This window comes from Paenibacillus terreus, assembly GCF_042138595.1.
Classification (GTDB): Bacteria; Bacillota; Bacilli; order Paenibacillales; family Paenibacillaceae; genus Paenibacillus; species Paenibacillus terreus.
Map to the genome: position 1 here is coordinate 230,686 of NZ_JBHIRX010000001.1, position 57,671 is coordinate 288,356.

Below are 57,671 nucleotides of genomic sequence, written 5' to 3' on the forward strand. Positions count from 1 at the left end.
CTGTCGGCAGCCGCGGTCTCGACCAATCAGCTGATCGGCGGAATTATGAAAACTTATTTATGGCAGGAGACACCCTTCTATCCTTTTGACCTGATCATTGCCTTTCTCGGTTTTGCCGCTTTTTGGTTCAACCGATTTTACCAGAATACACTGCGGGTGCAAAAGCTGGCCGATGATCTACAGCAGGCTGACAAGCTGAAGGACGACTTTTTGGCCAATACGTCCCATGAGCTCCGCAATCCTCTGCACGGGATTATTAACATGGCACAGTCGGTTCTTGATCAGGCCAGGGGCAAGCTTGAGCCCAAAAGCGAATGGCAGCTGGAGCTGATGATCAATGTCAGCCGAAGAATGTCGCTGCTTCTGAACGATTTGCTGGATGTGACCTTGCTGAAGGAACAAAACATTCGTTTGAATAAGGACCGGGTGAGCCTGCATGGAGCAGCAACCGGTGTGACGGATATGCTGCGCTATTTGTCGGAAAGGAAGCGGCTTGAACTGGTCATTGATATACCTGCGAATTTTCCGCTGGTGATTGCGGATGAAAACCGGCTTGTGCAGATTCTGTTTAATCTGGTCCATAATGCAATCAAGTATACGGAGGAAGGCACCATTACCATCCTCGCAGAGCTGAGGAATGACAAAGCGGTGATCAGAATCAAGGATACCGGGATCGGCATGGATAAAGAGATGCAGCAGCGAATATTGCTGCCTTATGAACGCGGCGATTCAGGCATGACGGCGATTGGCGGCGGGCTCGGTCTCGGACTCAGCATTACAAAACAGCTGGTTGAGCTTCATGGCGGGAAAGTGGAGATAAAATCCTCCCCGGGACGAGGCTCGGAGTTCTCATTTACCCTGGATGTAGAAGCCGGCCTTGCGAACTTTGAAGCAGCGCCAGCTGCCGAGTTCAAAGAAGATCAGCAGGCCCGCATGCTCCGGGAAGATGCAAGGCACGGTAAGCTGCTGCGTCCACTGCCGCAGGCTCCGGATCCTCTCCCGGCAGGCACGGGGGCTCCTTCAAATAAGCGCAGACCCAGAATATTGGTTGTGGATGATGACCCGGTTAATTTGGGGATCCTGGACGATATGCTCACATTGGAGCGTTATGAAGTTACGTCCGTATTAAGTGGGAAGGAGGCGCTGGTTAAGCTTCATCAAGGGGAATGGGACCTGGTCGTCTCGGATGTTATGATGCCGCATATGTCCGGTTATGAATTGACGAAGAGAATCAGAAGCCAGTTTTCGATTTCCGAGCTTCCGATTATTCTCCTGACGGCCAGGAACCGGCCGGAGGACGTGCAAGCCGCCTTTGGAGCGGGTGCAAATGATTATGTAACCAAGCCGGTGGAAGCCCTGGAGATCAGGCTGCGTATCCGTACATGGGTTGATCTGAAGCAATCCGTAGGTGACCGTTTGCGTATGGAAGCCGCTTGGCTGCAGGCGCAAATTCAACCTCATTTTTTACATAATGCGCTGAATACAATCGCTTCACTCAGTGAGGTGGACACGGAGCGAATGGTTGCTCTGCTCAATGAATTTGGCAATTACCTGCGCCGCAGCTTCGACCCGATCAATATGAACCAGCTGCTTCCGCTGGACTATGAACTGGAGCTGCTGCGTTCGTATCTGTACATTGAAAAAGAACGCTTTGGCAGCAGAATCAATATACAGTGGGAGGTTGCCAAGAAGTCGCACGGTACTGTGCGGGTTCCTCCGTTATCGGTACAGACGCTGGTTGAGAACGCGCTGAAGCATGGGATTCTGCCCAGGAGTGGTGGGGGGACGGTTACCATTGCCGTAGCTGATGGGCCGAGCTGGACCGAAATCACGGTTAAGGACGATGGTATCGGCATGGATGAGAAACGGCTGCAGGAAATTTTTCAAGACGGTATGGATTCAACCGAAGGAGTCGGTCTGAAGAACACGGATAGACGTCTAAGGCAGTTATACGGCAAAGGATTGCAAATCAGCAGCCAGCCGGGAATGGGGACGATTGTTTCCTTTATAGTCCCCAAAACACAGGAAGAGCGATAAAGCCAGAGCCGCGTTAAGGTTAGGAGGGATAAGATGAAAATTGTTGTTGCGCATGATTCGGACTATCGGTATATACAAGAGCATGACCGCCATATTTCAGAGAGCCTGATACAGGCGAAAATAAGAGCAAAAGAAATATATATTCTACGTGATGAGAACGAAAGTAATATCGGCTGGATGAGGTTCGGATATTTCTGGGACAACACCCCGTTCATGAACATGCTCTGGATCGATGAACAGCACCGGGGCAGGGGAGCAGGCGGGCAGGTTGTCCGCTTTTGGGAAAATGAAATGAAAAGCAACGAATACAAGCTGGTGATGACGTCTACTCAGGCCAATGAAGAGGCACAGCATTTTTATCGAAAGCTGGGGTACCGGGATGCAGGATGCTTACTGTTCGAAAATCAGCCGATGGAGATCATTTTGATCAAGCAATTGTCTTGAACATTGCAAGTGGGGAGAGGTAAATGTGGACAGCAAAAGCCTGATGGAGCTGCAAGCTTCAACTTTATATGTGCTTAATGAGCAAAAGAGAATCGTAAGGATCAACGAACAGAATGCACCGGCGGCTCCGGCTGTCTTTCTGGGCCATGCAAATGATGCAATCCTGCCCTATTACAATGAGAAATTGCCTGCTTCCGTCGTGGCCGAGATCAGCCGATATGCGGCTCTTCCACTCAATATTGCCGCCGTCCTGAACGCTGTCTCCGCATACAAACCCGTTAAAGGCATCTGGCTCGGTCCTGCTTTTGCCTGTGTGCAGCCCGCAACAGATACAGTATCCTCAGCGGTCGTTATCGATTCAGATAACAGGTGTTTACTGGAGCCTTATTTTGAGCAGCTTATATCTGAGCTTGAGGACCGTCTGCCTGCTGCCGCTTATATTGTAGAAGGCAAGGCCGTGTCTGTATGCTGCTGTGCCAGAAAATCGGGGCAGGCTGCCGAGGCGAGCCTGGAGACTGCGCCTCTTTACAGAGGGAGGGGATATGCGCAGGAAGCTGTAATTGCATGGTGTCAGGAAGTGCGGCGGCAGGGGCTGCTTCCCTTGTACAGCACTTCATGGGACAATCTAAGCTCGCAGAGGGTTGCGCATAAATCCGGATTTACGCAGTTCGGCAGTGATTTTAGCGTTTATGTTGATTAGCTGCCTTCCTTAGAGGGCTTCCCAAGAGAAGCCGGACTCATCCATGCGGGAGCCTGACCGCCATATTCGCGCTGCAGCCGCTCGACCTCATCGATCAACTCGGGTCCGATGGCAGCCCTGAACTGTTCATACAAGGGCATCCAGGCAGTCCTCCATTCCTGCAATGTCTTGTCATCGGGATATACGATCTCCATGCCGGAGGAATTCTTAATGCTGCTCCACTGCCTGCGGTTAATCTCCGTCGCATTACGGTTGGCCCACGTCTCCGTCTCCTCCATGGCGCTCTGAATTTGCCGCTGCAGGTCCGGCGGAAGCTCTTCCCAAAACTGCCTGTTCATCAATACGCCATACCCTAAATAGCTGTGGTTTGTAACCGTTAAATGCTGCTGCACCTCGTAAAGCCGCTTGGAATAGATGTTGGAAATCGTGTTCTCCTCGGCATCCACAGTGCCGTTTTCCACATTGCTGTAGATTTGATTGAAGGGCAGCGGATAGGTTGCGGCACCCAGTGAACGGTATTGCTCCTGAATGACAAGGCTCGGCTGAATGCGCACCTTCCGATTGCGCACATCCTGAGGATGCACGATGGCCTTATCGCTGGAGGTGATTTGACGAAATCCGTTGCCCCAGAATGCCATGGCGATCATACCGTGGTGTTCTGCGGACTTTTTCAGCTCCTCTCCAATTTTTCCCCGAAAAGCAGCCATCACCGCTTCCTCGTTCGGATAAGCAAACGGCAGGTCCATAGCCATCCATTCCGGAATGACTTCGGCAATGTTCGAGAAGCTGGGGGCGATCATCTGCACACTGCCGTTTTTCAGTGCTTCCATTTCATCGCTTTCGTTATAGAGGGACGCATTGGGGAACAGCTCGACACGCACCCGTTCTCCGGTTTTCTGCTCTACGAGATGCTTGAACTTTGCCGCTGCTTGTCCCTTCGGCGTATTCTCTGCAACGGAATAGTTGAATTTAATGACAATATCCTCATGCAGCCCGATCTGTTCATCGTCATAAACGAGCGGATCAGCGGGCAAATAGGAATAAAAGCCAATGACGGCGGCTGTCAGCAGTCCAAACATGACAAAAAGGCCGATGCCCCAAAATGATTTCATGATCTTTACTCCCCCGGTTGCTCAACAGAATGCTTTTAGTTTATCATACGCTGAGGGTTTTAGTGCAAGCGGTATCAATTACTTTCAGCTTTGAGACACTGGGGGGACAATGTGCGCAAGGGACTCCGGATTAAAGGAAAAATCACGATCCTGTCGTTTTGTATCGTGCTGTTTGCCCTCAGCATCGGCGGCATTATTCTGACAGGCCATATTGCTTTGCTCAAGGAGGATGAGCTGGGGCAGCGTCTGCTCGTGACAGCCCGGACGGTGGCGGAAATGCCTGCCGTCGTGGAGGATCTTACGGACAAAGACAAGCGTCCCGCTCTCCAGAATATTGCCGAACGAATCCGCATTGTCAATAACACGGATTATATAGTCATTATGGATATGAATGGCATTCGTTGGACCCATCCGGCAAACCGGCTGATCGGCACCAAATCCGGCGGAGCCGATGAGCGGGCTGCATTTGCGGAGCATACGTATTTGTCGAAGGCCAAAGGGGAGGAAGGCACAGCGCTGCGCGCGTTTGCGCCCGTGATGAACGAGGAGCGCGAGCAGGTGGGGGTCGTCCTTGCCGGCAAGCTGCTGCCGACGCTGGGCGCTTTAATTCAAAGCATGCGTGGAGAAATTTATGTGATATCACTGCTGACGCTGCTGTTCGGCATTTGGGGCTCCTGGCTGCTCGCCAGTCATATCAAAAAACGGATGTTCGAGCTGGAGCCGGAAGAGATTGCAAGGCTGCTTGTAGAACGGACAGCCACCTTTCAGGCGATGCACGAAGGGATTGTGGCCATCGACAGCGAGGAGAAGATCACCATATTTAATGACAAGGCCAAGGAAATGCTGCGTGTGCAGGGGGATGTGATCGGACGCCCGGTACGGGAGGTGCTGCCGGATTCCAGGCTTCCGGCCACACTGCGGGCCAACCGGCCCTTGTATAATCACACCGATTTCATCGGTCCTGCCCAGATTGTAAGCACCCGTGTTCCGATTACCGTAAAAGACAGGGTGGTTGGCGCAGTGTCCATTTTTCAGGACCGCACGGAAGTGACACGCATGGCGGAGGAACTGACCGGTGTCAAAGCGTTTGTGGAAGCGCTGCGGGTACAGAGCCATGAATATGTGAACAAGCTGCATACCGTGGGTGGGCTCCTTCAGCTTGGGGATGAGAAGCGTGCGCTTGCCTATTTGTACGAGGTGGTCGAGCAGCAGGAGGGGCTGCTGCGTTTCGTGAACCAGCGCATCCGAGTCGACAGCATCGCCGGTCTTCTGCTCGGAAAGATCAGCCGCGGCAAGGAGCTTGGAATTGAAGTGAGACTCGACAGTCGCAGCTGGCTTGAAGAGCTGCCGTCTGCCCTTGACCATCATGACATGGTGGTTGTGCTGGGCAATCTGGTGGAAAATGCGTTTGATGCTCTGCAGGACAAGCAGGGGATCAGAGAGATATTTCTGAGCATTGAGCAAAATGCGGAGGTCTGCTCCGTCCTGATTGAGGATAACGGCCACGGCATGAGCCAGGAGACCCTGGCAAGATTGTTCGAAATGGGGTATACAACGAAAAAGAGCGAGCATCGGGGAATCGGTATGCACCTGGTATACAGCATTGTGGATGGAGCTGGCGGCACGATAGCCATTGATTCGGAGGAAGGCGAAGGTACGAGCATTATGATTACACTGCCGATGCAGCGGGAGGAGGCGAATAATGGGGAGAAACGAGCCGACGAGAATCGTCCTGATTGAAGATGATTCGATGGTTCTCGAAATTCACAGGCAATTTATTGAGAAAGCGGGACCCTATAAAGTCATCGGCACAGCCGCAAACGGGCATGACGGTATGGAGATGCTGCGCAGGCTGAAGCCTGAGCTGGCGATTCTCGATATGTACATGCCTGTACAGGATGGATTAACGACACTTGGTCAACTGCGTCAGGAGCAGCTGAATATTGATGTCATTGCAATTACGGCGGCCAATGATCCGGAGACGATTCGCCGGGTGCTGCAGCTCGGGGCTGTGGATTATATTATGAAGCCCTTTCAATTCGAGCGGGTCAAGCAGGCTTTGGCGCAATACACGGCCAAGAGAGGCAGGCTTGCAGACGGCGGTTCCTTGTCGCAGACGGAGCTGGACCGCTTGCTGCATGGCCGGGAGCATTCAGGCGCTGCCGGGAATCAGGAGGAACAGGAGCTGCCAAAGGGGCTGCAGGCCATGACGCTGCGTCAGATCATCGCTTTTATGGGGGAGCAGGATGGCTCCCGTTCTGCGGAGGAAGTCGCGGAGGGGACGGGCCTGGCGAGGGTAACGGCTCGCCGTTATCTGGAGTATTTGCAGAAAAAAGGCGTTCTTTTGCTGGATGTCCAATATGGTGGAGTGGGCAGACCCGTTAACCGCTATAAACTGAATGACAATACACGGTGAATAAACATCGCAGATATGCATATAAATTTCATACTACGCGAAAAAAATCGCGGACAGGAGAGGAAGCGGATCGCCAACATCCGCCATGGGGAGCGATGCCATGCGGAGATGAAGTCATAAGGTTAACGGGCGTGGGAAAATTGCAGAAAATGCTGGTACCCAGAAAAGGAGTTGATCATGATGTGTGCATTATCCACATTATCCATACGAATTTGCTCCGATGAAGATTTGGACCTTCTTGCGGTTCTGAACAAACAGCTTATCGAGGATGAACAGAATGACAACAGCATGACTGCTAAACAGCTAAAAGAAAGATTGCGGACCTTCATTCATGGAGGCTATAAAGCCTATCTGTTTGAAGAGTGTGGTGAAACCATCGGTTATGCACTGGTAGATCATGGCCGGCAGCCTCTGTATTTAAGACAATTTTTCATATCGAGAAATTGCAGAAGAAAGGGTTATGGAAAATTGTCGTTTGAGAGACTGCAGCATTTTCTCGGTGTCCAAAATTTAGATGTTGAAGTGATGTATTGGAATTCTCCCGGATACGAATTTTGGAAGTCGCTTGGCTTCCGTGAGAGAAGTATTTATATGAGACTGTAGAAAGCAAACCTTTAGGTGCTAACACAAGTATCAGTTTGATTTAAAAAAGCGAGTATCGGTGGTCCGTCTTTCCACCGATACTCGCTTTTTCTCTTATGCATGCATTGTATCGATCAACGATTTCAAGACCTAAATGAACAAAAAGAACAAAACGGCCAAATTATTCCCACGCCTTCATGTAAGCGGTATCATTCAGTCTATGACATAGATCACAAAAGGGGATGTGCATTTCATGAGTATTCCGGCAGGTGCCAATACCAGCATTATTCTCCGGCTTGAGCTGGAGCGCAGCACGGCCTCTTTTGGGGGCATCGCCACCGCCATCAGCGAAGCGGGCGGAGATATCATCGCTATCGATGTTGTGCGTACCGATAAATTGACCACGACGCGTGACCTGACCATTAATGTAACCGATTCCAAGCAGACGGACCTCATCGTTGAGCTGCTTGGCCGGCAGGCGGGTGTGACCGTTGTCCACGTTTCCGACCAGACGATGCTGATGCATCTGGGCGGCAAGATCGAAATGAATCCCAAATATCCGATCAAAAACCGCAATGACCTTTCCCGGGTCTATACACCAGGCGTAGCACAGGTGTGCACCGCAATTGCGGAAAAGCCTTCGCTGGCCCATCAGCTGACCATCAAGCGCAATACGGTTGCGGTTGTATCCGATGGCTCCGCCGTGCTGGGACTCGGCAATATCGGGCCTGAAGCGGCCATGCCCGTGATGGAAGGGAAGGCCATGCTTTTCAAGCAGATGGCCAATGTGGACGCTTTTCCCATCTGCCTCGATACACAGGACACCGAAGAAATCATCCGCATTGTGAAGGCGCTCTCGCCTACATTTGGCGGCATCAACCTGGAGGATATTTCGGCCCCGCGCTGCTTTGAAATCGAGGAAAGGCTGGTCGAGGAGCTGGACATTCCCGTTTTTCATGATGATCAGCATGGGACTGCCGTCGTGCTGCTCGCCGGGCTGTTGAATGCTTTGAAGCTGACAGGCAAAGAACTCTCTGCATGCAAAATCGTAGTATGCGGCCTGGGCGCTGCCGGAACCGCCTGTGCCAAAATGCTCGCGGCCGCCGGAGCGGCCAATATCATCGGAGTAGACCGGGAAGGGGCTATCCAGCGCGGCGGCCGTTATGCCAATCGGGGTTGGCAATGGTTTGCGGACCATACCAACCCGCACGGGGAATCCGGCAGATTGTCCGATGTCATTACAGGTGCTGATGTGTTCATCGGGGTATCCGGCCCGGGTGTGCTGCAGGTGGATGACCTGAAGCGCATGGCCACAGATCCCATTGTGTTTGCGATGGCCAATCCGACGCCGGAAATTTTGCCTGAAGAAGCCGAGCCATATGTCCGGGTGATGGCGACAGGCAGATCGGATTATCCGAATCAGATCAACAATGTGCTGTGCTTTCCGGGGATGTTCCGCGGGTTGCTGGACTGCAGGGCGGCACGGGTAACCGACGAAATGAAGGTCGCAGCCGCCAAGGCGATTGCTTCCGTAGTCAAAGACGAAGAGCTGAACGAAACCTATATCATCCCGAGCGTATTCAATCAGGCGGTCGCAGAGCGTGTGAGCGAAGCGGTCATTGCGGCGGCACATGAAGCAGGCGTGGCCCGCAGAAACCGCGACAAAGCGCCGGTGCTCAGCTGACACAGCCATTCAGGAGGTTGAACGAATGAAAAAGAAGCTATGGAAAAACCTGTCCGTACAGGTGCTGACAGCAATTGTCCTGGGGATCATCTTCGGCATTCTGTTCCCGCAATTTGCCGACCAGATGAAGATCATCAGTGATATATTCATCAAAATGATCAAAATGGTCATCGCCCCGATTGTGTTCATGACGATCGTCATCGGCTTCGCCAACATGGGCGATATGAAAAAGATCGGCCGGATCGGCGGCAAAGCGCTGCTGTACTTTGAAATTGTGACAACGCTGGCCATGGCGATCGGTGTGGCCGTCATGTATCTGGTCCGTCCCGGTCATGGCATGAGCACTCAGGGCGTTTCAGCGGATGCTGTGGCGAAATATCAGGAGCAGGCCGCGGAATCAAGCCACGGATTTCTTGATTTTATCGTTGGCATCGTCCCGGACAATGCGATAGGTGCCTTTACCGGAGGCGATATGCTGCCCGTGCTGTTCTTCTCCGTCCTGTTTGGCCTGGCTATGGCAGGCTTGGGTGAGAAAGCAAAGCCGGTTACCCATTTTCTTGAAAGCGCTAACGAAATCTTCTTCCGCATTGTGGCCATGATCATGAAGGTATCTCCTGTCGCGGCATTCGGCGCAATGGCCTATACGATTGGCAAATTCGGCGTAGGCTCCCTGTTCTCAATCGGCAAAATGATGGGTTCGGTCTACATCACGATGTTTTTGTTTATCGTTGTTGTCCTTGGTCTGATTGCACGTATGAACGGGTTCAGCCTGTTCAAGCTGCTGCGTTTTATCCGGGAAGAGCTGCTGCTTGTACTGGGCACGTCGTCTTCCGAATCAGCTCTGCCACGTATCATGAACAAGCTGGAGAAATTCGGCTGCTCCAAGCCGGTGGTAGGTTTGGTTGTGCCGACAGGTTATTCCTTTAATCTGGACGGAACCTCCATTTATTTGTCCATGGCGGCGATGTTCATTGCCCAGGCTTATGGTGTGGAGCTGACCATTACTCAGGTGCTCGTGCTGCTCGGTGTCCTGATGCTGACCTCCAAGGGGGCGGCGGGCGTTACCGGCTCCGGGTTTGTTACGCTGGCTGCGACGCTTGCGGCCATACCGAACAACGTCATTCCGGTCGAAGGCATGGCGCTGCTGCTGGGCGTGGACCGCTTTATGTCCGAAGCGCGCGCGATTACGAATATCGTGGGCAACAGCGTGGCAACGGTCGTCATCGCGAAGAGTGAGAAGGAATTTACACCACCGGAGGAGCAGGGACTGGAGATCGGGTCCGTCCGTTCCCTGCAGGGGGAGAGCACTGACCCGGCCGTATAAGTTGAAGTAACTGTATCCCCCAATAAAGACAGGGAGCCCTATCGGCTGTTCCCTGTCTTTATTTTTTTACACCTGCCGAATGATAAGGCAAGTTCAATGCAGGCACATCAAGAAAATATTGAATAGCCAGTGCACATGCCCCCAGAATGGTGGATTTCTCCCCAATAGAGGAAATGAGCAGGTTTTTATAATGACCCGTTTTTGAAGTCAGCTTTTGTTTAATTTTATGGATGGAATCCGGATAAATGCGCAAAAGCTCGCTATCAATAATAATCGTCTCGGGGTTAAAAATATTAATGATGTTGTTAATGCCGATGGAAAGATAATAAATAAATTGTTCCAACGTTTCCAGAACCTTCGGGTCCTCATTGATAACCCAGTCGCGAGCCTGCTCGTACGTAACCTGAGGCAGCTGCTTATGCTGTGCCAAAGCGGCCAGGACAGATGCATCAGAGGCGTACTTTTCCCAGCAGCCTTTATTTCCGCATTCACAGGGCCTGCCATCCGGCATAACGATCATATGGCCGATTTCACCGGCAAATCCATCATGACCGCGATAAAATTTATTGTTGATAATCATCCCCAGACCGATGCCTGAATAGAGCGTCAGGGATAACAGACTGTCCGTTTCGTGATGACAAAACACATTTTCGGCAAAAGAACTAAGGTTTGCATTGTTTTCAAGATGCACATCAATACCAACAGCCTTTTCCAAATCGTTTTTCAACGTTACGCTGCTCCAGCCCAAACGGGGGATATAATGAATTTCTTCATTTGAAGAGACCAGACCGTGAACTGCTACAACTATACCTACAATGCCATACCTGCTATCAGAATAATCTTTAATGTATTTGGAGACATGCTGGATTAGAAGCGGCAGAATTTCATGATATTCGGTAGTGTCAACATGGATCGTAGTATAAGAAAGCGAATTACCCAACAAATCGGTAACTAGAAATGAAATATGCCCTGCATCGAGATCAATCGCCAGTGCATAACCTGTCTTAGCATTAATAGAGAGCATAATGGGTCTGCGCCCGACGGAGTTATGCTCCAGCTGCTGCTCTACGACAAGTTCTTCGTCTAACAGATCGGCAACCTGTACGGAAATAGTGGCACGTGTCAAAGCTGTCAGTTTTGATAGATCCGCCCTTGAGATCATTCCTTCCTTAGCAATTTCTTTAATTATGAGTGATCGGTTAATTTTTTTTATATAGGAAGCATCGCCTGTAATCATCTAATTCCTCCAGTTTGTAAACGTTATAACATATTCCATTTCCCAGTATAACACTTAAACTATTTAAAAACTTGCCTTATGAAATAAACGATTGACACGACAAAAATAACTTGCTAATGTTATCTTAATCATTAATTTGTTTATTGAACTAATTAATTATGTAAGGGATTACAGCAAGTAAAAATTCAGAGAAGGAGGGGTGAAATTTGAAGTCATTTATGGAGCCTGATTTTCTTTTGAATACAGCAACCGCTTTTGAACTGTTTGAAAATAAAGTGAGGCAGCTGCCGATTTTCGATTTTCATTGTCATCTGGACCCTAAAGAAATTTGGGAAAACAAACCATACTCAAATCTCACTCAGTTATGGCTGGGAGGAGATCATTATAAGTGGCGGGCTATGAGAATAAATGGAATCGGAGAAAAGTTTATTACCGGAGAGGCTGAGGACTGGGAGAAATTCCAGGCCTGGGCGGAGACCGTCCCCCATTTGGTTGGCAACCCGCTGTATCACTGGACGCATCTGGAGCTGAGAAGGTTTTTCGGGATTGAGAAGGTGTTAGGCCCAGCTACCGCTCGCGAAATTTGGGAGAAATGTAACGACAAGCTGCAGCAGGCGGGATTTACACCAAGGGCTTTCATTGAACAAGCGAATGTAAAGTTCATTGGCACAACGGATGATCCGCTGACCCAGCTTGAATATCACAAACTTTTGAACGAAGATGCATCTTTCGAGCCCGTTATTGCTCCCACCTTCCGCCCGGATAAAGCGCTTAATATTGATGATCCGGCATTCGTGTCATGGATAGATCGTTTGCATTTCGTCACCGGGTATCCAATTGAAAATGTAAGAGATCTGGTAGCCGCCTTGAAACAGCGGATTGATTATTTCCATGAGCATGGGGCGCGGGCATCGGACCATGATATCCAGAAGCTTCATTTTATAGACATGCCATTGGAGGCAGCTGAGCGAGTTTTCGCCAAAAGGCTGAGTGGTCATCAACCGCTCAATGAGGAGGAGATATCGATTTACCGTTCCTGCCTTCTCAGAGAGTTGGGTAAATTGTACGCCGAGAAAAAGTGGGTTATGCAGCTTCACATGGGGGCCATGCGAAACAATAATACAAAAATGAAAACGCTTCTCGGTGCAGACGCAGGCTTTGATTCCATTGGCGAGTCCAACTTTGCGGAGGGGCTTTCCCGTTACCTGGATGCCCTTGACCGGGAGGATGCTCTCCCGAGAACCGTCCTATTTAACCTGAATCCCAAAGATAATGCCATTCTGGCAGGCATGATGGGGAACTATTATGAGGAAGGGGTCCCCGGAAAAATACAGCTTGGTTCCGGTTGGTGGTTTAATGACCATATCGACGGAATGGAAAAACAGATGAAGGATTTGGCGAATGTAGGCCTGCTGAGCCATTTCATAGGTATGCTTACGGATTCCCGGAGTTTTCTCTCGTATGCCCGTCATGAATATTTCCGCCGCATCTTATGCAATCTGCTGGGTGAGTGGGTGGAACAGGGACTGGTCCCATGCGACTTGGACCACATTGGACAATTGGCGCAAAACATTAGTTATTATAATGCCCGTCAATTTTTCCTCCAAAGGTAACGCAATTATCGAACAAGGAGTGCTGTATATGCTGTATCCGATTATAACTGAAACGCGCAGCTTGCTTGATCTGAATGGAGTGTGGAGCTTCAAGCTGGATCAAGGCACAGGTTTTACAGAGCAATGGTATAAGTCCAGGTTAAAAAATACGATACCCATGGCGGTTCCTTCCTCATTTAATGACATTGGTGTAACCGCTGACATTCGGGATCATGTAGGCTGGGTATGGTACGAAAGGGAATTTACATTGCCCGGTGTTATGCTGAACGAACGGATCGTATTAAGATTTGGATCAGCTACACATACGGCCAAGGTATATGTAAACGGTGAATTGGTTACCGAGCACCAAGGGGGATTCCTGCCCTTCGAAGCTGTTCTTAATGATTATGTTCAAGCCGGGCCAAACCGGTTGACTGTGGCCGTTAATAACATTGTTGATTATTCGACGCTGCCTGTAGGGCTTTATACGGAAACCGAGCTTCCGGGAGGCGGCAAAAAGCTAAAAAACCGGCCCAATTTCGATTTCTTCAATTATGCCGGAATTCAGCGCCCAGTGAAGATTTACACTACACCTCAAACATTTATTCAAGATGTCACAATTGTTACGGATATAGACGGTAATTCAGGTGTTGTGAATTATATTGTAGATGTTGCAGGCTCCGCACACATTCGTGTAACCGTGGTTGATGAAGATGGTCAGGCGGTTGCTGCAGCCGATGGCGTGGAAGGTACTGTAAGGATCTCCGATGTACGGTTATGGCAGCCTTTGAACGCTTATTTATATACGTTGAAAATCGAGCTTGTTCAGGGTAACAGCGTGATCGACGTGTATGAACAGCCCTTTGGCGTAAGAACTGTGGAAGTTAAGAACGGCCAGTTCCTCATTAATAATAAACCGTTCTATTTTAAAGGATTCGGCAAGCATGAAGACACGCCTATTCATGGCAGGGGGATAGATGAAGCTTCCAATATCATGGACTTTAACCTGATGAAATGGACGGGAGCTAATTCCTTCCGTACCGCTCATTATCCCTATGCGGAAGAAACCATGCGTCTAGCTGACCGGGAAGGGTTTGTCGTCATTGACGAAACTCCTGCTGTAGGTCTGGACCTGAATTTTCTGGTCATGTTAGCCGGTGGTGAGAAGAAAAATACGTGGAAAGAGGTACAGACCTTTGAACATCATCAGCAGGTTATCAAGGATTTAATCAGACGTGACAAAAATCATCCTTGTGTAGTGATGTGGAATGTAGCCAATGAGCCGGCTTCTTATGAGGAAGGTGCCTATGAATACTTCAAACCGCTTATTGAACTGATGAAGGAAGCGGATCCACAGAAACGTCCCGTTACCCTGGTCACTCATGTCGAGGCTTCGCCGAAGGCAGATAAAATTGCAGATTTGGTGGATGTACTTGCGTTCAATCGTTATTACGGCTGGTATATTGATGGAGGAGATCTGGAATCAGCGCAGGTTAAATTGCGCGAGGAACTTAACAGCTGGTTGCAACGTTGTCCCGGCAAGCCAATCATGATGACTGAATACGGAGCTGATACGGTAGCTGGACTCCATGATGTGGAGCCCATCATGTTCACAGAAGAATACCAAGTGGAGTTCTACAGAACAAACCATGAAGTGTTTGATGAATTTGATCATTTCATAGGGGAACAGGTATGGAATTTTGCTGATTTTGCTACAAGCCAGGGAATCATTCGTGTGCAGGGGAATAAAAAAGGGATCTTTACCCGGGATCGCAAACCGAAAGCGGCTGCCCATGAATTAAGGAAACGATGGATGCAAATCCCTGATTTCGGCTATAAGAAGGGTGAGTAAAATTTCAGAGGGAGTATTCATGGGAGTTTAAAAATTCCAGTGGATCTCCCCATACCTCCTCACTATCCGGGTTGAGCACTCTAAATTAAAAACGCTTACAATTATCAATTGACGATGGATCAGGCAAGTGGTATTCTACAACAAAATTAATTAGTTTATTGAACTTATTAAATCTACAGTGAGATGTCTAACTTATTTTTCCGGGGGGACAAACATGAGTACTGAGAAAAGCCTCGAAAACTTGAATATTGAGCAATCTGGTGCAAAGATCAGAAAGTTTGGGCTCAGAGACAAAATCGGGTATCTTTTGGGAGATTTAGGCAATGACTTTTTCTTTATGCTCGTAGGAGCGTATTTGATGGTATTCTATACGGACATTATGGGAATCAGCCCGGTTGCTGTAGGGGTTCTGTTTATGGTTGCAAGGCTGTGGGATGCCCTCGCCGACATTACATGGGGCAGATTTATTGATACAAGAAAACCGGGCAAACACGGGAAGTTCCGGCCCTGGATTTTCAGAATGTCATTTCCGCTGGTCATCAGCGGGGTATTAATGTTCATTCATATTCCCGGAATGTCAGACGGCTTTTATCTTGCTTATGCCTATGTCACGTATATTGTATGGGGCACTTTGTACAGCACTGTCAATATACCGTACGGATCCATGGCATCCGTCATCACAGGCAATCCTGTTGAACGTACGACCTTATCTACGTTCCGTACGCTGGGAGCGACCATCGCTCAACTGTTTATCAACGCAATTGCCCCTTTAATTGTCTTTGTAGACAACAAGTTAGATGCAAACCGGATATTACTTGCTGCCATTCTTTTCGCCATTTTGTCCTTGACTTCTTATATCGGATGTTTCCGATTGTCTACAGAGCGAATTACGTCCAACAATTCAAGTAATAAGACACAATCCTCTATGTCTGCAACGCTAAAAGGATTGGTGAAAAACAAGCCTTTGATTTCAATTTTGGTTGCTTCGTTAATATTCATGGTATTTCTGATCTTAATTTCAACTGCCAACGTATATTTGTTCAAAGACTATTTTGGCAGCGCTTCAGCATTGAGTCTGGTGGGCGTTATGCAGGTGGCAACCGTAATCATAGCTATTCCGTTAGCAAAGCCTCTTGTTGCGAAATTTGGCAAGAAAGAGGTAACCTCTGCCGGTTTGCTTCTGACCGTCATAGTATACGGAATCCTGTACTTTTTACCGGATCTTACAGCAACTCAATTTGTGATTGTCTCAGCTGTCGGCATGTTCGGATATGCTTTCTTTAATTTGATGATCTGGGCTTTTGTAACGGACATTATTGATTATCATGAATCTTTAACAGGTTTGAGGGAAGACGGGACCATCTATTCTGTTTATTCATTTTCCCGCAAGGTTGGTCAGGCGGTCGCCGGCGGAGTTGGCGGCTTCGCCATTGGTCTTGTAGGCTACAATGTTAATCTTGAGGTCCAGGATCAGAAAACACTGGATGGAATCCATATGCTGGGTACACTTGCGCCAGCGATTATTGTACTGGTTGTATTTTTAATTATTGCTCTCATTTATCCGTTAAGCAAAAATCGAACTCTTCAGCTTGCCGAGGATTTGAAGAAAAAAAGAAACAGTTAAGTTATGAGAGAATGGGTACAAAGCTTCTATATTTAGTGGAGGCACACTAATTTACAGGTCTTAGCGCAGTAGTAATACCGCCTAAGATCTTTTTTGTTTTTCCAAATCATAAGTATGAGGTATAGTGAAGAGGTGCTCTGGAGGGGGAACTGACGGTTGAGCAGCGTGTAGAGCGCAGCATGAACTGCATCATGACATAATTTTCGATTTGCCATGATTTCAGGGTGGGAGGAATAAACATGCCATTGCCTATGGTTCATTTAAGCACTGCCGTAACCTATGTGGAGCGAAAAAATCTGCAGGAGATTCCGGGACTGTTCTATCTGGGCAATATCGCGCCGGATGCCATCCATATGAGAGATGGGAGCACAAGCGAGGACAAGCAGAGAACCCATTTTGAGCATAAGAGTCAAGGGGAAGACCTGAAAGACGTCAAATTTTTGTACATGGAATATATGGCTCATCATGAAGCTGCCGCTTGGAAATGGTTCGTTAAAGGTTATTTTATGCATGTGCTAACCGATTATTATTGGTTCAAGCTGTTATACCCCGGATATGTTGGGTATGCTGACAGGCTTGGGCTGTCAGACCAGGAGAAGAGAACCTATTATTATCAGGAAACGGATCAGGCTGACTTTCATCTGTTCAGGCAGCAGCCTTGGCGGGAGCGCGTCTGGTTGGCCATGGACGATGCGGAGATTTATGACTTCGGAGATTTGCTAAGTGCTGACGAAATCAGCAGATGGAGGGACCGTACGTCCGCCTTCTTCGCGGACCCGGCGAAGGAGCCGCAAATCAAGCCAGAGTACTTTTCGGATGCGCTGATTCAAGGATTTGTGACAGATACGGCGGAGAAGCTGATGCCGCTCTTTGATGAATGGGATAAGGTGGCGGGTTGGAAGCTTTAAGGCAGGTTTTCGCCTGCTTTTTTTGTAAAAATAGAATGTAAGCGCTTGACGGAATAGCCCTTTCATGAGAAAATGTACGCGCGTACATTCATGCATAAAGGGTTGATGAACATCGTAAGAAGAATCGAAGTGGCTGAGCTGGCCGGTGTCTCGGAGGCTACGGTATCCCGCGTCCTTAACGGAGTTGGCCCCATCAAGGAAGAAACAAGGCAGCGGGTTCTAGAGGCAGCTGAAAGGCTGGGGTATACACCGAACGCCATGGCCCGCAGCCTTGCCCGCAGACGCAGCGGCAACCTGGGGGTGGTAATGCCCTATTTGCCCAAGGCACGCCTCTTTTCCGCTCATTATTTCTCCGAAATTTTGAGCGGGATCGGAAGCCGGGCGCGGGAAGAGGGCTATGATCTCCTGATCATATTTCGTGACCCGGATGGTGCAACAGATGTTGAAGGGCTGTTCCGCATGCAGAAGATCGATGCCTGCCTCATTCTCGGGGCCAAGGAGGAAGCAGAGGAGAGGGAAACACTGCGCCGCATGCAGGAGAAAGGATATCCGTTTTGCCTGATCAACCAGCATTTTGCGGGTGAATCCTTTAACGAAGTGGATGCGGATCATACGGAGGGCAGCTATCAGGCAGTCCGCCATTTACTGGAACAGGGCTTCCGGCGCATCGCTTTTGTGAACGGCCCCGAGGTCTACTCGAACAGCAGTGACCGCAGGGCAGGTTACGAGCGTGCGCTGCAGGAAGCAGGCCTGCCGATTGAGTCTGATTTGCTGTTTGCTGGTAATTTCAGCAGAACCAGCGGATTGAGGGTTGCGGAGGAGATTCTGGGCGACCTGAACCGCATCGACAGCATCTTTGCGGCCAATGACCGTATGGCCATCGGCATTCAGCAGGGATTGCGACAGGCGGGGGTTTTACCGGAGCATATGCCCGCCATCGTAGGATACGACGACTCGGATGCGGCGGAAATGACTTCTCCGGGGTTAAGCAGTGTAAGAGTTCCATTTTATGAGCTTGGAGAAATGGCGGCAGCACGAGTGCTTCGTCTGCTGGAGGAACCGGAGAAGAATGAGGAGACCCCCCCTTTTAAAGTCAGGCTTCCGGTGGAGCTGGTAGTCCGTGCTTCTTCCGTAAAAAACAATTAAAAGACTAAACCATTTGCAAAGGAGGACTTCCATGCAACAGCTTCGTATCGGAATGATCGGTTACAAGTTTATGGGCAAGGCTCACAGTAACGCTTACCGCAGTCTGCCCATGTTTTTCCCGCAGGCGTTAAAACCGGAGATGTCGGTGATTTGCGGCCGCAATGAAGAGGCGGTCAAGCAGGCGGCGCAGCAGCTGGGATGGCAGTCGAGCAGCACGGACTGGAAGGAGCTGGTTGGACGTGAAGACATCGACCTGATCGATATCAATGCGCCAAGTGACGCTCATAAGGAAATTGCGATTGCAGCGGCGCAGGCGGGTAAACATATTTTCTGCGAAAAGCCGCTTGCGCTCTCACTTAAAGATGCCCGTGAAATGCTTGATGCGGCTGAAGAGGCGGGGATCAAGCATATGGTCGGCTTCAACTACCGCTTTTCTCCTGCGGTCCGGCTGGCCAAAAGGCTGATCGACAGCGGCAGGCTCGGCAAAATCTATCATTTCCGCGCCTGGTTCCTGCAGGACTGGATCATGGACCCCGACTTCCCGCTCGTATGGCGGCTGCAGAAGGACGTGGCGGGCTCCGGCTCCCATGGCGACCTCGGCGCCCATCTGATCGATCTGGCGCATTTCCTCGTCGGCGGCATGGACGAAGTGATCGGCATGAGTGAGACCTTTATCAAGGAGCGCCCGCTGGCCGCCGAAATGACGGGCTTGAGCGCCAAGGGAAACACGGCATCCGATGCTCCAAGAGGGGAAGTCACCGTAGATGATGCGACGCTGTTTCTGGCCCGGTTTGAAAACGGCGCACTCGGCAGCTTTGAGGCAACCCGTTTTGCGGCCGGACACCGGTCTACGAATGCGTTTGAGATCAACGGCAGCCTTGGCAGCGTGAGATTTGATTTCGAGCGCATGAATGAGCTGGAGGTTTATTTTACTTCAGACGATGGGGACGTGCAGGGCTTCCGCCGGGTGCTGGCTACCGATCCGGCCCATGATTATGCCGAGGCCTGGTGGCCGCCGGGCCATACGATCGGCTTTGAGCATACGTTCATCCATGAAGTGCTGGAGCTGTCATCCGCGATTGCGGAGAACCGCCAGCCTGAACCAAGCTTCCATGACGGGGTGCGCTGTCAGGCGGTACTGGAAGCAGTGGAGCGCTCCATCGACGAGCGGAGATGGGTTAAAATCAGTGAAATGTAAGCGTTGTCTCTAAACATTTAATTATCGGGAGGGCTTAGGATGAAAAAGGCGTTAATCGTATGGGGCGGCTGGGATGGGCATCAGCCGGAGCAGGTTGCTGCTATATTCGCAGATATACTGCGGCAGGAGCAGTTCGAGGTGGAGGTCGCTGATTCGCTGCAGGCTTATGCGGATGCGGAGAAATTGCTGGGATTGGACCTTATTGTTCCGGTCTGGACGATGGGGGAGATTGAGCAGGAACTGGTGAACAACGTCTCGGCAGCGGTGCAGAACGGAACGGGCCTCGCAGGCATTCATGGAGGCATGTGCGACGCCTTCCGCAAAAATGTGGATTGGCAGTTCATGACTGGGGGACAGTGGGTCGCTCATCCAGGGAATGATGGCGTGGAGTACATTGTTGAGATCAGACCAGGCTCCAGTCCGCTTGTGGCGGGACTTGAGGATTTTACGGTCCAGTCTGAGCAGTATTATCTGCATGTGGATCCGGCAGTGGAGGTGCTGGCTACGACCCGCTTTCCGGTAGCCGATGGCCCGCACCGCACGAACAAGGCGGTGGATATGCCCGTAGCGTGGACGAAATACTGGGGGGCAGGCCGTGTCTATTACAACTCGCTCGGGCATCAGGCCAATATTGTCGAGATGCCGCAGGTGAAAGAAATGATACGCCGGGGCTTCCTGTGGGCGGCGGAAGGCAAAGAGCACTCGGCAAGTGTTGCAGCCGCAGGGAACAGCGGCGTTTATACCGGTATGGGAGACAGCCAATAGGCGGGAAAGGGGAAGCAACATGCATAAAGTGAAGGTCGGAGTCATCGGCTGCGGGAAAATCAGCAGCATTTACATGGAGAACTGCCGCAAGTTCGAGGTGCTCGAATTGATCGCCTGTGCGGATATCGACCTGGAACGGGCGAGGGAGCAGGCTGCCAAATACGAAATTCCGCGTGTGTATTCCACTGACGAGCTGCTGGCCGATCCGGATGTTGAGCTGGTTATCAATTTGACGATTCCGGCGGTGCATGCGGATGTGAGTCTGCGGGCGCTGGAGGCGGGCAAGCATGTGTACGTGGAGAAACCGCTGACGGTCAGCCGCGAGGACGGGCGCAGGGTGCTGGAGACAGCCGCGGCCAAGGGCCTGCTGGTTGGCTGCGCCCCTGAAACCTTTATGGGAGCAGGCATCCAGACAGCGCTGAATCTGCTGGAGGACGGCGTGATTGGAAGGCCGGTGGGCGCAACCGCGTTTATGATGTCCGGCGGGCATGAATCCTGGCATCCCGATCCAGAATTTTATTATGCGGCCGGCGGCGGCCCGATGTTTGATATGGGACCGTACTACTTGACCGCCTTGGTACAGCTGCTCGGCCCGATCCGCAAAATTTCCGGCATGACCGGAAAGGCGTGGGATGAACGCACGATCACAAGCGAAAAAAAATACGGGCAGAAGATCCGCGTGGATATTCCGACACATGTGGCCGGTCTGCTGGAATTTGAAAAAGGAGCGATCGGCACGCTGATTACAAGCTTTGATATCTCCGGCGGCAGTATCCTGCCGAATATAGAGATTTACGGAACAGAGGGAACGATGCTGGTTCCTGATCCGAACACATTCGGAGGTCCGGTCAGGTTCCGCAGAAAAGGGGAAAAGGAATGGACAGAGCAGCCGCTGCTGCCCGGTTATGATCAGAATACCCGCGGCATCGGACCGGCCGACATGGCGTATGCGATCAACAGCGGCCGCCCGCACAGGGCGAGCGGCGAGCTTGCCTATCATGTGCTTGAAGCCATGTGGGCGTTCCACGAAGCGGCGGAGCAGGGGACCTTCTACGAAATGAAGAGCACCTGCACACGTCCTTCTCCGCTTCCGCAAGGCCTGGCTCCTTATACTTTAGATCAATAATAGTTCCACATGCAGTTTCCGCCCCCGCGAGGGGGCTTTTTGTTGTGCTTGCATTTATTTACCGGGCTCGCTTGGAAGCTTCCACAATTAAAAACCAGGGCTCCGTCATCAGCTTTTCATACGACTGCAGCCACTCTGTCCTGTTCTTGAATTCCGACACCGGCTGAGGTTCAAGCAGCTGTTCCAGCGTGAAGAAAGAGATGGTGATATTGATGATTTCCTGCAGCGGACGACGGAAGAAGGGTACCTCAATATGGCCCGCCTCTTTTTTGTTCCAGGTATCCGTCAACAGCTCACGCGCGAAATAATCCGGGCTCTGAAACTTTGTGAAGTCCATAAAAGGGTGATGAACCGAATAGATCAGCCTTCCTCCCGGTTTTAATATCCGCTGCAATTCTTTAAAGGTATCTTCCCAGTCTTCTATATAATGAAGCGTAAGCGAGCTCAGAATCAGATCAAAATAATCTCTCTCAAATGGAAGAGGCTCGCTTAGATCAAGATTCCGCACCTCCGCTCGTCCTACGGTTCTCCGTATGACGGCCGCGCACATTTCTGGACTCATATCTACCGCTGTGACATCTGCGCCTCTCTTAAGCAGCTGGTCTGTATACCAGCCGGCAGCGCAGCCTGCGTCCAGCACGGTGCGCCCTTTTAAATCGGGAGGCAGCAGCTTGATCATGGCCGGCCGCTCGTAATAAGCGTTAAACGGGCTGTCATCATCCAAATGCATTTCATAGTCGGCAGCAAGCTTGCCATAGGCCTCTCTTAACCTGTCTTTCAAGCTGTTCCCTCCATTCTCTTCCTGTTACTGGAATCAAAGTTAGTATACATTTTACAGAGTGCTGAAGGAAAAAAGAATTTAAAAAAATCGAACGAAAATCAGACATCCTGCCAATATATAACGTAAGTCACAAAGGAGGATGGGGGATGAAGCACCCGGAGGAATACGGCAGGCTGGTTCAGCTTAGTCTTGAGGGCAGCAGGGAGGCATTCAGTGCGCTTTATGAAGCAACCATTCAGGACGTGTACAAGACCGTTCATTATTTGACGGAGGAAAAAGCGGATGTTGACGATATTGTGCAAGAGATCTATATCCAGGTACACAAGTCGCTGAAAAGGTATGATGTGTCCAAGCCTTTCAGACCCTGGTTAACAGGCCTCGCCATACTGCAGATCCAGACATACCGCAAAAAGAGATGGATGCGGTTTAGGATTGACATCAAAGCTCTGAATTATGCGGCGGCAAAGGAAGAGGATTTTTCACATCAGATTGTCGAGAAAATTTCGAACCGCTCCTTGCTGGCGGATGTGGACCAGCTGCCCTTTAAGCAAAAGCAGGCCGTTGTTTTGCGTTATTTGAACGAGTATTCACAGGAGGAAATCGCCGAAATACTTGATATTCCGGTCGGTACGGTGAAGTCCCGTATTCATGCGGCCTTACAAAAGCTTCGGCAGCGGTACACTCGCCGTATTCTTATTCCTGGAAAGGTGGAGAAATTACATGAGTCTTGACCAGAAGCTAAAAAAGGCATTTGTTGAAGAATCCGATGATTTGAATGCACCGCCGCAACTGAAGCAAAAAGTAATGAATAGCATTTATAAGCAAACGGGAGGAACTCTGATGAAGAAAAAAATAGTGATGACTGGTATTTTGGCAGCTGCTTTGTTGATCCCTACTGGTGCGTTTGCCGCGTATTCTTATCTGGCGGACGGCATTTACGGTTCAAAGGAGGCTCTTATTCAAGCAGGGGGAACGGAGCAGCAATATGAAAAGCTTGAAACCAAGCTTGAGAGAGCCAAACAGGTGCTGAACGAACAGGAGTTCACCGAGTTTATGTCTCTGAATAAGCAATTGGCGGAATATAACACCCGAATTGCCGACGTTCAGGGAACGGTTCATCCGGAACGGCTCACGAAGGAAGAACAGCAAAACTATGATCAGCTGCAGAAGAAGCTGGAACCATATTTTGAGAAGCTGAGTGGGGCGAAAGAAGCCGGTCCATCCGCCGAAGCGGGGGATTTGATCCTGGACATGGATTTGGCAAAGAAAGAATTGAGCAGCGAGGAGTATGCCGAATTCGAAAGCAAGCTTGCCAAGTTGGAGGAATACGTTGAAGCCGTTTCCGATCAGAAGAGCTCTGGTCATTTGTCCGCTGCAGAGCAAGAGGAATACAGGCAGCTTGAGCAATCCCTTCAGCCTTACTTCGACCGTTTTGTTAAGCCGATGAAGGCTGCCGAGTAATATAAATTATCAAACCATAAGAAAAACGTCTATCGACGTACATTCACAGAAGACAGACCGCGTTTAGCAATAGTTTTTCTTGAGATTACAGAATTGCTCAGGTCCGCTGAGAACATATAACTCAACTTTCGCTGCATGAAGTCGGCAAACAGGCCTTGATGTAACTGGGCAAAACGGAGATCCACTGCTGGAGTTGACGCTGAATCAAAGCAGACAGCTTTTTTCTAACTTTCTTGAAGGAGGAGATTCGCTCCGCTCAGAGTCTAGTATCCAGAGTGAAGACGGGTGTCTATAGTTGGCGTTTGGAATCTGGTATCTGTTGTCTGGTATCTGGTAACTGGTGTCTGGTGTCCGTTGCCTGATGCCTTTTGTCTGTTACCTGTTACCTGTTACTGTTGCTTGTTGTCTGTTGCCTGTTGCCTGTTGCCTGTTGCCTGTTACTGTTGCTTGTTGTCTGTTGCCTGTTGCCTGTTGCCTCTTCATACAGCTTTGCATGATTATCCCTTTTATTCAGAGGGTAGGGGGGTGAGAGGGCCCAGGGGAAGGAATAAAGAGAAAAGAGATACGAAAAAAAGAGGCAGCTTTAGTGGGATGTTCGGCTTGAAATAGGAACATACGTTTGGTATAATGAGGAAAAGAACTTATGTTCGTGTATCATTGATTCGGGGGGCGAGCAGACATGGAAGTCCAAGCGGAAACGGAACTTCAATCCTTTAGCAGTCGTTATCACAACGAGCAGGACTGCATGGAGGCATTGATCGCGATGAAGTGGCCGAACGGCTTCGTCTGCCCGCGTTGCGCTCACACCCGCTGCAGCCGTCTGACTTCCCGGCGCATTCCCCTGTTCGAGTGCACCAGGTGTGCGCATCAAACATCGGCTTTGGTCGGTACGATTTTTGAACGAACCCATCTCCCCCTAACCAAGTGGTTCCAGGCGCTGGAGTTGTTCCTGCTGCCCGATGGCATCTCGGCGATGCGGCTGAGCCAGGTGATCCAGGTCACCTACAAGACCGCCTGGCTGATGCTGCACCGCATCCGCCATGCCATCGGGGAGTTCGATGTCCGGGAGCTGCTCTGCGGAGACGTGAAGGTGAACAGCGACCTGTATGGGCGTAATCCGGCCCGGCCACAGTTTCCTCATCCGTATGCTTCGGCGGTCGTAGCGGGATGCACGGTCACGGAGTCGGGCGAGCCGGAGCAGGTCAAAATCCGTCTGGTGCCGCAGAGGAGGGGAGATGGGTACGGAGCGAATCGACTCGAACTCGCTGCGTTTATCCATGAACAGGTAGATGTCCGTGCATCGGCGGTACAGTCGTTCCCTCAAGCCTTTCGGCTGTATAGACCCTTGTGGAAAGTCGTGAGCGAGGCGTGGACATCGCTGAAGCGTACATATATTGCCTTAGGGACGAAGCATCTGCAGGCATACCTCAACGAGTACACTGGACGCCGCCGATTGCGCCTGCCCGGAGCGGAAGAACCAATGTGGCAGAAGTTGCTGTACATGGGCGTGGCGATTCCGGCGATCCCTTACCGCCGATTGATCGCGCGCCAACCGATTCAGCCTCTTGCGGCTGCGTCCTGATCACAGTGCTTGAACGAGGAAAGGTGAGCATCAAGTGCGTGGCTTGAACGGTGTGGGTTAGGATGAACGAGGACATCGGAAAAATTCAGGTTCAAGCGGCAACGAGGGCCAGGGGCTTTTATTTTTCCAGGTTTTTTTCTCCGCTCCTTCCTTCTCTCTCGGTCGGTTTCACATCACCTAAACGCTCTGCTTTCTCCTAAGATCGCTTCATAATCTCGAACCGATCTGCTTTTTCCTAAGATCCCTTATGATCTCGAACCGATCTGCATTCTCCTAAGATAACCTCATAATCTCGAATCGATCTGCTTTTTGCTAAGATAACCTCATAATCTCGAATCGATCTGCTTCTCCATAAGGCACAAACCCAAAACAATAGACCCGTTCGATTGTCCTGAATAGCGTAACAACAGGCATTTTCATGCCACACTTGATCCGTTATTTTCTTTAACGCGCCTAAAGTATATTTTCGGTTCCCGGTTTTCTGTTTACCTTTACCTGATCCAACGGGATAATCGTGCAAGGCTTCCGGACAGCGAGTTCACATGCCTTGCTACGGTCGACGGGCGGCTTGACTGTCAAGCGCGGATGATTAGATGGAGTCCAATAAAATGAGTTCACTTCACTTTCGCAGCACGAAATCGGCAAACTTGCAAGGAGGGGATTCGAATTCGAATTCCTCAGAACCCAGCCAGCGGCTACAAAGATTTAAGTGGGTTTGTCCTCAGCGAAAGTTGAGTTATAAATTCTGCAATCTTAAAAAAGGGGTATGTCCGCAGAATATTCGGACATACCCATAAACGGCAGGCGGGAGAATTATGCTTCTACTGTCACAGCATGCCCCATAACCACCCTCACTTGATGGATCCCCCCGTCGCCCACGGGAGGAATCACATTGCCGTTCAGAATCTTGTCGTCCAGCATAATTGATGCGATTCCTTTGCTGACCCGATCCGGATTGGACACATGAATCACGAAGGTATCGCCCCGATAAACCCGGGTAATAGTAAATTCCTCCCAGGCCGCCGGAATGCAGGGGTCGATCTTCAAACCGTCAAACTGGGGCTGAATGCCGAGAATCGACTGGGTGATGGCTACGAAATTCCAGGCCGCCGTTCCCGTCAGCCAGCTGTTCTTAGCTTCGCCTTCGCGGACAGCGTCTTTGCCGGCAATCATCTGTGAATATACATATGGCTCCGTGCGATGGATATCGCTGATTTCCTCCAGATATGCCGGAGCGATTTTGCTGTACAGCTCAAAAGCGCGGTCGCCACGTCCGATCACCGTCTCCGCCATCATGATCCACGGATTGTTGTGACAGAAGATGCCCGCATTTTCCTTATAGCCCGGCGGATAAGAAGAGATCTCGCCCAAATTCAGGTAATACTTGGAGTATGGCGGGTTTTGCAGCACAATGCCGTATTTGGTTTCCAGCCTGTCAGCCACCGCATCCAGCGCTTTGACGGCGAGGCCTTCCTCCACACCGATTCCGGCCATCACACAGAAGCCCTGCGGTTCGATAAAAATTTGCCCTTCTTCGTTCTCTTTGCTGCCCACCTTGTTCCCGTAATGATCGTAGGCCCGCAGAAACCACTCACCGTCAAAGCCGTGCTCCAGTGTAACGGCCCGCATCCGGTTGACATGCTCCTGTGCGGCCTCCGCTTCTTCTGCAAGCCCCCTGCGCCGGCACAGCTCGATAAAATCCGGTCCGGTATATACGAACAGGCCGGCAATAAATACAGATTCCGCTACGCGGCCTTCAATGTTTTGCGTTGTCTGGTAGGACTCATCCGGTATAGTGGAAAAGCAGTTCAAATTCAGACAATCGTTCCAGTCCGCCCGTCCGATCAGAGGAAGGCCGTGTGGTCCTAAATTTTCCACGACATGATAGAAGGAACGCTTCAAATGCTCAAACAGCGTGGCCGTATTGTCCGGGTTGCAATCGAACGGAACCTGTTCATCAAGGATGCCAAAATCGCCCGTCTCCTTGATATAAGCGGCCGTGCCGAGAATGAGCCACAGCGGATCATCATTAAAACCGCCGCCGACCTCATGATTACCTTTCTTGGTGAGCGGCTGGTACTGATGGTAAGCTCCCCCGTCTTCGAACTGGGTGGAGGCAATGTCGAGAATCCGCTCGCGTGCCCGTTCGGGGATCTGGTGCACGAAACCAAGCAGGTCCTGATTGGAATCCCGAAAGCCCATGCCGCGTCCGATGCCGGATTCGAAATAGGAGGAGGAACGCGACATGTTAAACGTAACCATGCATTGATACGGGTTCCAGATGTTGACCATACGGTCGAGCTTCTCTTCATGACTCTGCAGGTTGAACTTGGAAAGAAGGCTTTCCCAATAAGCGGCCAGATCGGCCAGTGCCTGTTCGACATCGCTTTCATCGCTGAAGCGCTTGATCATGGAATCGGCCGGTGCCTTATTGATGACGCCGGGAGCTTCCCATTTGTCCTCTTCGGCATTTTCCACATAACCAAGGATAAAATTGTAGCTGGCTGATTCGCCGGGCCGGAGCGTAATTTCCAGGCAATGGGACCCAATCGGCGACCAGCCGCTGGCCAGAGAGTTGGAAGGCTGACCGGCAGCCACGGTTTGTGGTTCGTTGAGACCGTTGTACAAGCCGAGGAATGCTTCACGGTCGGTGTCAAATCCCGCAATGGGTGCGTTGACGGAGAAGAAGGCATAATGATTCCGCCGCTCGCGGTACTCTGTTTTATGGTAGATGACGGAGTCCTTGACTTCCACTTCCCCGGTGCTGAGATTGCGTTGGAAGTTGGTCATATCGTCATACGCGTTCCAAAGGCAAAATTCAACAAAAGAGAACAGCTTCACTCGTTTTTCGACATCGGATGTGTTGCTGACCGTTACCTGATGCACTTCGCCGTTAAAGCCAAGCGGCACCAGCGCCAGCTGATTGATACGGATTCCGCCCCGCTCGCCGGTGATGGACGTATAACCGAGGCCGTGCCTGCATTCATAGTGATCAAGCTCCTTTTTGACCGGCATCCAGCCTGGTGTCCAGAAATCGCCTTGATCGTAGAGGTAGAAATAACGTCCGCCGTTATCCACAGGAATATTGTTATAGCGGTAACGGGTCAGCCTCCGCAGCCGCGCGTCCCGGTAAAAGGCGTAACCTCCTGCCGTGTTGGACATCAGCCCGAAAAATTGCTCATTGCCAAGATAATTAATCCATGGATAAGGCGTTTGCGGGGTGGTAATGACATATTCCTTGTTTTTGTCGTCAAAAAAACCGTACTTCACAGCTCACAGCTCCTTTCATTTGGCGAAACCGTTCTCCTGAAATGCTTCTTTTCGGGTCTGTCAATTCCTTCCGCATCCGTGCATGATCTGAATTTCCTTAACCAAGTTCCTAAAATTACATACCAAATTCAGCACGGACATTATGCTCTACGGGTTGCCCGCGGTATGGTGAAAAAGGTAAGATTTAGTTAACTCATAACGGAGGGCAGGGAATGATTTATGAAAACATGCTCATTTTCAGACACTTTATATGATCAGATATCCGCAGCCCTGCTGGAATCATGGTCACTGCAGACCAGCTCAAAATGGACGGCGGACAATCCGGCCCGTGGACAGTGCGGTGTAACCGCATTAGTCGTTCAGGACCGTCTCGGTGGAGAAATCCTGAAGACGATGACCGCAGGGGGCTGGCATTACTATAACCGTATCAACAATAAAGTCTATGATTTCACCGCATCGCAATTTGCAGGGGAGATTGAATATTTGCATGTGCTTTCTTCCAGAGCGGACGCGTTCAGCGATACGAATCAGGAGCAGTATGAATCACTGAGCGGCAGAATGGCGGAGCTGCTCGACAGGCAGTAAACATGGAGCATAGGGAGCGTCGAAATCCGATTTCTCATATAAAGGATGGATCATGTCATGGAACCAAAATGGCTTACGTGGGCAAAGCAAATTCAGGCCATCAGCCAGACAGGACTTGCATACGGCCGGGATGTGTATGATATCGAACGGTTTGAGCAGCTGCGGGATTTAAGCATTACGATGATGCAGGAATACACCGGGATGGAGACGGACAAGCTGCGCTCACTGTTTGCAGCGGAAACGGGATATGCAACCCCGAAGGTGGATGTGCGGGGTGTCGTTTTTCATGCTGATGAAATTTTGCTGGTCAGGGAAAAGTCGGACGGAGCGTGGGCGCTTCCTGGCGGATGGGCGGATATCGGGCTGTCCCCGGCGGAAGTGGCGGTCAAGGAGGTCCGCGAGGAATCCGGCTTTGAGGTGCGCGCGGCTGGCTTGATCGGCATTCTGGATAAAAAATTTCACGATCATCCGCCGGATGCGTACCATATTTATAAAATATTTATCCACTGCGAAATTACGGGCGGGAGCGCGCTTGAAGGATTGGAGACTTCCGGGGTCGGTTTCTTCAAAGAGGACAATTTACCGCCTTTGTCCATATCCAGGAATACGGAAGCCCAACTGAAACGATGCTTTGATTATTACCGGAATCCGGAACAGAAGGCGTGGCTGGAGTAAAATAAAATCCATTTTTAGATTTGAGTAAATAATCATTTAATTGTATATTTATGCTACAAATTAAGAGAAAGAGGTATAATTTGTGCATAAATATATTGAAGAACTCTCCCTGAACGCGCTGCCGGCGTTCCATCAAATGTCCATTGACGGCTGGATTGCGCGTTATGCCGACGGGTATACCAAAAGAGCTAACTCGGTAAATCCTATCTATTGCGGCGAAGGCATCAGTGTTGAGAGGAAGCTTTTGGCGTGCGAAAATTTTTATACAAACGTAGGCCTTAATCCTGTATTTAAAATGACACCTTTTGTTCACCCGGACAATCTGGATGAACTGCTGGAGCACATGGGGTATGAAAAAGCGGATTTGTCCAGTGTGCAGACATTAAAGCTGGATCATATCGATGAGGCTCAAATGGAGGATGTGAAAATTTCGGCAGAAATTGATGATGAGTGGATGGACGTGTTTGCTCGTTTTACTGCTTTACCTGCAGAGCATATGGCGATCAAGCGTAAAATGCTGTCCCTGCCGTTATTAAACAAGGCCTTTATGATTCTGTATAAAAATTCTGCGCCAGTGGCTTGTGTAACGGGGATAATGGAACGGGAATGGCTCGGAATCTACGATCTTGCCACCCATCCCGAGCATCGCGGCCAGGGATATGCCCGCGAGCTTGTTTTAAAGCTGCTGCAGTGGGGCAAGCGCCAGGGAGCCGGGTACAGCTATTTACAGGTACTGAAGGATAACGGTCCTGCCTTGAGGCTGTACGGCAAGCTCGGTTACCGCGAGGTTTACGCCTACTGGTACAGAGTGCAGACTGGAAAATCATAAAAAGGAGCTGTGTAAATGCTGTCGCGACTGATCCGGGCGCTGCCCAGGGACTGGCTTGTCTGGATGTACAAGGCTGTACCATTTCAGGGGCTTAAAGACTTTGCTGTACGTCGGACCCAGGTAAAATTTATGGTGTCCGTGCTTGGTGTCATTACGGACAGCACCGGCAGAGTGATGCTGCTCAAGCATACATACCGCGAGCAGCCGTGGGGCATACCAGGGGGCTGGATGGAGGAAGAGAAGCCGGAAGAGGGGATGGCAAGAGAAATTTGGGAAGAAACAGGTCTTAGCGTAGAGCGGTTAAGGTTGGCTAAAGCCATATATGGGCAGAAGCCCGCCAGAGTTGACCTTATATTCAGAGGAGAACTCGATGAGGAGCCCGGTGAAAGAGTCTTCCAGTCCTGCAGTGAAATATCGGAAATGCTGCTGTGCAGGCCGGGAGAGTGGCCGGAGGGATTGCCGGAAGATCAGAAGAAATTGATCACAGAGCTGCTGAGGGAAGAAAGGTGAGCATCAGGAATGCTGCAATCATTGAAAGCATTGATTGATTATCGTTCGGGGAAAACAGAAGCACTTGAAGAACAGGAATGGCTGATGCTGATGGCTTCCGCGGAAGAGCGGATTGTCAACATGGAGAGGATCAGCTCCATCAGCGAGCTGGCGGAAGCGAATCCCGTGCTGGATTATGTGGAGCGGACGCTTCGTAGGTTGGACAGCCTGCAATTATCCTTTTGGATCAGGGAGATCCTTGAGGAAGTGCTGGTCTGGTCGGAAACCGCTAAAGGCGGAACGGTCCGGCAGCGTCTGGAATGGCAGGAAGAAGGCATCAACCTGTTTGTGCATAATATCGGATCAGCCGAGTTATATGCACGCTGCAAACCGGGAGGGGATCAGACACGAAGCCGGGTGATACGCACCCTGATTGCAACCCACGGATTAACAGGACAGTACATCCGGGGAGAGGTGCCTTTTGCGGTTCATCAGCCTTTGACTGAGCTGGTGCTGGAAGGGCTTCTTTCCCCGGAAGAGCTTTATGCGGTACTGCTGCCGCTGAACGAATGTATTATTGCAGCCGTAGACTCATCCTTATGGCATAAGGTTCGGGACGAAGTGGAAGCCGTAATCCGCAGGGTGGCTTGGAATACGCCGAGCGGATGGGATGTGAAGGAACGGCTAAAGAGGCTGCGCGGCAGGTCGCTGCAGCTCGGCGAGGACTTTGACGAGGAATACGACAGACTTAAGGAACAGCTTGATATTGAACAGGTCTTTGCTCCTTTGCAGGACAAAACGTTATGGTTTGTGGAATCGGCACTGCAGGATTTTAAGCTGGACGAGTTTATCAAAATTTTTCTGCTGATCCAGCATGAAACCGGACAGATGACGAAAAACGGCGGTAATATTCGGCATATCAGCTTTGAGCCGCTCATGAACAGCATGTATTACGACTACAAAGGGGCCAAGAAGGTTAATGTGTACAAAATGCGCATTATCGAAAAGTATCTGGCAGATTTGACCCCGGAGCAGGCGCTGGTGGGGGAACATGTGGATAATCCTCATTTAACGCACGCCGTGGAGCGGACCTCTCTGCTGCCTGATACGGTGTTTTTTAAATTTATATTTTCCGCGGCAGCCGAAAAGCTGATCGAGTTTTGCATAGAGGCCGAGAAATCCCCGCTGTATGAAAAAGCGGTACTGCTGCTCTTTGACCTGTTTGGATTACGAAGAGATGCCTATGACCGGTTCCACAATGAGGACGCCTATCTTGCGGATATGAACCGGACAGCGGATTATAAGAGGGTCATCCTTGATTATGTAGTTGGCAAAAATATTGTTGATATCGGCCCGGGCGGCGGTGTGCTGCTGGACTTGCTTGAACGCGAGCTGCCTGACACCAGGCCTGTTGGAATCGATATTTCCGCCAATGTGATTGAAGTCCTGGAACGCAAGAAGAAGCTGGAAGGGCATCGCTGGCACGTGATCAAGGGAAACGCGCTGCAGCTTGAACATTACCTTGAGCCTGGCAGCGTGGATACCGTTATTTTCTCTTCCATTCTGCATGAGCTGTATTCCTATATTGAACGGGATGGACGCAAATTCAACACAGAAACGGTTGCCGATGCGCTGCGAAGCGCTTTCCGGGTACTGCGGCCAGGAGGAAGGGTCATCATACGAGACGGTATTATGACCGAGCCTGAGCAGCAGCTCCGGCGGATTCGTTTTCTGGAGCCTGACGGCATGCAATGGCTGGAGCGGTACCGGAATGATTTTGCAGGCAGACCGATTCAGTTTACACGGATTAGCGATCACGAGGTGATCATGCCTGTAAATGACGCGATGGAATTTTTGTACACCTATACGTGGGGCGAGGAAGCGTACGTGTATGAAGTACAGGAGCAATTTGGCTATTTTACGCCTTCGTCCTATGTTAATTTTGTTCGCAGAACACTGGGAGAGCAGGCTGAGATTATCGTTGACCGGCATTATCTGCAGGAAGGGTATACGGAGGCCCTGAGCGGGAGAATAGAGTTTATGGAAGAAAGCGGCGATCTGTCGCCTCTGCCTGACAGCACGTGTGTAATCGTCATACAAAAGAAGAATTGAGCTAATGATCCGGAAGTCCTTTTTTTGCAAGGGCTTCTTTTTCTTTGCAATTTATGCTCCGTTTTTAAGCAAAAACTGGTACAATATAGCGATAAACTTAGAATTTAGATGATCTGAAAACGCTTATCTTAACACAAGGAGGATCAATGATGCTGATACAATCGGAGCTGCTGCGCTTGCGGGCGGCAGTGGAGCTGGATATCCAGTTCATTATGGATACGGAGTGCCACCCGGAAAATACGAATTTTATCGGGCAGTGGGATTATGAGCGGCATTTGGCAGGATTGAAGGACCCCAATATGCTGTATATGATTATCGAGAATACGGAGGGGGAACAGGCCGGGTTTATCATTTTGACAGGTCTGCAGGACCCGAATCAATCGGTATGCCTGGAAAGGATCGCGATGCAGATGAAGGGCAAGGGATACGGCAAGGAAGCCGTGCGACTGGTGACGACCTGGGTATTCGAGCACACCGGGGCACATCGTTTCTGGCTGGATGTGAAGGTGTTTAATGCGCGCGCAAGGCATGTGTACCAATCGGCAGGTTTTATCACCGAAGGCACACTGCGGGATGCGTCCAAACGGGGCAGCGTGTTTGAGTCCCTCGTCATCATGTCCCAGCTTCGCCCGGAATACATGCTGCGGAAGGAGTCTAAATAATGGACCCATGGAGCAATTCTTGGTTTTGGGATTTATTTGATTATTTTCCGATCGTCGTATTTATTTTTATCGGACTTTTTTTCCTTTTGTTCATTATTGCTATAACGAAAGGGATCAAAAACTGGTCCTCCAATAATGCCGCACCAGAGCTGTCCGAGGAATGCACAGCTGTCACGAAACGCACCAAGGTGTGGGGAGGAAGTGGAGACATGAGCTCCAGCACCGATTATTATGTTACGTTTGAGTTCCAAAACGGCGAACGCAAGGAGCTTGAAGTCAAGGGAGAGCAGTACGGCTTGATTGTGGAAGGAGACCGCGGGAAACTGGTGTACCAGGGGACACGTTTTAAGGCGTTTGAACGGCTTCCGGCACACAATTCAAATTACTGATCATCATGAAAGCAGGTGGCAGCCTGTATCTCAAAAGTGTGGAGCTGCCAGGGACAGGATTGGATTAAGGGTGCATACATTGTTTTAAGTCAGGGGTGGTAGATTGGTATTGCCTGTAATGTTGACGGTTCTGGTGGTGCTGAATCTGGCGTTAATTGTACGCAGACTGCAGGTGCGGAAGCGTGCAGGGACGATTCTGTTTCGCGGCAAACCGGAGAAAATGCACTGGATTTTATGGGCGGATTTGATCACGGGTATCATTTATTTTGTGATCTCGCAAGAAAACGGCGGTGGCAGAGGTTTCCTCATAGCTATGGGGATTGCGCTCCTGCTTCATTGGCTTAACCGCTTTGAGTACGGCTCGAATGGTCTTGCTCTGTCTCTGAAATTTGTACCGACAAAGGACATCATTCACATCAAACCGGTAGAAGACAGCAACGAGCTGGATGTCATCATTACGGAGGCCGACGATTATTTTCGGCTGGTTCCTGAACGTAAATACCGCAGTGTCGAGCTGCAAAGCATCCTCCAGCCTCAAAAGGAGAAATCGCCATTTTTCAATATATACATAGGGATTAAATATAAGGAGGACATGTCCAACCAGGCTGATATTGAACGGATATGCGCTTTTCTTGAGGCAGCGGGGGCGCGGACTTATTGTACGGTCAGAGATATGGAAGCCTGGGGGAGGAAGCATGTGCCTCCGGTTTTGCTCATGGAGGAAAGCCTGAAGCAAATAGACCGCTGTGATTTGGTGCTGCTTGAGCTATCGGAAAAAGGAGTGGGTCTCGGCATCGAAGCCGGGTATGCGCATGCCCGTAAAAAGCCGGTTATTGTTATCGCCAAATGGGGCACGGATCTATCTTTTACAGTACAGGGAATTGCCGACCGCATAATCATTTATGCGGATGACCGGCATTTGCAGGAGCAGTTGGGGCAGGTTGTGAAGTCATATCTGAATCAGTAGGAAAGCAGTGTTAAATGACGTTTATTACCAGAAATTGAGAGGATACCTCCTGGCATCCTCTCTTCTTCGTATTATTTGCTGTCCCCGTACCAAAGCTCCAGGCGGTTCTTGATCAGCTGGGTGTACGTTTTCTCCGCTTCCGGGACACCCGCTTCGTCGAATTCCTTCAGCATTGTATCATAGATGGCGTCAAACTGGTCCTTGGGGGCGAGAATGGCTTCCGGTATCCTTTTGCGCACGATATCCTGAGACTTCTGGTAGATGACATTGTAATCGGTGTTTGTCGGCACAGGCATGTTGTAGGCCGCACCCCATTCTTTTACCGGGAAGTCTTCCTCAGTCTTGAAGAGATCCTTCCACATCGTAATATTATACGCCTTCAGCGATTTTTTCTCTGCTTCACTGTAGTTGGCTGTGATCATTTCTGGATAGAGAGTCGTGTAATAGTTGCCTGTCGAATCCTTTATGCCATCCCCATAATGAGGTCCCCAGCTCCAGTACAGCCCGATTCCGGATTCCTTCTGAAAATTGATGTTATCGTTGTTTTTGCGCTCCTGCACATCGGGCGGAACGACTCTCTTGCCGTTTTCCATGTTGTAATGCTTGCCTTCAATGCCCCAGTTGCGCAGGATTTGTCCTTCTTCGGAGGCAAGGTAGTCCAGAAATTTAATGGTGCGGATCGGGTTTTTGTTATCCACGGAAATGCCAATACCATAGGCGGTATCAAAGCCAATGGACTGGAAGGAGGGATCATCGTATTCCTCGCTCAAAGTCACCGGAAAATGCGCGTAAGTATATTCGGATTTGCCCGCTGCTTTCAAAGCGTTCTCCGCATCCTGGTAATTCCATTTTTGATCGATAAGCCCGATGACGCGGCCGCTGGCAATTTTGGACTTATACTGGTCGCTTTTTTGCACAAAAGTTTCCGGGTCCAACAGGCCTTCGTTGTACATATGGTTCAGCCAGCGGAAGTACTCGCGCTCTTCCGGCCGGCGGTAATGCAGGATCGCTTCGTGGGTTTCAGGATCGATATAATACTCCCCGTCGTTTGGAGCGCCTGTAGTTTGAACTGCGGGGTTGGTCACGGTAATCATGATTTTCCAATCGTCAGCATCGAGAGAGAGGGGGATGGTAGGCTGACCGTTGGTGGTTGGGTATTTTTCTTTATAAGTCCGGAGAGCGTTTTCAAAATCTTTGACCGTACGAATCTTCGGATACCCCAGCTTCTCCAAGGCTTGGTGCTGGATCTCAAAGCCGCCTACGGTATCGAAGGTGACGCTGTCCACGCCCATATTGGTCGGAATTGTATAGATTCCAGGATCGTCAAGGCTGTATTTAATCCTGTTGAAATATTCGCCATAAACTTTTTTAATGTTCGGCGCGTATTGATCGATCAGATCAGTCAGGTCAATGAGAGCGCCTGCATCCACCAGCTTGCCCACACTGTCCTTGGGGTAGATCATGTCCGGATAATCCCCGCTGGCGATCATCAGGGCGATTTTGTCCTGGCCGCTGCCGTTCACGGCAAATTCCGCGTCTACGGTAACACCTGTTTTCTCCGTAACTTTCTTGCCGATGTCGTCCTGCATGTTGTTCCAGTTCGCACTGCCCTCGCCGCTAAAATAGGTCAATGTCAGCGGACTGGTATCGTTCGGATCATCCTGGTTGCTTGAAGCGGCTTCCGGACCGCCGCAGCCGGCAGCCAGCAATAGCAGCGAGGAGAGAAGAATGGTGGAAATCCGGCGCACTGCTTTCGTTTTGGTCATTAATAATCCCCCTTCTGAGAAAAATGAATATACCAATGAAAGTGTTTTCATAAGAGAATTCTAAAAAAACGCAGGCTAACAGTCAAGAAAAATGTTAAAAATGTTTTGCTGTTTGTTAGGTTTTGTTATCATGAAACATTTATGCTACGATAGAACAAATAAATCAACGGGTGATGGAAGATATGCGAGGGAAAGTAACCTTACAGGAGATCGCAGATGCGGCAGGCGTCTCCAAGTTTGCCGTCTCCCGTGCGCTGGCGGGTAAACCGGGGGTAAGTGAAGACACCAGGGCAGCGATTGTGGAATTGGCCGGAAAGCTCGGTTACTTCAGGCAGGAGCAGCGAGGATTTGCAGCGGGACAGCCCGCGGAGCAGACCACCTGGAAGGGGACGATTGCTGTGCTGTTTCCCAATATACGGAGCCAGAACAGGGAGTCCAAATACTGGGGGCCTGTTTTTGAAGGCATAGCGGATCAACTGAATGCAAAAGGGCTGGATGTGCTTACATTGACGGAGCCATCCTCGGATGACGTATTTTCGCTGCTGAATCCTGGAGCTATCCGCGGCATTATTACGGTGGGTTCGATATCGACAGGAATTCTGCTGAATATCCGGCGTCTTGGCATACCGTTTGTCATGGTCGATCACAGAGATCCGGCCGTTCGTACGGATACTCTTTTTATAGATAATTGGGCATGCATGGAGGGGATACTTCATTCCATGATCGCCAAAGGTTACAGACGAATGCAGTTCGTGGGCAATATCCATGACGCCTTCAGCTTTCAGGAGCGCTGGGCCGCATACCGTGCAACGCTTGAAAGAAACGGAATCGATGTGCAGCAGGACGAGAGACTGTTTGCAGCGGAAACCGCCGATTTGGCTGCTTGTCTCGTAGACATTGCGGCTCAAGGTTTGCCTGAACTGTTTGTATGTGTCAATGACTATACCGCCCAACTGGTGATTGCCACCCTTGAAGGCTGCGGGGTCCGTGTTCCCGCAGATTGCGGCGTTACCGGATTTGATCATACGCATGAGCAGCATCCCATTGCGGCGACCGTCAGGATGGACAAGGAGCTTCTTGGCGGCCGCTCGGTGGATCAGCTGCTCTGGAGGATCCTGAACCCTGCCTCTCCTTATGAGAAGATAGCGATGGATGCAGAAGTGGTAGTGAGGGGGCAGTATCTTTCTGCTGCAGGCAGGGAAAAAGTGACTAAATAACATGTGGAAGCCGTCCGGGGAGCCGGACGGTTTTTTTGAATATTCCAGAAGCTGGTTGACCTTGATGAAGTCAGATGTTATTTTTGTTATGTAATAAACCTAACTGTTAGGTTAAAAAACGGCGAGCGGAGGGCTGATGATGGAGAAGTGGGCACAACGGCTGGATGAATGGAGATTTAAGGCCATAGAAGATAAGGAATGGCTGCCGGCGCAGGTTCCGGGCTGCGTACATACCGATCTGCTGCGCTGCGGCAAGATTTCCGATCCGTTCTACGGAACGAATGAACGGGGCCTGCAGTGGATCGACAAGCAGGATTGGGAATATGAGGCTAATTTTGCGATCCCGCCTGCCGCAATGGCTTTACAGCAGCTGGACCTGGTGTGCGACGGTCTGGATACGTATGCGGATGTAAGCGTTAACGGTGAGCTGGTCTTTTCCGGAGATAATATGTTCCGTACCTGGAGGCATGATATCAAGCCGTTTGTTCATGCCGGCGATAATGTGATCCACATCCGCTTCCGCTCCCCCATTCAGGAGGACCTGCCGAAGCTGGAGAAGCTTGGATACGGGCTTCCTGCGTCCAACGACCAGTCCGAGCTTGGCGGGCTGGGGGACCGCAAGCTGAGTGTATTTGCCCGCAAGGCTCCGTATCATTATGGCTGGGATTGGGGGCCGCGTTTTGTTACGAGCGGCATCTGGCGTGAGATGAGGCTGGAGGGCTGGTCGGCCTGCCGCATCTCGGATCTGTTCATCCGTCAGGATGAAGTTCAGGCCAAGGAAGCGAAGCTCACAGCTCTGGTGAAGATCGAGGCGGCTGAGGGAGGCTCATTCAAGCTGCGGCTGACTGCGGACGGCCAGGAATGGAGCAGCCAGGCTGAATTGAAGAAGGGGGTCCAGACGGTTGAAATTCCCATGACGATAGCTGATCCGAAGCTGTGGTGGAGCCGGGGGCTCGGGGAACAGCATCTGTATGATTTTCATGCCGAGCTGATTTTTGAAGAGCAGTCGATTGCAGAGCGCTCCGTACGGACAGGGCTGCGCTCAATTCGGCTCGTGCGTGAGAAGGATGACAAAGGCGCAAGCTTTTATTTTGAGCTCAACGGTGTTCCTGTATTCGCCAAGGGAGCCAATCACATTCCGGGCGATAGCTTTATTACGGAGGTTACGGCTGATCGGTACCAGCACGAGGTGGCCAGTGCGGCTGAATCCGGCATGAATATGCTGCGCGTATGGGGAGGCGGCATTTATGAGGAGGATGTGTTTTACGAGCTGTGCGACGAATACGGGATTCTGGTATGGCAGGACTTCATGTTTGCCTGCAGCATGTATCCGGGGGATGAGGCGTTTCTGAACAGCATCCGTCTGGAAGCGGAGGACAATGTGCGGCGTCTGCGGAATCACCCCAGCATTGCCCTCTGGTGTGGCAACAATGAGATTGACTCGGCATGGGCGCAGTATAACGAACAGGGAGGCTGGGGCTGGAAGAAGGATTATACTCTTGATCAGCGTGAACGGATTTGGGCGGATTATGAAGCAATTTTTCACCGTGTTCTGCCTGAAGTGGTAGAGCGGCTTGCGCCTGGCAGCGACTATTGGCCGTCATCTCCTCTGATTGCCCTGACCGGCGACGAAGGGCAGCATGCGCATCCTTCATCGGCAGAAGGGGATATTCACTATTGGGGTGTATGGCATGCGGTTGAGCCATTTGAAAATTATAACGTATATGTAGGCCGTTTCATGAGCGAATATGGCTTTCAGTCCTTCCCGGAATACCGGTCCGTTCGCTCCTACGCTGAGGAGCATGAGCTGGAACTGGAATCAGAGACAATGCTTGCCCATCAGAAGAACGGGGCCGGCAACCGGCTGATCAAGCAGTATATGGATATGTATTTGCAGGAGCCGAAGGATTTTAAAGCCTTTTTGCATATGAGTCAGATTTTGCAAGCGGATGCAATGGAAATGGCGATTGAAGCTCACCGCCGCAGCAAGCCCTACTGCATGGGCTCCCTGTATTGGCAGATGAATGATTGCTGGCCGGTTGCATCATGGGCAGGGATGGATTATTTTGGGCGCTGGAAAGCGCTGCAGTACAGAGCCAAGCGCAGCTTCAGCGATGTGCTGCTGTCGGTGGCCGGGCATAACAAGGGGATTGTATCGTTCCATGTGGTGAATGACACCCTTCAGACCGTTACAGGCAAGCTGAATGTGAGTGTACTGCATATTCTGGGAGGGACGGTCAGGCAGCTCGAACAGGAGGTACAGGTCGACCCCAATGGAAGCGAAACGGTTTTAACTCTTGGTGTCGAAGGACTGCTTGAGGGCAAAAATCCGGCAGAGCATATGCTTGTTGCAGAACTTCAGGATGAGCTGGGCAATACGAAGGCAACGCGCGAGCATTACTTTGCAGCAATCAAAGATATGGCACTGCCCGTCCCGCTCATCGAATGCCGGGAAAGCGTAGAAGGTGGCAACTGGACGCTTACGCTGAAATCAGATGTTTTAGCCAGACATGTGTGGCTGTCCGCCGAGCGTGAAGGCATTTTTACGGATAATGACTTTGATCTTGTCCCAGGAATCCCCAAGACCGTAGGCTTTTTGAGCGGTGGAGGAGACAGCCCTTATTTCCGGCCGCAGGCGCCGGGGCAGGTTACGGTCCGCTCTATTACAGATTTTATTAAACAAACAGCTGCTCGACCGTGAGCATGAACTTAATAATGCTGCAGAAAGCAACCCTCATATGAAGTGAACTTACCCGTCCGATGCTGATGCATCGGATTTTTTCTTTACAATCATCTGAAGTTCGTATTGGCCGATGGGCAATGGAAAATTTCTTTACGCCAATTAATTGGTATGATATGCTAATCGCAACTTATTAAACGCATTTAATAAGTCTGCATTGGGGTGGATGAAATGAGCGAATTAACATCAAGTCCAAAGTCTTTGAGAAAAATCATTCTGCGCGGCATCCGTACCGAATTGTTGAAGCATGGAAGTGCAACGAAGATTGAGCTCAGCCGCAAGCTGGGCATCAGTTTTCCGACAGTAAGCAAGTTTATTAATCAGATGGAGAAGAGCGGGGAAGTATTTTCGCGCGGACTGGATCATTCCGGGGGTGGAAGAAGAGCGGCCAGATACGAATACAATGCGGATTACAGGCTTGGTTTGGCCGTATTTTTGGAACGTAATGAAACAGGATATATTGTCTTCAACTGCCGTGGCGAAGTGAAGGAGCGGAAGGAGACTGCAAGTGTGCTGACCAAAGATATCGAGAGCTTTGCCGGGCATGTCGAGCCCCTGATTGCCAAATATCCGAAGATCAGCGGGCTCTCGATTGGCGTTCCCGGAGCCGTCAGCAACGGACGCATCATTTACATACCAGGCTATGAGCAATTTCAGGATTTGAATTTAAAGGGCCTTTGTGAACAGCGCTTTTCCATACCGGTTGTTGTGGAAAATGATATGAACGCCGCAGTGCTCGGCTATCATTTGCACTGCAGGCATAAGGATGCCTCTTCACTCGTATATCTGTACTTTGGCCAGAACGGTCCCGGTGCCGGCGTTATGGTCAATGGCCAGTTGGTGCGGGGCAGCACTTCTTTTTCGGGTGAAATCTCCTTCGTTCCGCAGTACGATAACCGGAACTTCCTGCAGGCTATGCAATTTGTGAAGGAGAAAGCGTTAGGCGCAGGGGCTGATTTCGATCCGGTGAGCAGATTGATTGCTTCGATTGCGGCAATTTTGAATCCGCACAGGGTTATCTTTTGCCATGATGAAGTCACGCCTGTCATGCTGGCGCAAATTGCGACAGGCTGCACGGCATATATACCGGCAGAGCACCTGCCGGAGATGGCGGTCAGCAACTTGAGGATGGACTATTTTAATGGCTTGCAGGGCCTCGGACTGGAGCTTATGCTGACCGAGGCAGATAAAAACGATGAGTAGGAGAACAACATGGCCACCTATTTTATCATTATTATTTATCTCGCATTCATAAGTCTGGGCTTGCCCGATTCGCTGCTCGGATCGGCCTGGCCTGTGATGCAGCTTGATTACGGAGCTCCGCTGGGAATGGCCGGCTGGCTGTTTATGAGCATTGCGGCCGGTACTATTGTCTCCAGCCTGGCCAGCGGAACGGTCGTCAGGCGCTTCGGCACAGGCAAGGTCACTCTGGCGAGCTGCCTGATGACAGCCTGCGCATTGCTCGGTTTCAGTCTGACTCCTTCCGTCATATGGCTGTTTCTGTGCACTGTGCCGCTCGGCTTGGGCGCAGGCTCCGTTGACGCGGCATTGAACAATTATGTAGCTGCCCACTATAAAGCCCATCATATGAGCTGGCTGCACTGCTTCTGGGGTGTGGGAGCCACGCTCAGTCCGATGGTCATGGCGCAATTTATTTCAGGTGACGGCTCCTGGAGACAGGGGTATCTGACCATTGCTGCCATCCAGTTCGTGCTGGTGCTGATTCTCCTGATATCGCTGCCGCTGTGGGATAAGGTCGCAAGAAGCACGGTTTCTGCGATGCAAGATGAGCCGCTTTCAGAAGATGAGGGGGATATGCATGGGGGGGCGCCGGTTAGGCCGCTGCACATCCGGGGAGTGAAGCTGGGGCTGGCCGCTTTCTTGTTCTACTGCGGGGCGGAGGCGACACTGGGGCTGTGGGGAAGCAGCTTCCTGGTAAATGTGAAGGATGCTTCCCCTGAAATGGCAGCACAGGCTACTTCCCTGTATTTTGCCGGAATTACGATCGGCCGTTTTATTGCCGGATTTATAACCTTCAAGCTGAGCAATCGTACTTTGATTCGTGCCGGACAAATTACGGCTTTGTCGGGGACATTGCTCTTGTGCCTGCCGCTTTCGTCCGGCTTTTCGATGGCGGCATTTATGCTCGTAGGTCTGGGGCTTGCCCCCATCTATCCGTCCATGCTGCATGAGACACCACTGCGCTTCGGGAAAAAGCATTCCCAGAGCATTATGGGCTATCAGATGGCGGTAGCCTATACAGGCAGCACCTTTATCCCGCCGCTGCTTGGTTATCTGGCTTCCAGCTTAAGCATTGCGATTTTGCCGTTGTTTATTCTGATTTCAGTAGCGGCCATGATGTTCTCCTCGGAAAGGCTGAATGCCTTTTTCAGTGTCAACCGGACGAAGGATGACGGTGGAGCAAAATCTTCTTTGAATTGAAATTACCTTATATCGAAGTTATCTCTGCCCCCTTCGCTTTGCAGTTCTAGGTTTGCAGCGGCTAAGCTCTTTGGCTGTAAGCGGACGGGTGCAGGAGCATGAAGAAGCGGACCGGCGTTTTACTGACGAGGAGCTTCCGGACGGCTGCGCTACTTGCAGATTGAGGGCCCGCATCGCCCTTTCCACGGGAAAAGCGAGGGAGATGCGCCCATCCTGCGAGCCTGCAAAATTAACAGCCGCCGCATAATTGTCGCTGCTCCGCAGCCACACGGAGCCTGAATCCCCCGGCAGCGAGACAGGCTTTGATCCACGTATGACGCTTTGGTTACGGAAGCTTAACACCCCTAAATTTTCACCGTACTCCACCTTTACATCCGTATGGATGGACTCTACCTTTCCGGACACCAGCCCTGTCGTGCGTCCGACTTTTTTCATCTGTTCCCCAACTTTATACGATGTAACATATCCTGGTACGGCCCCGACAGTAGCGTAGCGGGGAGTAACAAGATTGCTGAGGCGCGGGGCGGAAATGGCGGCATCCATCAAATTTTGCCCGGATTTGCGCAGTTTGACATAACGATACAGCGTTCCGATACGGTCGGAAGATGCCTTTCCGCCATCTGCTCCGCCGGGCTGAAGAGTAGGGATTAATCCCCCCTCGTTGTCCGGATTCAGCACATGATTATTGCTGAGCATATAGGTTACGCCCGGCTGATTGGCGTCGGCAACGATAAGTCCCAGGCTGCCGGAATACTCCGACGTTCCGATGCTGTAGCCGGCAGGTACGGGACGGATTCGCCGCTTATAGCTGGCATTTGTCCTGAAGGGCTTTGAACGCACGATGCGGACCGGCGCACTTGTCCCTGTCGAATGGACCGCTACTGTGGAAAGAGCGGATTTGGCTGCAGCCAATGATTCCGTATAAATGATGACGGCTGCCCCTTTTTTGCGATTCTTCGGGTCTTTGTATCCGACGCCTACTCCAAAAACTCCTTTGGCGGCAAGCCATTTTTTTGCATGTTTATTTTTCATTTTCAGCGCTGCTGCGAAAGTTGCCAACCTGATCACTCCTCCTTTGTAGTCACACAAGCAGTTTATGGGGGAGGCGGGCATTTTGTTTAAGTTTTTCTTAACTTTTGGAACATTGTGGAATAAAACAATCTGTTGTACACTTGCGGGAACAGAGGAAATGATGGGGAGGAGCGGTTATGCAATCATTTTATGTTCAGTCGGGAGATGTAAAGCTTCATGTGCTTGATTCCGGCGATGAGGCGTCTTCCTCGCTTTGTCCTGTCATGGTGTCTCCCGGATTGTCGGAAACAGCGGAAGAGTATGAGGAATTTATGCGGGAAATACTGCCGCGCAGAACGGTGGTGCTGTCCTACCGCGGGCGCGGACAGAGTGCGACTCCTGATTCCGGGTACGGGCTGAAGCAGCATGTGTCCGATCTGGCTGCGGTGATTCGGGAGAGGGGGCTGAACAGGTTTCACCTTTTCGCTTATTCGCGCGGGGTATCCTATGCCTTGGGTTATGCTTCCGCGCATACGGAGGGGATCGCGTCCCTTTCATTGCAGGACTATCCTGCCCGCCATTTGGCCATGCCGTCCGGCTGGGCGGAGGATTATGTTACAAACTATCTTGAGCCCTTTGGCCGCACCTCCAATATCCGCCCTGCTGCAGTACGCGCAATTGGTGCGGAATCGGAGAATCATCCGTTTGAAATTGACTTCCCTTTCCCAATACTGGTCATGAGAGGGACCTTGGAGGGATCGCTGCTGCCAGATGAAGAGCTGCAGGCATACCTGGGCTCTGATCAGGTTACTGTCCAAAATTTCAGCCGTTCAGGCCACGATATCCGTTCTGTGGAGAAGGAGTTATTTTATCAAACGCTGATCGGGTTTATCGATGAAAAGGAGGCTGCATGTACACTGGATTGAAATCGCTGAATTATCCCGGCAAATTAATCGTGTTTGGACTGCTTGCCCTGGTGTCCCTTGCAAGTACCCTGTGGATTTTAAACATCAAGCTGCCGTCGGGCAGGGCTCCCTACACCTTTATCTGGTGGAATATGCTGCTGGCATGGATTCCTGCCGTACTGACCATCATACTGGATGTTTGTTATGCCATGAAGCGGGGTGGGGCCAGAAACCTGCTGCTGGCGGGTGCGGGCCTGGTGTGGCTGGTTTTTTATCCGAATACGCCTTATTTGATCACAGACATGCTGCATGTGTTTGCAAGATATCCTTTTGATCCCAATGAACGCTTCTGGGTCGCCACCGGTTTCTGGAACCATACGTTTGCCATGATGCTCGTAAGCTTGACAGGCTTGATGATGGGAGGTGTGCTGCTGGATTCCGTAAGGCAATTGGTGCGCAGGTCGTTCGGCTGGGTGGCGGGTGTGTTGTTCGTTGTCATGGTGCTGCTGCTCAGCAGCTTTGCCATTTATATCGGACGATTTATCCGCGGCAACTCCTGGGATATCGTGAAAGATCCGGTCTCGCTGTACAACCAATTGGCCGAGATTTGGTCTGCGCCTGCCGGGAAGGAGCACCTGCTGCATTTTTGCGGGATGATTTTTGCTGTTCTTGCGGCAGCTTATATGCTGACCTTGGCCGCGTCTTTGAACCGGAAGTCTGCCAAGGGAGAGCGAACCGCGTAAACGATAAAGAGAAATGAGGTGTACAAGCATATGAATGGACACAAAAGAGCGGATATTCGCCCAGGGCTGCTCGTTGATATCGTTTTAAAGCAGGACCAGCGTACAGGCAAGCTGACGCGGGGAACGGTCAAGGACATTCTGACCAATTCACCTGCCCATCCCCATGGCATTAAGGTGCGTTTGACGGACGGGCAGGTTGGACGGGTGCAGCATATTGTTAGTGATCGATAGGAGCATGCTGCTACATGCGTGCCGCCGGTTTCATTTGTGGAGAAGCTGCGCTCCGGTAACTTGCCAGCAGACGGCCGAATATGCTGTCCCATGAATGGGTTCTGCTGGTTTCGCGGCCAGCCGCAGCAAGCCGGAGGCGCAGAGGGGCGTTGTCCAGCAGCGTAGCTGCCGCCTCTGCGAAAGCCGCGGCGTCATTGGCAGGGCACAGCCAGCCGTTGTGCCCGTGCATGACCAGGTCCTTTACGCCGCCTTCCCCGGCCCCGATCACCGCGGTCCCGCTGGCCATCGCCTCCAGCACAACATTGCCGAACGTCTCGGTGGCCGACGGAAAGAGGAACAGATCGGCTGCCGCATACCACTGGGCCAAATCCTTTCCGCTAACGAAACCGAGTCTCTGCACCGCATCTGCGGGCAGCCCGTGGGCGGCGGCATCCAGGCTGCGGCTGAGCGGACCGTCCCCCGCGACAACCAGGACGGATTCGGAGCGAAGCCGCTCCGGAAGCCGTTTGAACGATTCCATAAGAACATCAATGCCTTTCTCGGGTGCCAGGCGGCCTACATATAAAATGATGTGTTTACGAGGTCTAATATTCCATTTTGACCATAACTGCTCCCTTTGTCCTGCAGGGGAGAAAAGGGTTGAATCGATGCCCCTGCTCCAGATTTCGAGATTGCGGAAGCCTTTATTTTTCAATTCGGTATAAGTGGACCGCGAAGGCACATAGATTCGCCCGCAGTTTCTGTGAAACCACAGCATATACCTCCAGAGCGCGGGTTCCAGCCAGCGGAGCCTGTAGTAGTCGAGATATTTATCGAAATGGGTATGATAGGATGCAACAAGAGGTATATGATGCTTTGCCGCATACGAGGCGCCGAACAATCCGAGATTGAAGGGCGTGGCGACATGAATGAGCGTGGGAGAGAAGGCGCGGAGCCGATTGTTGATCTGTTTGGCGTTGGGGATTGCCAGCTGGCATTCCTTGTACAGAAAAAAGGGGATGCTGCGAAAGCGCTCTACATCCGGGCCTCCAGGCTGCGTCCTGTCCCCCTCCGGCGCGAACACGATACAAGGCACTCTGTGCTCGCGCAAGTACTCCGTCCATCTCGCCAAGGTCAATGCCGCACCGTTAACATCCGGTGTAAAGGTATCCGTAAAAAGCGCCACCCGAAGCATACAATTCCTCCCTCATCATCGCAATCCGATGAAAGACCTGAACTCGGTCTGTCTTCTCTGCAAGTACGTCGAAAGACGTTTTTCTTCATTATGACAGGGCAATGTATGCTGAAATTCAGCTTAATGTAAAGGCAGCGTCACAGATGAAAACAGACAACCTGTCTATCCATGTATATTAGCTTTGGCCCCGATGGTCCGGCGTTCCCGGAACATGATGTAGTATAGAAAAGATGAAACAACATACAGCAGACCCGTGATGCTGAAGGTGATGGCGTATCCCCAATAGTTCCCGTAAGTCGTTACGAGGTGCGACTGTACCGGTCCCATGGTGGCCCACCCGAGCATAAAGGCGGTCTGCATCAGGGAGTTGGCTGTGCCGCGCCGTTTCGCTGATATTTTATCCGTCATAATGGCAGACTGGATGGGATTCGCCGCATTCATGAGCGCTTGCCTGAACAGAAAGCTGACGGATGCGGCCCACAGCAGATTGGTAAAGCCTGTGATCAGCAGGAACGGAAGTGACAGCATTTGAAAGCAGACGACTGCCTTGACGGAACCGAGCCTTGCTGCAAGGGACGGACCGATCAGCATAGAGACAATCGTCATAATCTGCCCCAGGGCAATCAGCAGGCTCATGCCGCTCCATGAAACTTCGAAGCGGTTTGTAAAGTATAAATTCAGGTAAGGGATGACCAGACCGGAGCCAAAGCCGATCAGCAGCTGAGTGATCACAAATTGCGCGATAAGCACATAATCGCGTCCCGGCTGTACTGTCTCCTCTCCGCTGTCAGTTGCCATCGGATTGCTGTCGGCAGGACAAGCAACCTCCCGGGTCTCGGTGATGCGGATAAGAGGCAGGAAGGAGGCAAGCGTGGAAATGCCCCCGGCCATCAGCACGGCCTGCAGGCTGGCCGTCTTGCCAAAGCCGAAGGATTGCAGCAGGTCCGCAATGACGCCGCCGCCAAGGCTGCCGATAACCTGTGCGGCAAGCACAAGCGATGAATAGTAGCTGAACATGCGCAGTCGGTCGGACGGTTTTACATTTTCAGATAAAAAGGGAATGGCCAGCACCTGAAAGAAAGCGGCGAATATGCCGCTGAGGACGGCGAGCAGAAGCATGCAAGGCTGTGCTTCCAGCAGGGAGCGGCCGGCAAAGACGGCACCGCTGACCAAAGCTCCGGCCATCAGCATCCACTTGCGGCTAAGCCTGTCACCGAGCAGGCCGACCGGGATGAACATGAGGGCGGTTGCCAGGGACTGGAGGCTGACGACATTGCCGGTCATCGATTCGTTATAGCCGAGGCTTTCGATATATAGGTTATACAGTACAGAGAACATGCCTGTACCGATCTGGTACAAAACGTTAGCTAAGAAAAATAGCCTGATATTCCGCGGCCATTTTTGAAATGATTGCATGAAAGCTCCTCCACCCGGTTGTTAAATGCGACCTTTCCATTCTAGCAGGCTTAATCAATTACAGGAAGAAGAGGGGCTATTTTGCCTGAGCCGCGATTTGAAATAAGATGGGTAATAATAATCAATGGACAGTTTCCCTTAATTTGTTTATATTATTTCGGTATGAATTATTTTGGAGAAACAGCATTTTACCGCAGGAGGGATTTTTTTGGCATTTGGAGCACGGGTGTTAAAGACGGGCATTGCCGTGACACTGGCCCTCTTTTTAAGCTCATTACTCAATACCCAATCGCCCGTGGGCGCCGCTATCGCTGCCATTTTCGCCATGCAGCCTTCCATTTACCGCTCCTGGCGCTATTTTCTGGATCAGCTGCAGACCAGCACATTGGGCGCGATTGTGGCTCTGGTGGGGGGAATGGTGCTTGGTAATCAGCCTATTGCCGTTGGACTTGTCTGCAGTCTTGTTATTATCATTTGTCTTCAGCTTAAAATGGCCGATACTATCGGTCTGACACTGGTGACCGTCGTTTCCGTCATTGAGACTACCGGAGACTGGCAGTTTGCGGTTTCTCGCTTTGCGCTTACCCTGATCGGCATCGTTTCAGCTTTTGTCATTAATATATTGGTCTTCCCGCCCAAACCGAAGAAGCAGTTTGTCGGTCATATTCAAAGCGTGTTCGCAAAAATGTCGCTGCTGCTGCGGACGGCTATTTCGGATGAAATCAAAGAAACGGTGTTCCGTGAAGAAAAGAACAATCTGGAAGGCGCCATAAAAGGCCTGTCTGACAAGTACAATCTGTTCGAGGAAGAGCAGAAGAAGCTCAGGAAAGCGCGGTACAGCCAGACCCGCGAGATGGTTGTGTACAAGCAAATGCTGCTCAGTCTTGAAAAAGGCTTTGAGGTGCTGGACGCGGTTGAGCGGCATTACTTCCAGGCTGAGCGTCCTGACGGGACGGACCAGTTTTTCGACAATCATCTGGAGCAGCTTATCCGCTTCCATGAGCACGCGCTTTTGAAATTTGAGGATAAGCTGAAGCCGAACGATGATGAATCGCATATTTTTGAAGAGGAAAACTGTAGTTTTATGGAATCAGCCATTGCCCGTTATGACCGAACCCAGGAGGGAGTGCTGAGGCTGGCCATCGTGGCGGCCGCCATGTATGATTACGGTCATCAGCTCAGCCGTTTGAGCAGGCTTGCCGATCATATTCACCGCGGGGATGAGGGCAAGGATCAGGCGGATGGCCTGAAAGCATGGCTGCGCAGATAGTAACCGCCGGGATCTACATCGTACAAAAAACAAAAGGACGCCGCCGGCGTCCTTTTTAAACTGACTTACATCATATAGATGACAAAAAACTAAAAAAAAGCTTACCGATTGATTACGGAAGCTGAAGCTGTTAAAATATAGAATGCTTTTGTTAAATGATTCGTAAATAATCCAAAATACACATTATTGTTGACTATTATAGCAAATGAAATCGAGGATGTCAACATCCTCCCCTCCGGGACTTGATCTGCTGCTCGAAGTTCATACTAAAACTAGTCCGGATGTGGATGAGAAAGAGGAGAGATGACAAAAATGGATCAGGAATGGACAAAGGAACAACAAAGGGTGGACAAAGTTACTTCCGTTATCCACGGCCGCATCCGCAAGCTGGAAGCCGAAGTTGGCAGTGTCCGTGAGGATGTCGTCTCCATGAGGAAGGATTTCTGGGATGAAGTAACGATGAACTTTAGCGAAGCGGATGATGTGGGTGAAACGTCCACAAGCCTTCGTCAGCAGTCCCAGGTGCTGTCGGACCGTGAACAGCGGCACAAGCAGTCGGCAGCTATGCTGGCCCGGTTAAACCGTCTGCTGCAGTCGCCCTATTTCGGAAGAATTGATTTTGCGGAGTCGGGGGGCACGGAGGAGAAAATATATCTTGGCATCGCATCCCTGCTGGATGATGATGAGGTGGATTTTCTTGTCTATGACTGGCGTGCTCCGATATCCAATTTGTATTATGACAGCACCCCGGGACCTGCTTCCTATGAGACTCCCTCAGGAGCCATAGAGGGTGAAATCACCCTGAAACGGCAGTTTGTCATCCGTGACGGGCGTATCCGTTTTATGTTCGATACAGGTGTAACGATCGGGGATGAACTGCTGCAGGCTGTTCTGAGCCGCAGCTCCGATGCCCAGATGAAAAGCATTGTGGCCACCATCCAGAAGGAGCAAAACCGGATTATCCGCGATGACCGCAGCCGCATGCTTATTGTCCAGGGGGCGGCAGGCAGCGGCAAAACGTCTGCCGCGCTCCAGCGTGTAGCTTATCTGCTTTATAAGTACCGTGACCGCCTGAGCGCGGATCAGGTCGTGCTTTTCTCGCCAAATCCGATGTTTAACAGCTATGTGTCCACCGTTCTGCCGGAGCTTGGCGAGGAGAATATGAGCCAGACGACCTTCCAGGAATACCTTGAGCGCCGTCTGGGCAGAGAATTTCAGCTTGAGGATCCGTTCGAGCAGCTTGAATACGTGCTGTCCGCTTCAGGGCAGCCGGAATATGAGGCGAGGATGGAAGGCATCCGGTTTAAATCCTCCCAAACCTTTCAGGGAATGATTGAGGGCTATAAGCAGCGGCTGGAGCGGGAAGGCATGATGTTCAAACCCGTCCGCTTTCAAGGCCGCGAGGTCGTATCCGGCGATGAGATGGTCCGGAAATTTTATGGCTTTGATCCTTCCATCCGTTTGGCCAACCGCCTGGAGCTGCTGCGTGAATGGCTGCTGAAGGAATTGGCGGCGTTCGGGAAAGCGGAGATTTCAGCTCCGTGGGTCGACCAGCAGATCGAACTTCTGTCCAGCGAAGATTACCAGCGGGCCTACAACCGGCTCCGCCGCAAGAACAAGGGGCTTAGCGAGACTTTTGACGATTTTGACCGCGAGCGGAGCATTCTGGCCAAAATGGTGGTCAGTGATCGGCTCAAGCCTTTGCGCAAATGGATTAAAGCGCTACGCTTTGTTGATATTACGCGGCTGTACAGCGAGCTGTTCCGCAGCAGGGAGCTTGCGGAGCAGCTGTCCGGTGGTACGGAGCTGCCCGCACGCTGGGAAGAGCTGGGCAGGCTGACGCTGGAGCGGATCGGCGAAGGCGGACTCGCCTACGAGGATGCGACACCGTATTTGTACCTGCGCGAGATCACGCTCGGGTTTCGCTCCAACAGTGGAATTCATCATGTATTTATCGATGAGGCGCAGGACTATTCGCCGTTTCAGATGTTTTTCCTGAAGCGGCTCTTTCCAAGGGCAAAAATGACGGCTCTCGGTGACTTCAATCAGGCGATCTATGCCCATGCTTCGGTGCTTCAGAATGCAGGGCCTTTGGCGCAACTATACGGTCCCGAGCAGACGGAACTGATTTCCCTGACCAGGAGCTACCGTTCCACCAAGGAAATTGTGGAGTTTACAAGAGGAATGGTTGCTGGCGGAGAGCATATTATTCCGTTCAACCGCAGCGGCGGCAAGCCGGAGGTAACGGAGATGGGCACTCGGGGTGAACTTCATCAAAGGATAGCAAGGGATGTTGAGGGTTTGCTGGGTGAAGGCTATGAATCCATAGCTGTCATCTGCAAGACGGCTGAAGAAAGCGCAGCGGCACATGAAGCGCTGGAGAAGCTGCTGTCCGTCAAGCCCCGGCTGATCAAAAAAACAACGCCTGCCTTCGAAAAAGGAATTCACATCATCCCGGCCTACCTGGCAAAAGGCGTCGAGTTCGACGCCGTCCTGATTTATGACGGTTCCAGCCGGCAGTATTCACGGGAAAGCGAGCGCAAGCTGTTCTATACGGCATGCACCCGGGCCATGCATTTGTTGCATGTCTATTCTCTTGGTGAAGCGACACCTTTTGTAACAGAGCAATCTCCCGACACGTTCGTTTATAGCGCGCTATCCAATAAATAATCATCCATGGCAAAGGGGATAAAGGGAAAAAAGGCAGAGGACAGGTGGGAACTCCCCTGTTTCCTGCCTTTTTTGCTATCGAATGGTCAAGCGAACGAACATTTTCTATGCTAACGGTTATCATCGCGCTTATTCAGCCTAGAAAAACAAGGTTTCTCTTCTAACGGTTGCAGGCGCGCTTATTATGGCGAAACAGCTCTTTTATCTTCGAAAAACGGGAAATAGGCTCACTGGTAACCGTTACATCTTGTTTCTGACCTTTTTTACCCAAATAGCGCTGCTCACAACCGCTAGAATTTTCGCGCAGTTTATACGTACTCACACCTATTCCTCGATCAAGCACCAATTGCCGCTTTGATTCAAAAAATGATCAGGGTTTGGGGGCAACAGCGATGGTAGGAATGGTTCGTTCTCGGAGCGTCTAGGTGATCGCTGTCACAATTTATCCCATCAATGGGAAGACTATAATATGGATGCACAACGGACAGTGCCGATTTTAGTTATTACAACAGCATTATGTCATGGGATTTTACAAACCCTTAGCTGCGGGCTTATAATACGAGTCATATATTTTTCGCCGGATCAGCAATTTAGAGAAAATGGAGGAAGTCCATATGAGTTTATTTAAACGTCCAGCGCTTGCGGATTGTGTCCCTGAGCTTGTGGCCACCGCAAGAGGGGCCCGTCCGGCTTCGCTCGTCATTCGTGGAGGAACGCTCGTCAATGTCGTTTCAGGCGAAATGATTCCGGGCATGTCCGTAGCCGTACAGGGGTCCCGGATCGCCTATGTCGGCAAGGATGTCAGCCATACGATCGGCCCGGAAACGATCATCATTGAAGCGGAAGGACGTTATATCGCGCCTGGTCTGCTGGATGGACATTGTCATATCGAAAGCACCCAGCTGACCGTGACCGAATTTGCAAAAGCCGTGCTTCCACTGGGCGTCACCGGAGGATTTTTTGATGCCCATGAAATTTCCAACGTGCTCGGTCTCAAGGGACTTCGCCTTATGCTTGAAGAAGCGCGGACAACACCGATGGCCGCATATATGCAGGTCGCTTCCTGTGTGCCCTCTACAAATGCGGAGCTGGAAACAACAGGCGCCGCATTCGGCCCGGAAGAGGTGGCCGAGGCGCTAAGCTGGGGACCGGACATGATTGGTCTTGGGGAAGTAATGAATTTTCCCGGTGTCGTGTATGGTGAAGAAACGATGATTGGCGAAATACAGGCAACACTGCGTGCGGGCAAAGTGGCCGACGGACACTTCACATGGGCGTCTGACGATTGGAGACTGCCGGTGTATGCGGCCAGCGGCATTACGGGAGATCATGAGTGCGTGACCCCGGAGGATGTAGCTGAGCGCATCCGGCTGGGCATGTACGCCAAGATGCGGCAGGGCTCTGCCTGGCATGATGTGGCTGAAACGATCAAAGCCTGCACGGAGATGGGGCTGGATACCCGCCGCATGATGCTGGTCACGGATGACCGCAGCTCGGAGTCGCTGCTCAAGGAAGGGCATATGAATTTTGTCGTTAGACATGCCATCGGGCAGGGGGTTAAGCCTGTCACCGCTTTCCAGATGGCAACGATTAATACGGCGGAACGTTTTGGAGTGGCGCGGGATATCGGATCAGTTACTCCCGGCTCCATTGCGGATATCATTCTGCTGGACGGCAGACTTGCGGATGTAAGAGTGTCGGCAACAATTGCCGCAGGTCGTCTCGTGGCCGAGAACGGCAAAATGATTGCAGCATGGGACGGCTTTACGTATCCGGAAGAGGCCTTGAATACCGTGCATATTGACCGGACGATTCATGCTGCCGATTTCGCGCTGCAGGCTCCTGTTCATGCAGGCGAAACTGAAGCGAGGGTCATCAAGGTAACGGAAAACCACGTCGAAACCAAGGAAGTTAAAATGATCGTTCCTGTAGAAGCGGGGAAGGTTGTTACAGGCCCAGGCAAAGATTTGTGCAAAATTGCCGTCTTCGAGCGCCATAAGGGAACAGGCAACAGCTCTGTCGCTTTGGTTACAGGTATCGGATTTACAGAGCCGGCCGCCATAGCCATGACCGTGGCGCATGACAGCCACAATCTGCTCGTGATCGGGAACGATGACGAAATGATGGCGCGCGCCGCCAATCAGGTCATTTCCATGAAGGGCGGGTCTGTGGTGATATCGGCTTCAGGGGAAGCTGTAATGCCGCTGCCGATTGCCGGACTAATGTCTCCCGCTCCATTTGCCGAGGTTGCGGAGCAGTCCGAAGGCATCAGCACAGCTTTGCAGCGTGCAGGCTGTATGCTCAACAACGCGTTTATGACACTGTCGCTGCTGTCGCTTGCTGTCATTCCGGAAATCCGGCTGTCTGACAAGGGACTCGTAGCCATTGGCGCGGACGGTATCCATATGGTACCGCTGTTCACGGCTGAGCTGAAAGAGAAGGTGTAGAAGGAAACAACAAGGACATGCAGCGTTGCGAATTTGCAAGCAGGCGACTTCCACCGGGAAGCTGCCTGCTTGTGCCCTGGAGGGCTGCATCAAAGCGAAAGAGGTGGGAACGCAGCCTGCTGAGAGCCATGCTCCTTACGGTAGCGGGAAGGAGTAACTCCGTTCCATTTTTTGAAGGTGGCAATAAAGTAGCTTAAATTGTCAAAGCCCACCTCCAGCGCGATATCCACCACCTTGCGGTTGGTTTGCTCCAGCAGCAGGCTGGCTTTTTGGACACGGTAATGGTTCATATATTCGATGGGGCTTTTTTGCACCATCTGTTTGAAGAAGCGGCAAAAGTGCCCCTCGCTCATGCCCGCCTTGTCTGCGATGGATTTCAGCCGGACAGGCTCCTGATAGTGCTCGTGGATATAACCGATCGCCATTTTGACGCGTTCAACCTTGGATAGACCGGTATTTGCTTCCGGTGGTTCTCCTGCGGCTGAGATCATATGCGGGTACATGCTGGCGAAAATGGCGTACAACTGGGCTTTCGTTGAGATTTCCTTGGCAGGATGACGGGTTTCATGATCCCGCAAAATTTTGTCCAACGATTCCAGTACCTCCCGTTCCCAGGCTTCCGTTCCTTTAATATGAATCGGCGGCAGCAGTGCTTTGTGAAGCACCGGCTCGATAAAGCGCTGCTGGATCACATCGGGGACGGGGCTGAGCAGCATTTTAAGATCAAAAACGATGGCGGAGAAGACACAGTGATCATCGTGATGCAAATAACCGGCATGCAGCGTTCCGCTGTTCACAAACAGCGCTTCGCCTGCGTTGACCTCGGTATGCTGCATATCTGTCTGAAAGAGGGCGCTTCCGCTGCGCACCAGGATAAACTCCATTTCGTCATGCCAATGGCAGTCCAGCACACAATTGCCGTTCAACTGTTCGACATCGGGATATACGCTTACGGGGAAGGACGGGTTGCCATGGATCCGGTTTTCGCGGAGCGTTTCGCGTCTCATTTTACATACTCCTAACTGAGGCTTGAATAGCCACATATATTGTGCCTATAATTGAAATACAATAGGTTATTTTCATTCCAAAATTATCTAACCATGAAAGGTTGTGCAGGCATGAATGAAGTAATTGACACACTAACTGAACATCGTTCCATCCGCAAATATAAAAAGGACCCGTTGACCGAGCAGCAAATCATGACGATCATCAAAGCGGCCCAATCCGCCCCAACCTGGGGCAACGGCCAGCAGGTCAGCATCATCGGCGTGCAGGATCCGGACAAAAAGCGCAAGCTCGCCGAATTGACCGGGGGGCAGTCCTGGATAGCCGAGGCTCCGCTTTTCCTGCTGTTCACCATCGATTATTACCGTGCACGGCAGGTGCTTCAGGACAAGGGGCATGATCTGGGCTCGGCGGAAAATGTGGAGCTGCTTCTGATCGGCTCGACTGACGTTGGTCTTAATATGGGCTTCGCCATCGCGGCGGCGGAATCCATGGGCCTTGGCATTGTGCCGATCGGCGCTGTCCGCCGGGATTCCCAGACTGTAATCGATATGTTTGAGCTGCCTGAGCATGTGTTCCCGGTGTCGGGCCTGGTGATCGGATATCCTGACGATACGCCTGACCTGAAGCCGCGCCTGCCGCTCGAATCCTTCTACCATACGGAAAAATATAATGCCGATCAATTGCCATATTCGCAGCAGTATGACAAAGAATTTGCCGAATATGTTGCCAAACGCAGTCAGGGAGCGGCACAGAAAAATTGGTCCGACACTCTGGTTGCTTATTACAGCGGTGCAGGCAACCTGCGCACAGCGGATGTGCTGCGCAAGCAAGGCTTCAAATATAAGTGAATACGCCCATGGCATGCCGGGTCTGGCAGACCCGGCCTTTTTCTTTTTTTTCAGAGGCTATTCGTATTAAATATATCAATATTTTGTTACTATTCATCAAAATATCAAAAGAAAACCCTTTCTTAAATCAATATTATTATAATTAAGAATTCAGCAAATTCCAAATACTATAGTAGTTTATACCGATGCAGATGATGATACAAGGAGGAAGCAAGCAATGAAATTTACAGACGG

Annotated in this window: 48 protein-coding genes (2 of these 48 only partly in view); 39 read left to right on the top strand and 9 right to left on the bottom strand. The window is 51.0% G+C overall.

Translation table 11 applies throughout. The annotated features are described in order from the left end of the window. The 3 genes in view from ACE5KN_RS01065 to ACE5KN_RS01075 are tightly spaced (at most 33 nt apart) and all read left to right on the top strand, a layout consistent with a single transcriptional unit that may run on beyond the window. Positions 1 to 2,037 carry the 3' portion of a hybrid sensor histidine kinase/response regulator gene (locus ACE5KN_RS01065; RefSeq protein ID WP_375533018.1) on the top strand. Its footprint begins 1,068 nt before the window's first position, so 2,037 of the gene's 3,105 nt are visible here — the last part of the coding sequence; its start codon lies off the left edge, out of view; it ends in the stop codon at positions 2,035 to 2,037. Between the two features lie 33 nt (positions 2,038 to 2,070). After that, positions 2,071 to 2,481: a GNAT family N-acetyltransferase gene (locus tag ACE5KN_RS01070; protein ID WP_375525102.1), complete on the top strand. Its 411-nt coding sequence runs from the start codon at positions 2,071 to 2,073 to the stop codon at positions 2,479 to 2,481. Between the two features lie 25 nt (positions 2,482 to 2,506). Then, on the top strand, positions 2,507 to 3,181 hold the full coding sequence (locus ACE5KN_RS01075; RefSeq protein ID WP_375525103.1) for a GNAT family N-acetyltransferase: 675 nt from the start codon (positions 2,507 to 2,509) through the stop codon (positions 3,179 to 3,181). Here ACE5KN_RS01075 and ACE5KN_RS01080 read toward each other — a convergent pair. Continuing rightward, complete coding sequence (locus tag ACE5KN_RS01080; protein WP_375525104.1) at positions 3,178 to 4,293, bottom strand: DctP family TRAP transporter solute-binding subunit; 1,116 nt, start codon at positions 4,291 to 4,293, stop codon at positions 3,178 to 3,180. The genes ACE5KN_RS01075 and ACE5KN_RS01080 overlap by 4 nt on opposite strands. Before the next feature lie 111 nt (positions 4,294 to 4,404). Here ACE5KN_RS01080 and ACE5KN_RS01085 point away from each other — a divergent pair, with 111 nt between their 5' ends. The 5 genes from ACE5KN_RS01085 to ACE5KN_RS01105 all read left to right on the top strand — a co-directional run bounded on the left by ACE5KN_RS01085 (position 4,405) and on the right by ACE5KN_RS01105 (position 10,299). Then, complete coding sequence (locus tag ACE5KN_RS01085; RefSeq protein ID WP_375525105.1) at positions 4,405 to 6,033, top strand: ATP-binding protein; 1,629 nt, start codon at positions 4,405 to 4,407, stop codon at positions 6,031 to 6,033. Further along, the gene (locus ACE5KN_RS01090) at positions 5,996 to 6,709 is read left to right on the top strand and encodes a response regulator (protein ID WP_375525106.1); all 714 of its coding nucleotides are present in this window, start codon (positions 5,996 to 5,998) and stop codon (positions 6,707 to 6,709) included. Before ACE5KN_RS01085 ends, ACE5KN_RS01090 begins: the two co-directional genes overlap by 38 nt. 177 nt (positions 6,710 to 6,886) lie before the next feature. After that, positions 6,887 to 7,312, top strand: a complete 426-nt coding sequence (locus ACE5KN_RS01095; RefSeq protein ID WP_375533019.1) for a GNAT family N-acetyltransferase — start codon at positions 6,887 to 6,889, stop codon at positions 7,310 to 7,312. Between the two features lie 232 nt (positions 7,313 to 7,544). After that, a complete protein-coding gene (locus tag ACE5KN_RS01100; protein WP_375525108.1) occupies positions 7,545 to 8,975 on the top strand; it encodes an NAD-dependent malic enzyme in 1,431 nt (476 codons plus the stop codon). A 25-nt stretch (positions 8,976 to 9,000) separates the two neighbouring features. Further along, positions 9,001 to 10,299 (top strand): dicarboxylate/amino acid:cation symporter, encoded by a 1,299-nt coding sequence (locus ACE5KN_RS01105; protein ID WP_375525109.1) that lies wholly within the window; start codon positions 9,001 to 9,003, stop codon positions 10,297 to 10,299. Between the two features lie 58 nt (positions 10,300 to 10,357). Here ACE5KN_RS01105 and ACE5KN_RS01110 read toward each other — a convergent pair whose 3' ends face one another. Further along, positions 10,358 to 11,536, bottom strand: coding sequence for an ROK family protein (locus ACE5KN_RS01110; RefSeq protein WP_375525110.1), 1,179 nt, complete (start codon positions 11,534 to 11,536; stop codon positions 10,358 to 10,360). 206 nt (positions 11,537 to 11,742) lie between these two features. Here ACE5KN_RS01110 and uxaC point away from each other — a divergent pair, with 206 nt between their 5' ends. From uxaC to ACE5KN_RS01150, 8 genes are all read left to right on the top strand, one after another. Beyond that, entirely contained in the window at positions 11,743 to 13,149 is a 1,407-nt protein-coding gene (gene uxaC / locus ACE5KN_RS01115; protein ID WP_375525111.1) for a glucuronate isomerase, read from the top strand. Between the two features lie 28 nt (positions 13,150 to 13,177). Further along, positions 13,178 to 14,980: a beta-glucuronidase gene (gene uidA, locus ACE5KN_RS01120; protein ID WP_375525112.1), complete on the top strand. Its 1,803-nt coding sequence runs from the start codon at positions 13,178 to 13,180 to the stop codon at positions 14,978 to 14,980. Between the two features lie 214 nt (positions 14,981 to 15,194). Then, the gene (locus tag ACE5KN_RS01125) at positions 15,195 to 16,604 is read left to right on the top strand and encodes an MFS transporter (RefSeq protein WP_375525113.1); all 1,410 of its coding nucleotides are present in this window, start codon (positions 15,195 to 15,197) and stop codon (positions 16,602 to 16,604) included. Positions 16,605 to 16,843: 239 nt separating this feature from the next. Beyond that, positions 16,844 to 17,512, top strand: coding sequence for a hypothetical protein (locus ACE5KN_RS01130; RefSeq protein WP_375525114.1), 669 nt, complete (start codon positions 16,844 to 16,846; stop codon positions 17,510 to 17,512). A gap of 90 nt (positions 17,513 to 17,602) precedes the next feature. Continuing rightward, on the top strand, positions 17,603 to 18,658 hold the full coding sequence (locus tag ACE5KN_RS01135; protein ID WP_375533020.1) for a LacI family DNA-binding transcriptional regulator: 1,056 nt from the start codon (positions 17,603 to 17,605) through the stop codon (positions 18,656 to 18,658). Positions 18,659 to 18,689: 31 nt separating this feature from the next. After that, positions 18,690 to 19,856 carry a Gfo/Idh/MocA family protein gene (locus ACE5KN_RS01140; protein WP_375525116.1) on the top strand — a complete coding sequence of 389 codons (1,167 nt, stop codon included), beginning with the start codon at positions 18,690 to 18,692 and terminating at the stop codon, positions 19,854 to 19,856. A 39-nt stretch (positions 19,857 to 19,895) separates the two neighbouring features. Further along, the gene (locus ACE5KN_RS01145; protein WP_375525117.1) at positions 19,896 to 20,621 is read left to right on the top strand and encodes a ThuA domain-containing protein; all 726 of its coding nucleotides are present in this window, start codon (positions 19,896 to 19,898) and stop codon (positions 20,619 to 20,621) included. A gap of 19 nt (positions 20,622 to 20,640) precedes the next feature. Continuing rightward, positions 20,641 to 21,747: a Gfo/Idh/MocA family protein gene (locus ACE5KN_RS01150; RefSeq protein WP_375525118.1), complete on the top strand. Its 1,107-nt coding sequence runs from the start codon at positions 20,641 to 20,643 to the stop codon at positions 21,745 to 21,747. A gap of 58 nt (positions 21,748 to 21,805) precedes the next feature. On the opposite strand, the gene ACE5KN_RS01155 is transcribed toward ACE5KN_RS01150, so the two are convergent. Continuing rightward, positions 21,806 to 22,528 (bottom strand): class I SAM-dependent methyltransferase, encoded by a 723-nt coding sequence (locus tag ACE5KN_RS01155; RefSeq protein WP_375525119.1) that lies wholly within the window; start codon positions 22,526 to 22,528, stop codon positions 21,806 to 21,808. Between the two features lie 146 nt (positions 22,529 to 22,674). Here ACE5KN_RS01155 and ACE5KN_RS01160 point away from each other — a divergent pair, with 146 nt between their 5' ends. The 3 genes from ACE5KN_RS01160 to ACE5KN_RS01170 all read left to right on the top strand — a co-directional run bounded on the left by ACE5KN_RS01160 (position 22,675) and on the right by ACE5KN_RS01170 (position 25,571). Further along, entirely contained in the window at positions 22,675 to 23,259 is a 585-nt protein-coding gene (locus tag ACE5KN_RS01160) for a sigma-70 family RNA polymerase sigma factor (RefSeq protein WP_375525120.1), read from the top strand. A gap of 109 nt (positions 23,260 to 23,368) precedes the next feature. Then, positions 23,369 to 23,989, top strand: a complete 621-nt coding sequence (locus ACE5KN_RS01165; RefSeq protein ID WP_375525121.1) for a DUF3600 domain-containing protein — start codon at positions 23,369 to 23,371, stop codon at positions 23,987 to 23,989. Between the two features lie 679 nt (positions 23,990 to 24,668). Next, positions 24,669 to 25,571, top strand: a complete 903-nt coding sequence (locus ACE5KN_RS01170; protein WP_375533021.1) for a transposase — start codon at positions 24,669 to 24,671, stop codon at positions 25,569 to 25,571. A gap of 813 nt (positions 25,572 to 26,384) precedes the next feature. Here the strand turns inward: ACE5KN_RS01170 and ACE5KN_RS01175 are convergent. Further along, positions 26,385 to 28,841, bottom strand: coding sequence for a glycoside hydrolase family 94 protein (locus ACE5KN_RS01175; RefSeq protein WP_375528307.1), 2,457 nt, complete (start codon positions 28,839 to 28,841; stop codon positions 26,385 to 26,387). Positions 28,842 to 29,060: 219 nt separating this feature from the next. Between ACE5KN_RS01175 and ACE5KN_RS01180 the strand changes: the two genes are divergently transcribed. The 8 genes from ACE5KN_RS01180 to ACE5KN_RS01215 all read left to right on the top strand — a co-directional run bounded on the left by ACE5KN_RS01180 (position 29,061) and on the right by ACE5KN_RS01215 (position 35,549). Next, the gene (locus ACE5KN_RS01180) at positions 29,061 to 29,426 is read left to right on the top strand and encodes a YunG family protein (RefSeq protein WP_375528306.1); all 366 of its coding nucleotides are present in this window, start codon (positions 29,061 to 29,063) and stop codon (positions 29,424 to 29,426) included. A 57-nt stretch (positions 29,427 to 29,483) separates the two neighbouring features. Beyond that, positions 29,484 to 30,101, top strand: a complete 618-nt coding sequence (locus ACE5KN_RS01185; RefSeq protein ID WP_375528305.1) for an NUDIX hydrolase — start codon at positions 29,484 to 29,486, stop codon at positions 30,099 to 30,101. Between the two features lie 82 nt (positions 30,102 to 30,183). Beyond that, positions 30,184 to 30,930 carry a GNAT family N-acetyltransferase gene (locus ACE5KN_RS01190; RefSeq protein WP_375528304.1) on the top strand — a complete coding sequence of 249 codons (747 nt, stop codon included), beginning with the start codon at positions 30,184 to 30,186 and terminating at the stop codon, positions 30,928 to 30,930. A gap of 15 nt (positions 30,931 to 30,945) precedes the next feature. Further along, a complete protein-coding gene (locus tag ACE5KN_RS01195) occupies positions 30,946 to 31,440 on the top strand; it encodes an NUDIX hydrolase (protein WP_375528303.1) in 495 nt (164 codons plus the stop codon). A 9-nt stretch (positions 31,441 to 31,449) separates the two neighbouring features. Then, complete coding sequence (locus tag ACE5KN_RS01200) at positions 31,450 to 33,531, top strand: class I SAM-dependent methyltransferase (RefSeq protein WP_375528302.1); 2,082 nt, start codon at positions 31,450 to 31,452, stop codon at positions 33,529 to 33,531. A gap of 149 nt (positions 33,532 to 33,680) precedes the next feature. Next, a complete protein-coding gene (locus ACE5KN_RS01205) occupies positions 33,681 to 34,193 on the top strand; it encodes a GNAT family N-acetyltransferase (protein ID WP_375528301.1) in 513 nt (170 codons plus the stop codon). Then, positions 34,193 to 34,582 (top strand): DUF2500 domain-containing protein, encoded by a 390-nt coding sequence (locus tag ACE5KN_RS01210; protein ID WP_375528300.1) that lies wholly within the window; start codon positions 34,193 to 34,195, stop codon positions 34,580 to 34,582. Before ACE5KN_RS01205 ends, ACE5KN_RS01210 begins: the two co-directional genes overlap by 1 nt. 109 nt (positions 34,583 to 34,691) lie before the next feature. Further along, positions 34,692 to 35,549 (top strand): hypothetical protein, encoded by an 858-nt coding sequence (locus ACE5KN_RS01215; protein ID WP_375528299.1) that lies wholly within the window; start codon positions 34,692 to 34,694, stop codon positions 35,547 to 35,549. A 71-nt stretch (positions 35,550 to 35,620) separates the two neighbouring features. Here the strand turns inward: ACE5KN_RS01215 and ACE5KN_RS01220 are convergent, their stop codons facing one another. Continuing rightward, entirely contained in the window at positions 35,621 to 37,315 is a 1,695-nt protein-coding gene (locus ACE5KN_RS01220) for an ABC transporter substrate-binding protein (RefSeq protein ID WP_375528298.1), read from the bottom strand. Positions 37,316 to 37,497: 182 nt separating this feature from the next. On the opposite strand from ACE5KN_RS01220, the gene ACE5KN_RS01225 reads away from it, so the two are divergent. The 4 genes from ACE5KN_RS01225 (at position 37,498) to ACE5KN_RS01240 (ending at position 43,714) form a co-directional block, all read left to right on the top strand. After that, positions 37,498 to 38,532 (top strand): LacI family DNA-binding transcriptional regulator, encoded by a 1,035-nt coding sequence (locus ACE5KN_RS01225; RefSeq protein WP_375528297.1) that lies wholly within the window; start codon positions 37,498 to 37,500, stop codon positions 38,530 to 38,532. A 139-nt stretch (positions 38,533 to 38,671) separates the two neighbouring features. Beyond that, on the top strand, positions 38,672 to 41,233 hold the full coding sequence (locus ACE5KN_RS01230) for a beta-mannosidase (RefSeq protein WP_375528296.1): 2,562 nt from the start codon (positions 38,672 to 38,674) through the stop codon (positions 41,231 to 41,233). Positions 41,234 to 41,443: 210 nt separating this feature from the next. Then, a complete protein-coding gene (locus ACE5KN_RS01235) occupies positions 41,444 to 42,475 on the top strand; it encodes an ROK family transcriptional regulator (RefSeq protein ID WP_375528295.1) in 1,032 nt (343 codons plus the stop codon). Positions 42,476 to 42,484: 9 nt separating this feature from the next. Then, positions 42,485 to 43,714, top strand: a complete 1,230-nt coding sequence (locus ACE5KN_RS01240; RefSeq protein WP_375528294.1) for an MFS transporter — start codon at positions 42,485 to 42,487, stop codon at positions 43,712 to 43,714. 18 nt (positions 43,715 to 43,732) lie between these two features. Here the strand turns inward: ACE5KN_RS01240 and ACE5KN_RS01245 are convergent, their stop codons facing one another. Beyond that, entirely contained in the window at positions 43,733 to 44,773 is a 1,041-nt protein-coding gene (locus ACE5KN_RS01245; RefSeq protein WP_375528293.1) for a chymotrypsin family serine protease, read from the bottom strand. A 149-nt stretch (positions 44,774 to 44,922) separates the two neighbouring features. Between ACE5KN_RS01245 and ACE5KN_RS01250 the strand changes: the two genes are divergently transcribed. The 3 genes from ACE5KN_RS01250 to ACE5KN_RS01260 are packed head-to-tail and all read left to right on the top strand — an operon-like array spanning position 44,923 to position 46,604. Further along, on the top strand, positions 44,923 to 45,651 hold the full coding sequence (locus tag ACE5KN_RS01250) for an alpha/beta fold hydrolase (protein WP_375528292.1): 729 nt from the start codon (positions 44,923 to 44,925) through the stop codon (positions 45,649 to 45,651). After that, positions 45,636 to 46,373, top strand: coding sequence for a DUF1361 domain-containing protein (locus tag ACE5KN_RS01255; RefSeq protein WP_375528291.1), 738 nt, complete (start codon positions 45,636 to 45,638; stop codon positions 46,371 to 46,373). The genes ACE5KN_RS01250 and ACE5KN_RS01255 overlap by 16 nt, the downstream gene beginning before the upstream one ends. Positions 46,374 to 46,403: 30 nt before the next feature. Then, positions 46,404 to 46,604 carry a YwbE family protein gene (locus ACE5KN_RS01260; protein ID WP_375528290.1) on the top strand — a complete coding sequence of 67 codons (201 nt, stop codon included), beginning with the start codon at positions 46,404 to 46,406 and terminating at the stop codon, positions 46,602 to 46,604. Between the two features lie 10 nt (positions 46,605 to 46,614). On the opposite strand, the gene ACE5KN_RS01265 is transcribed toward ACE5KN_RS01260, so the two are convergent. Both ACE5KN_RS01265 and ACE5KN_RS01270 read right to left on the bottom strand, forming a co-directional pair. Then, the gene (locus ACE5KN_RS01265; protein WP_375528289.1) at positions 46,615 to 47,778 is read right to left on the bottom strand and encodes a glycosyltransferase family 4 protein; all 1,164 of its coding nucleotides are present in this window, start codon (positions 47,776 to 47,778) and stop codon (positions 46,615 to 46,617) included. Positions 47,779 to 47,940: 162 nt separating this feature from the next. Then, positions 47,941 to 49,194, bottom strand: a complete 1,254-nt coding sequence (locus ACE5KN_RS01270) for an MFS transporter (protein WP_375528288.1) — start codon at positions 49,192 to 49,194, stop codon at positions 47,941 to 47,943. A gap of 208 nt (positions 49,195 to 49,402) precedes the next feature. Here ACE5KN_RS01270 and ACE5KN_RS01275 point away from each other — a divergent pair, with 208 nt between their 5' ends. The 3 genes from ACE5KN_RS01275 (at position 49,403) to ade (ending at position 55,581) form a co-directional block, all read left to right on the top strand. Further along, complete coding sequence (locus ACE5KN_RS01275; RefSeq protein WP_375528287.1) at positions 49,403 to 50,464, top strand: FUSC family protein; 1,062 nt, start codon at positions 49,403 to 49,405, stop codon at positions 50,462 to 50,464. Between the two features lie 312 nt (positions 50,465 to 50,776). Beyond that, positions 50,777 to 53,134: an RNA polymerase recycling motor HelD gene (gene helD / locus ACE5KN_RS01280; protein ID WP_375528286.1), complete on the top strand. Its 2,358-nt coding sequence runs from the start codon at positions 50,777 to 50,779 to the stop codon at positions 53,132 to 53,134. 614 nt (positions 53,135 to 53,748) lie between these two features. Beyond that, the gene (ade, locus tag ACE5KN_RS01285; RefSeq protein ID WP_375528285.1) at positions 53,749 to 55,581 is read left to right on the top strand and encodes an adenine deaminase; all 1,833 of its coding nucleotides are present in this window, start codon (positions 53,749 to 53,751) and stop codon (positions 55,579 to 55,581) included. An 89-nt stretch (positions 55,582 to 55,670) separates the two neighbouring features. Here the strand turns inward: ade and ACE5KN_RS01290 are convergent, their stop codons facing one another. Further along, a complete protein-coding gene (locus ACE5KN_RS01290) occupies positions 55,671 to 56,588 on the bottom strand; it encodes a helix-turn-helix transcriptional regulator (protein ID WP_375528284.1) in 918 nt (305 codons plus the stop codon). 111 nt (positions 56,589 to 56,699) lie between these two features. On the opposite strand from ACE5KN_RS01290, the gene ACE5KN_RS01295 reads away from it, so the two are divergent. Together ACE5KN_RS01295 and yicI are read left to right on the top strand one after the other, a co-directional pair. Next, positions 56,700 to 57,437, top strand: coding sequence for an NADPH-dependent oxidoreductase (locus ACE5KN_RS01295; RefSeq protein WP_375528283.1), 738 nt, complete (start codon positions 56,700 to 56,702; stop codon positions 57,435 to 57,437). A gap of 217 nt (positions 57,438 to 57,654) precedes the next feature. After that, a protein-coding gene (gene yicI / locus ACE5KN_RS01300; protein WP_375528282.1) for an alpha-xylosidase crosses the window boundary here: on the top strand, positions 57,655 to 57,671 show its 5' end (the start). The gene runs 2,302 nt beyond the window's last position; only the first 17 of its 2,319 coding nucleotides appear in the window; its start codon is at positions 57,655 to 57,657; its stop codon lies beyond the right edge, outside the window.

Coding starts and splice junctions, on each gene's coding strand:
- ACE5KN_RS01145 (WP_375525117.1), top strand. CDS start 19,896: ATGAAAAAGGCGTTAATCGTATGGGGCGGCTGGGATGGGCATCAGCCG.
- ACE5KN_RS01240 (WP_375528294.1), top strand. CDS start 42,485: ATGGCCACCTATTTTATCATTATTATTTATCTCGCATTCATAAGTCTG.
- ACE5KN_RS01130 (WP_375525114.1), top strand. CDS start 16,844: ATGCCATTGCCTATGGTTCATTTAAGCACTGCCGTAACCTATGTGGAG.
- ade (WP_375528285.1), top strand. CDS start 53,749: ATGAGTTTATTTAAACGTCCAGCGCTTGCGGATTGTGTCCCTGAGCTT.
- ACE5KN_RS01230 (WP_375528296.1), top strand. CDS start 38,672: ATGGAGAAGTGGGCACAACGGCTGGATGAATGGAGATTTAAGGCCATA.
- ACE5KN_RS01290 (WP_375528284.1), bottom strand. CDS start 56,588: ATGAGACGCGAAACGCTCCGCGAAAACCGGATCCATGGCAACCCGTCC.
- ACE5KN_RS01200 (WP_375528302.1), top strand. CDS start 31,450: ATGCTGCAATCATTGAAAGCATTGATTGATTATCGTTCGGGGAAAACA.
- helD (WP_375528286.1), top strand. CDS start 50,777: ATGGATCAGGAATGGACAAAGGAACAACAAAGGGTGGACAAAGTTACT.
- ACE5KN_RS01250 (WP_375528292.1), top strand. CDS start 44,923: ATGCAATCATTTTATGTTCAGTCGGGAGATGTAAAGCTTCATGTGCTT.
- ACE5KN_RS01235 (WP_375528295.1), top strand. CDS start 41,444: ATGAGCGAATTAACATCAAGTCCAAAGTCTTTGAGAAAAATCATTCTG.
- ACE5KN_RS01255 (WP_375528291.1), top strand. CDS start 45,636: ATGTACACTGGATTGAAATCGCTGAATTATCCCGGCAAATTAATCGTG.
- ACE5KN_RS01265 (WP_375528289.1), bottom strand. CDS start 47,778: ATGCTTCGGGTGGCGCTTTTTACGGATACCTTTACACCGGATGTTAAC.
- ACE5KN_RS01135 (WP_375533020.1), top strand. CDS start 17,603: ATGCATAAAGGGTTGATGAACATCGTAAGAAGAATCGAAGTGGCTGAG.
- ACE5KN_RS01220 (WP_375528298.1), bottom strand. CDS start 37,315: ATGACCAAAACGAAAGCAGTGCGCCGGATTTCCACCATTCTTCTCTCC.
- ACE5KN_RS01150 (WP_375525118.1), top strand. CDS start 20,641: ATGCATAAAGTGAAGGTCGGAGTCATCGGCTGCGGGAAAATCAGCAGC.
- ACE5KN_RS01165 (WP_375525121.1), top strand. CDS start 23,369: ATGAAGAAAAAAATAGTGATGACTGGTATTTTGGCAGCTGCTTTGTTG.
- ACE5KN_RS01105 (WP_375525109.1), top strand. CDS start 9,001: ATGAAAAAGAAGCTATGGAAAAACCTGTCCGTACAGGTGCTGACAGCA.
- ACE5KN_RS01210 (WP_375528300.1), top strand. CDS start 34,193: ATGGACCCATGGAGCAATTCTTGGTTTTGGGATTTATTTGATTATTTT.
- ACE5KN_RS01205 (WP_375528301.1), top strand. CDS start 33,681: ATGCTGATACAATCGGAGCTGCTGCGCTTGCGGGCGGCAGTGGAGCTG.
- ACE5KN_RS01095 (WP_375533019.1), top strand. CDS start 6,887: ATGATGTGTGCATTATCCACATTATCCATACGAATTTGCTCCGATGAA.
- ACE5KN_RS01140 (WP_375525116.1), top strand. CDS start 18,690: ATGCAACAGCTTCGTATCGGAATGATCGGTTACAAGTTTATGGGCAAG.
- ACE5KN_RS01225 (WP_375528297.1), top strand. CDS start 37,498: ATGCGAGGGAAAGTAACCTTACAGGAGATCGCAGATGCGGCAGGCGTC.
- ACE5KN_RS01080 (WP_375525104.1), bottom strand. CDS start 4,293: ATGAAATCATTTTGGGGCATCGGCCTTTTTGTCATGTTTGGACTGCTG.
- ACE5KN_RS01160 (WP_375525120.1), top strand. CDS start 22,675: ATGAAGCACCCGGAGGAATACGGCAGGCTGGTTCAGCTTAGTCTTGAG.
- ACE5KN_RS01090 (WP_375525106.1), top strand. CDS start 5,996: ATGGGGAGAAACGAGCCGACGAGAATCGTCCTGATTGAAGATGATTCG.
- ACE5KN_RS01170 (WP_375533021.1), top strand. CDS start 24,669: ATGGAAGTCCAAGCGGAAACGGAACTTCAATCCTTTAGCAGTCGTTAT.
- ACE5KN_RS01070 (WP_375525102.1), top strand. CDS start 2,071: ATGAAAATTGTTGTTGCGCATGATTCGGACTATCGGTATATACAAGAG.
- ACE5KN_RS01195 (WP_375528303.1), top strand. CDS start 30,946: ATGCTGTCGCGACTGATCCGGGCGCTGCCCAGGGACTGGCTTGTCTGG.
- ACE5KN_RS01295 (WP_375528283.1), top strand. CDS start 56,700: ATGAATGAAGTAATTGACACACTAACTGAACATCGTTCCATCCGCAAA.
- ACE5KN_RS01260 (WP_375528290.1), top strand. CDS start 46,404: ATGAATGGACACAAAAGAGCGGATATTCGCCCAGGGCTGCTCGTTGAT.
- ACE5KN_RS01100 (WP_375525108.1), top strand. CDS start 7,545: ATGAGTATTCCGGCAGGTGCCAATACCAGCATTATTCTCCGGCTTGAG.
- ACE5KN_RS01125 (WP_375525113.1), top strand. CDS start 15,195: ATGAGTACTGAGAAAAGCCTCGAAAACTTGAATATTGAGCAATCTGGT.
- ACE5KN_RS01270 (WP_375528288.1), bottom strand. CDS start 49,194: ATGCAATCATTTCAAAAATGGCCGCGGAATATCAGGCTATTTTTCTTA.
- ACE5KN_RS01110 (WP_375525110.1), bottom strand. CDS start 11,536: ATGATTACAGGCGATGCTTCCTATATAAAAAAAATTAACCGATCACTC.
- uidA (WP_375525112.1), top strand. CDS start 13,178: ATGCTGTATCCGATTATAACTGAAACGCGCAGCTTGCTTGATCTGAAT.
- ACE5KN_RS01180 (WP_375528306.1), top strand. CDS start 29,061: ATGAAAACATGCTCATTTTCAGACACTTTATATGATCAGATATCCGCA.
- ACE5KN_RS01185 (WP_375528305.1), top strand. CDS start 29,484: ATGGAACCAAAATGGCTTACGTGGGCAAAGCAAATTCAGGCCATCAGC.